The organism is Halobellus captivus, assembly GCF_007655485.1.
In the GTDB taxonomy this organism is placed as follows: Archaea; Halobacteriota; Halobacteria; order Halobacteriales; family Haloferacaceae; genus Haloquadratum; species Haloquadratum captivum.
On sequence record NZ_VJXQ01000002.1, the window covers coordinates 153,436 to 209,514 of the forward strand.

General features: G+C 66.0%; 56 protein-coding genes and 1 tRNA gene (1 of these 57 only partly in view). 29 read left to right on the forward strand and 28 right to left on the reverse strand.

All coding sequences use genetic code 11. The features are described 5' to 3' along the window. Positions 1-88: 88 nt before the first annotated feature. Positions 89-904: a hypothetical protein gene (locus FJT57_RS06075; RefSeq protein ID WP_144902983.1), complete on the reverse strand. Its 816-nt coding sequence runs from the start codon at positions 902-904 to the stop codon at positions 89-91. A 123-nt stretch (positions 905-1,027) separates the two neighbouring features. Between FJT57_RS06075 and FJT57_RS06080 the strand changes: the two genes are divergently transcribed. Both FJT57_RS06080 and FJT57_RS06085 read left to right on the forward strand, forming a co-directional pair. Beyond that, positions 1,028-2,692, forward strand: a complete 1,665-nt coding sequence (locus FJT57_RS06080; RefSeq protein WP_144902986.1) for a TraB/GumN family protein — start codon at positions 1,028-1,030, stop codon at positions 2,690-2,692. Beyond that, the gene (locus FJT57_RS06085) at positions 2,671-3,324 is read left to right on the forward strand and encodes a zinc metalloprotease (RefSeq protein ID WP_394348808.1); all 654 of its coding nucleotides are present in this window, start codon (positions 2,671-2,673) and stop codon (positions 3,322-3,324) included. Before FJT57_RS06080 ends, FJT57_RS06085 begins: the two co-directional genes overlap by 22 nt. A 44-nt stretch (positions 3,325-3,368) precedes the next feature. Here the strand turns inward: FJT57_RS06085 and FJT57_RS06090 are convergent, their stop codons facing one another. Next, the gene (locus FJT57_RS06090; RefSeq protein WP_144902992.1) at positions 3,369-3,653 is read right to left on the reverse strand and encodes a hypothetical protein; all 285 of its coding nucleotides are present in this window, start codon (positions 3,651-3,653) and stop codon (positions 3,369-3,371) included. Positions 3,654-3,990: 337 nt separating this feature from the next. Here FJT57_RS06090 and purM point away from each other — a divergent pair, with 337 nt between their 5' ends. After that, positions 3,991-5,019 (forward strand): phosphoribosylformylglycinamidine cyclo-ligase, encoded by a 1,029-nt coding sequence (gene purM / locus FJT57_RS06095; protein WP_394348809.1) that lies wholly within the window; start codon positions 3,991-3,993, stop codon positions 5,017-5,019. Positions 5,020-5,031: 12 nt separating this feature from the next. Beyond that, positions 5,032-6,369, forward strand: coding sequence for a cytochrome P450 (locus FJT57_RS06100; RefSeq protein ID WP_144902998.1), 1,338 nt, complete (start codon positions 5,032-5,034; stop codon positions 6,367-6,369). Between the two features lie 53 nt (positions 6,370-6,422). On the opposite strand, the gene FJT57_RS06105 is transcribed toward FJT57_RS06100, so the two are convergent. Further along, positions 6,423-6,965, reverse strand: a complete 543-nt coding sequence (locus FJT57_RS06105; protein ID WP_144903001.1) for a CBS domain-containing protein — start codon at positions 6,963-6,965, stop codon at positions 6,423-6,425. 66 nt (positions 6,966-7,031) lie between these two features. After that, positions 7,032-7,400, reverse strand: a complete 369-nt coding sequence (locus FJT57_RS06110; protein WP_144903004.1) for a DUF555 domain-containing protein — start codon at positions 7,398-7,400, stop codon at positions 7,032-7,034. 310 nt (positions 7,401-7,710) lie between these two features. On the opposite strand from FJT57_RS06110, the gene FJT57_RS06115 reads away from it, so the two are divergent. Continuing rightward, positions 7,711-7,896, forward strand: a complete 186-nt coding sequence (locus FJT57_RS06115) for a hypothetical protein (RefSeq protein ID WP_203229117.1) — start codon at positions 7,711-7,713, stop codon at positions 7,894-7,896. Between the two features lie 257 nt (positions 7,897-8,153). Further along, complete coding sequence (psmB, locus tag FJT57_RS06120; protein WP_144903009.1) at positions 8,154-8,885, forward strand: archaeal proteasome endopeptidase complex subunit beta; 732 nt, start codon at positions 8,154-8,156, stop codon at positions 8,883-8,885. 136 nt (positions 8,886-9,021) lie between these two features. Here the strand turns inward: psmB and FJT57_RS06125 are convergent, their stop codons facing one another. Further along, positions 9,022-10,554 (reverse strand): glutamate--cysteine ligase family protein, encoded by a 1,533-nt coding sequence (locus FJT57_RS06125; RefSeq protein WP_144903012.1) that lies wholly within the window; start codon positions 10,552-10,554, stop codon positions 9,022-9,024. A 345-nt stretch (positions 10,555-10,899) separates the two neighbouring features. Between FJT57_RS06125 and ligA the strand changes: the two genes are divergently transcribed. Next, positions 10,900-12,738: an ATP-dependent DNA ligase LigA gene (gene ligA / locus FJT57_RS06130; RefSeq protein WP_144903015.1), complete on the forward strand. Its 1,839-nt coding sequence runs from the start codon at positions 10,900-10,902 to the stop codon at positions 12,736-12,738. A gap of 33 nt (positions 12,739-12,771) precedes the next feature. Here ligA and FJT57_RS06135 read toward each other — a convergent pair whose 3' ends face one another. From FJT57_RS06135 to FJT57_RS06155, 5 genes are all read right to left on the reverse strand, one after another. Continuing rightward, a complete protein-coding gene (locus FJT57_RS06135; RefSeq protein WP_144903018.1) occupies positions 12,772-13,866 on the reverse strand; it encodes a DNA topoisomerase IV subunit A in 1,095 nt (364 codons plus the stop codon). A 6-nt stretch (positions 13,867-13,872) separates the two neighbouring features. Beyond that, complete coding sequence (locus FJT57_RS06140; RefSeq protein ID WP_144903021.1) at positions 13,873-16,281, reverse strand: DNA topoisomerase VI subunit B; 2,409 nt, start codon at positions 16,279-16,281, stop codon at positions 13,873-13,875. Positions 16,282-16,388: 107 nt separating this feature from the next. After that, the gene (locus FJT57_RS06145) at positions 16,389-16,928 is read right to left on the reverse strand and encodes a peptidylprolyl isomerase (protein WP_144903024.1); all 540 of its coding nucleotides are present in this window, start codon (positions 16,926-16,928) and stop codon (positions 16,389-16,391) included. A gap of 65 nt (positions 16,929-16,993) precedes the next feature. After that, entirely contained in the window at positions 16,994-17,380 is a 387-nt protein-coding gene (locus tag FJT57_RS06150) for a nuclear transport factor 2 family protein (RefSeq protein WP_144903027.1), read from the reverse strand. A 63-nt stretch (positions 17,381-17,443) separates the two neighbouring features. Beyond that, positions 17,444-18,517 carry an anthranilate phosphoribosyltransferase gene (locus FJT57_RS06155; RefSeq protein WP_144903029.1) on the reverse strand — a complete coding sequence of 358 codons (1,074 nt, stop codon included), beginning with the start codon at positions 18,515-18,517 and terminating at the stop codon, positions 17,444-17,446. A gap of 134 nt (positions 18,518-18,651) precedes the next feature. Between FJT57_RS06155 and ahbB the strand changes: the two genes are divergently transcribed. Then, complete coding sequence (gene ahbB / locus FJT57_RS06160) at positions 18,652-19,719, forward strand: siroheme decarboxylase subunit beta (protein WP_144903032.1); 1,068 nt, start codon at positions 18,652-18,654, stop codon at positions 19,717-19,719. A 39-nt stretch (positions 19,720-19,758) separates the two neighbouring features. Here ahbB and FJT57_RS06165 read toward each other — a convergent pair whose 3' ends face one another. The 3 genes from FJT57_RS06165 to FJT57_RS06175 all read right to left on the reverse strand — a co-directional run bounded on the left by FJT57_RS06165 (position 19,759) and on the right by FJT57_RS06175 (position 21,634). After that, positions 19,759-20,109: a DUF5802 family protein gene (locus tag FJT57_RS06165; protein ID WP_144903035.1), complete on the reverse strand. Its 351-nt coding sequence runs from the start codon at positions 20,107-20,109 to the stop codon at positions 19,759-19,761. Positions 20,110-20,301: 192 nt separating this feature from the next. Continuing rightward, complete coding sequence (locus FJT57_RS06170; RefSeq protein WP_238993931.1) at positions 20,302-20,601, reverse strand: hypothetical protein; 300 nt, start codon at positions 20,599-20,601, stop codon at positions 20,302-20,304. Beyond that, entirely contained in the window at positions 20,591-21,634 is a 1,044-nt protein-coding gene (locus tag FJT57_RS06175) for a zinc-binding dehydrogenase (RefSeq protein WP_144903039.1), read from the reverse strand. Before FJT57_RS06175 ends, FJT57_RS06170 begins: the two co-directional genes overlap by 11 nt. A gap of 122 nt (positions 21,635-21,756) precedes the next feature. On the opposite strand from FJT57_RS06175, the gene dnaJ reads away from it, so the two are divergent. The 7 genes from dnaJ (at position 21,757) to FJT57_RS06210 (ending at position 25,882) form a co-directional block, all read left to right on the forward strand. Then, positions 21,757-22,917: a molecular chaperone DnaJ gene (dnaJ, locus tag FJT57_RS06180; RefSeq protein WP_144903042.1), complete on the forward strand. Its 1,161-nt coding sequence runs from the start codon at positions 21,757-21,759 to the stop codon at positions 22,915-22,917. Positions 22,918-23,155: 238 nt separating this feature from the next. Further along, positions 23,156-23,473 carry a cupin domain-containing protein gene (locus FJT57_RS06185; protein WP_144903045.1) on the forward strand — a complete coding sequence of 106 codons (318 nt, stop codon included), beginning with the start codon at positions 23,156-23,158 and terminating at the stop codon, positions 23,471-23,473. 66 nt (positions 23,474-23,539) lie between these two features. After that, positions 23,540-24,229: an AMP-binding protein gene (locus FJT57_RS06190; protein ID WP_144903048.1), complete on the forward strand. Its 690-nt coding sequence runs from the start codon at positions 23,540-23,542 to the stop codon at positions 24,227-24,229. Positions 24,230-24,324: 95 nt separating this feature from the next. Further along, positions 24,325-24,522 (forward strand): hypothetical protein, encoded by a 198-nt coding sequence (locus FJT57_RS06195; RefSeq protein ID WP_144903051.1) that lies wholly within the window; start codon positions 24,325-24,327, stop codon positions 24,520-24,522. Between the two features lie 72 nt (positions 24,523-24,594). Beyond that, positions 24,595-24,777: a hypothetical protein gene (locus FJT57_RS06200; RefSeq protein ID WP_144903054.1), complete on the forward strand. Its 183-nt coding sequence runs from the start codon at positions 24,595-24,597 to the stop codon at positions 24,775-24,777. 81 nt (positions 24,778-24,858) lie between these two features. Continuing rightward, entirely contained in the window at positions 24,859-25,305 is a 447-nt protein-coding gene (locus tag FJT57_RS06205; RefSeq protein WP_144903057.1) for a DUF2240 family protein, read from the forward strand. Positions 25,306-25,384: 79 nt separating this feature from the next. Beyond that, positions 25,385-25,882, forward strand: coding sequence for a hypothetical protein (locus FJT57_RS06210; protein WP_144903060.1), 498 nt, complete (start codon positions 25,385-25,387; stop codon positions 25,880-25,882). Positions 25,883-25,899: 17 nt separating this feature from the next. Here FJT57_RS06210 and FJT57_RS06215 read toward each other — a convergent pair whose 3' ends face one another. Next, complete coding sequence (locus tag FJT57_RS06215; protein ID WP_144903062.1) at positions 25,900-26,559, reverse strand: HAD family hydrolase; 660 nt, start codon at positions 26,557-26,559, stop codon at positions 25,900-25,902. A gap of 59 nt (positions 26,560-26,618) precedes the next feature. On the opposite strand from FJT57_RS06215, the gene FJT57_RS06220 reads away from it, so the two are divergent. Then, on the forward strand, positions 26,619-27,905 hold the full coding sequence (locus FJT57_RS06220; RefSeq protein ID WP_144903065.1) for a DNA double-strand break repair nuclease NurA: 1,287 nt from the start codon (positions 26,619-26,621) through the stop codon (positions 27,903-27,905). 45 nt (positions 27,906-27,950) lie between these two features. On the opposite strand, the gene FJT57_RS06225 is transcribed toward FJT57_RS06220, so the two are convergent. Further along, on the reverse strand, positions 27,951-28,298 hold the full coding sequence (locus tag FJT57_RS06225; protein WP_144903068.1) for a DUF7113 family protein: 348 nt from the start codon (positions 28,296-28,298) through the stop codon (positions 27,951-27,953). Positions 28,299-28,418: 120 nt separating this feature from the next. On the opposite strand from FJT57_RS06225, the gene FJT57_RS06230 reads away from it, so the two are divergent. Both FJT57_RS06230 and FJT57_RS06235 read left to right on the forward strand, forming a co-directional pair. After that, on the forward strand, positions 28,419-30,314 hold the full coding sequence (locus FJT57_RS06230; RefSeq protein WP_144903071.1) for an ATP-binding protein: 1,896 nt from the start codon (positions 28,419-28,421) through the stop codon (positions 30,312-30,314). An 87-nt stretch (positions 30,315-30,401) separates the two neighbouring features. Continuing rightward, positions 30,402-30,824: a universal stress protein gene (locus tag FJT57_RS06235; RefSeq protein ID WP_144903074.1), complete on the forward strand. Its 423-nt coding sequence runs from the start codon at positions 30,402-30,404 to the stop codon at positions 30,822-30,824. Positions 30,825-30,902: 78 nt separating this feature from the next. Here FJT57_RS06235 and FJT57_RS06240 read toward each other — a convergent pair whose 3' ends face one another. From FJT57_RS06240 to FJT57_RS06250, 3 genes are all read right to left on the reverse strand, one after another. After that, on the reverse strand, positions 30,903-31,559 hold the full coding sequence (locus FJT57_RS06240; protein WP_144903077.1) for a lactate utilization protein: 657 nt from the start codon (positions 31,557-31,559) through the stop codon (positions 30,903-30,905). Between the two features lie 229 nt (positions 31,560-31,788). Further along, the gene (locus tag FJT57_RS06245; protein ID WP_144903080.1) at positions 31,789-31,944 is read right to left on the reverse strand and encodes a rubrerythrin-like domain-containing protein; all 156 of its coding nucleotides are present in this window, start codon (positions 31,942-31,944) and stop codon (positions 31,789-31,791) included. Positions 31,945-32,160: 216 nt separating this feature from the next. Then, on the reverse strand, positions 32,161-34,386 hold the full coding sequence (locus FJT57_RS06250) for a CDC48 family AAA ATPase (RefSeq protein ID WP_144903084.1): 2,226 nt from the start codon (positions 34,384-34,386) through the stop codon (positions 32,161-32,163). Between the two features lie 187 nt (positions 34,387-34,573). Between FJT57_RS06250 and larC the strand changes: the two genes are divergently transcribed. Next, a complete protein-coding gene (gene larC, locus FJT57_RS06255) occupies positions 34,574-36,025 on the forward strand; it encodes a nickel pincer cofactor biosynthesis protein LarC (protein WP_144903087.1) in 1,452 nt (483 codons plus the stop codon). Between the two features lie 130 nt (positions 36,026-36,155). Here the strand turns inward: larC and FJT57_RS06260 are convergent, their stop codons facing one another. Further along, entirely contained in the window at positions 36,156-36,947 is a 792-nt protein-coding gene (locus FJT57_RS06260; RefSeq protein ID WP_144903090.1) for a hypothetical protein, read from the reverse strand. A 145-nt stretch (positions 36,948-37,092) separates the two neighbouring features. Here FJT57_RS06260 and radB point away from each other — a divergent pair, with 145 nt between their 5' ends. Continuing rightward, positions 37,093-37,785, forward strand: a complete 693-nt coding sequence (gene radB / locus FJT57_RS06265) for a DNA repair and recombination protein RadB (RefSeq protein WP_144903093.1) — start codon at positions 37,093-37,095, stop codon at positions 37,783-37,785. A 67-nt stretch (positions 37,786-37,852) separates the two neighbouring features. On the opposite strand, the gene FJT57_RS06270 is transcribed toward radB, so the two are convergent. From FJT57_RS06270 to FJT57_RS06285, 4 genes are all read right to left on the reverse strand, one after another. Continuing rightward, a complete protein-coding gene (locus FJT57_RS06270) occupies positions 37,853-38,998 on the reverse strand; it encodes a CBS domain-containing protein (protein ID WP_144903096.1) in 1,146 nt (381 codons plus the stop codon). 216 nt (positions 38,999-39,214) lie between these two features. Further along, complete coding sequence (fer, locus tag FJT57_RS06275) at positions 39,215-39,961, reverse strand: ferredoxin Fer (RefSeq protein WP_144903099.1); 747 nt, start codon at positions 39,959-39,961, stop codon at positions 39,215-39,217. A 91-nt stretch (positions 39,962-40,052) separates the two neighbouring features. Then, positions 40,053-40,685: an MBL fold metallo-hydrolase gene (locus FJT57_RS06280; protein WP_144903101.1), complete on the reverse strand. Its 633-nt coding sequence runs from the start codon at positions 40,683-40,685 to the stop codon at positions 40,053-40,055. Positions 40,686-40,801: 116 nt separating this feature from the next. Beyond that, positions 40,802-40,876: transfer RNA gene (locus FJT57_RS06285), tRNA-Val, on the reverse strand. A 267-nt stretch (positions 40,877-41,143) separates the two neighbouring features. Here FJT57_RS06285 and trpD point away from each other — a divergent pair. From trpD to trpG, 4 genes are read left to right on the forward strand one after another with little or no spacing between them, the layout of a single operon-like run. Next, positions 41,144-42,166, forward strand: a complete 1,023-nt coding sequence (trpD, locus tag FJT57_RS06290; protein WP_144903105.1) for an anthranilate phosphoribosyltransferase — start codon at positions 41,144-41,146, stop codon at positions 42,164-42,166. 1 nt (position 42,167) lies between these two features. Beyond that, positions 42,168-42,854 (forward strand): phosphoribosylanthranilate isomerase, encoded by a 687-nt coding sequence (locus tag FJT57_RS06295; protein WP_144903108.1) that lies wholly within the window; start codon positions 42,168-42,170, stop codon positions 42,852-42,854. A 14-nt stretch (positions 42,855-42,868) separates the two neighbouring features. Then, positions 42,869-44,590 carry an anthranilate synthase component I gene (trpE, locus tag FJT57_RS06300; RefSeq protein ID WP_144904463.1) on the forward strand — a complete coding sequence of 574 codons (1,722 nt, stop codon included), beginning with the start codon at positions 42,869-42,871 and terminating at the stop codon, positions 44,588-44,590. Next, entirely contained in the window at positions 44,587-45,267 is a 681-nt protein-coding gene (trpG, locus tag FJT57_RS06305) for an anthranilate synthase component II (RefSeq protein ID WP_144903111.1), read from the forward strand. Before trpE ends, trpG begins: the two co-directional genes overlap by 4 nt. Positions 45,268-45,325: 58 nt before the next feature. On the opposite strand, the gene FJT57_RS06310 is transcribed toward trpG, so the two are convergent. Further along, the gene (locus FJT57_RS06310; RefSeq protein ID WP_144903114.1) at positions 45,326-45,550 is read right to left on the reverse strand and encodes a hypothetical protein; all 225 of its coding nucleotides are present in this window, start codon (positions 45,548-45,550) and stop codon (positions 45,326-45,328) included. A gap of 504 nt (positions 45,551-46,054) precedes the next feature. On the opposite strand from FJT57_RS06310, the gene FJT57_RS06315 reads away from it, so the two are divergent. From FJT57_RS06315 to FJT57_RS06320, 3 genes are all read left to right on the forward strand, one after another. Beyond that, positions 46,055-49,210, forward strand: a complete 3,156-nt coding sequence (locus FJT57_RS06315; protein WP_144903117.1) for an adenosylcobalamin-dependent ribonucleoside-diphosphate reductase — start codon at positions 46,055-46,057, stop codon at positions 49,208-49,210. Between the two features lie 107 nt (positions 49,211-49,317). Continuing rightward, positions 49,318-49,485, forward strand: a complete 168-nt coding sequence (locus FJT57_RS16625; protein WP_203229118.1) for an HVO_2523 family zinc finger protein — start codon at positions 49,318-49,320, stop codon at positions 49,483-49,485. 184 nt (positions 49,486-49,669) lie between these two features. Then, positions 49,670-50,698, forward strand: a complete 1,029-nt coding sequence (locus tag FJT57_RS06320) for a phytoene/squalene synthase family protein (protein ID WP_144903120.1) — start codon at positions 49,670-49,672, stop codon at positions 50,696-50,698. 80 nt (positions 50,699-50,778) lie between these two features. Here the strand turns inward: FJT57_RS06320 and cruF are convergent, their stop codons facing one another. From cruF to FJT57_RS06335, 3 genes are all read right to left on the reverse strand, one after another. Then, positions 50,779-51,672: a bisanhydrobacterioruberin hydratase gene (gene cruF, locus FJT57_RS06325; RefSeq protein WP_144903123.1), complete on the reverse strand. Its 894-nt coding sequence runs from the start codon at positions 51,670-51,672 to the stop codon at positions 50,779-50,781. Positions 51,673-51,757: 85 nt separating this feature from the next. Further along, complete coding sequence (locus FJT57_RS06330; RefSeq protein ID WP_144903126.1) at positions 51,758-52,621, reverse strand: prenyltransferase; 864 nt, start codon at positions 52,619-52,621, stop codon at positions 51,758-51,760. 4 nt (positions 52,622-52,625) lie between these two features. After that, a complete protein-coding gene (locus FJT57_RS06335; RefSeq protein WP_144903129.1) occupies positions 52,626-54,149 on the reverse strand; it encodes a phytoene desaturase family protein in 1,524 nt (507 codons plus the stop codon). A 167-nt stretch (positions 54,150-54,316) separates the two neighbouring features. Here FJT57_RS06335 and FJT57_RS06340 point away from each other — a divergent pair, with 167 nt between their 5' ends. Next, entirely contained in the window at positions 54,317-55,147 is an 831-nt protein-coding gene (locus tag FJT57_RS06340; protein WP_144903132.1) for a ZIP family metal transporter, read from the forward strand. 169 nt (positions 55,148-55,316) lie between these two features. Next, positions 55,317-55,673 (forward strand): hypothetical protein, encoded by a 357-nt coding sequence (locus tag FJT57_RS06345; protein WP_144903135.1) that lies wholly within the window; start codon positions 55,317-55,319, stop codon positions 55,671-55,673. A gap of 28 nt (positions 55,674-55,701) precedes the next feature. Here the strand turns inward: FJT57_RS06345 and FJT57_RS06350 are convergent, their stop codons facing one another. After that, positions 55,702-56,079, reverse strand: the 3' portion of a protein-coding gene (locus FJT57_RS06350) for a DoxX family protein (RefSeq protein WP_144903138.1). 177 nt of this gene lie beyond the right edge of the window; the window shows 378 of its 555 coding nt (coding positions 178-555); its start codon lies beyond the right edge, outside the window; it ends in the stop codon at positions 55,702-55,704.

The window sequence follows — 56,079 nt, forward strand, 5'->3', positions numbered from 1 at the left end:
CAGTTCGGTTCTCCGGATGGATTTGAATCCTACCAGTCGCTCGCAGCGAGCGAAAGCGACGCCCACGCCCAAGTACCGACGCCCACGCTCAGATAATCACTTTCGCCGCGGGCAGGTACCGCCGTTTGGTTCGTTCGGCCTCCGTTCCCGCGGGCACCAGCGTCGCCTCCGTGACCGATTCCGAGAACCGACCCGGGTCGGGCCGCACCGGTGCGAGCATCTCGGTGAACGTCGATTCGCGGCGACCGCCAGCGGAGACGACGCCGCCGTACTTCCGCTCTTCGAAGGGAACCTCATCGGGGTGTGGGAACTGCTCACGGATGATCTGCGCCGTCTCGCGGAGGTAGTCGGCGGCCCGTTCCTGCTCGTACTGGCTCTCGTCGAAGTACTGCTGGGTGTGCGGGGCGTCGTCGTCGATGTCGGCGTGTTGCGGCGACTCGAACGGCATCGACTCCGTCGTCGAGTGCGCGGCCGCGAATCGCAGGTTCATCGTGAAGCTGTCCGGGTATCTGATGATCAGCGGGAAGAACAGCATCTCCGAGATCGTCGAGCGCTGCTGGATCCGCCACAGACCTTCGATGTAGTACGCGGTGAGCTCGCCGAGACGGTCCTCGCGATCCCCGCGGAGATACGCGTAGGCGATCTCCTCGTAGTCGTCACCGGCGATGTGCCGGAGCCGCCGCCTGAAGCTCTCGGCGACGCGCTCGAATTCGGTTTCGTAGGCTTTGATCACCGAGACTGACGGGTCCGCCAGCAGCTCCGCTTTCCGCTCGCGACCTTCCGCGACCGCGGACATATTCTCGTGAAAGAGGCGCTCGGCCCGGCGATCCGGTAGTGGCGTCCTGACGGCGTTCCCGAACAGCGCGTCCGAGCCGCCGTCCGAACGCACCGCGCTGTCTCCCATACGTGGTATACTCCTCGGGGATGTTATAATTTCAGCGATCCAATGGGTGTGCGTTCGGCGGAGGCGTCGGCGTCCCGCGGATCCTCCGACAGGAGTAAAAACCACGGCGCGGTAGGAGGCACAATGAGTCAGGAAGCGGCCGAAGCGGGTCGCGTCCGAGTCGTCGGCACCGCGCACGTCTCCGAGGAGAGCGTGCGAGAAGTCGAAGAGACGATCGAGGCCGAACGCCCCGACGTCGTCGCCGTCGAACTCGACGAGGGGCGGTACCGACAGTTGAAAGGGGGCGAACCGGACGACCTCGAACCCGGGGATCTGCTCCGCGGCAACACCGTCTTTCAGTTCATCGCCTACTGGATGTTGTCGTACGTACAGGCCCGGCTTGGCGAGAAGTTCGACGTGACGCCCGGGGCGGATATGCTCTCTGCGGTCGAGACCGCCGAGGAGTTGGGCATCGACGTCGCGCTCGTCGACCGCGACATCAACGAGACGATGCAGCGATTCTGGTCGCAGATGGGAATCGTCGAGAAGTTCCGAATGATCGGCGGCCTCGCGTTCGGCGTCGGCGACAGCCGCGGCGTCGGACTCGCGTTCGGGCTGTTCTTGGGCGTGGTACTCGGCCCGCTCGTTGCGATCTTCGGCGGGAGCGTGGGGCTGGGGCTGCCGGTGCTCTCGGCCATCGCCGGAAGCGCGGTGCTGGGCGTCGTCGCGGCCATCGCCGTCTGGGTGTTCGGCGCGTCGCTACTCTCCGGTGAGGATCGACTGATCGCGGCTCTCGGAATGGGCGTCGCAGTCGGCGGGATCGGCGGTGTCGGCCTGGGCTTCGCAGCCCCGGTCGTCGATCTACTGGGTGATTTCACCGCCCGCGTGATCGGCAGTATGGCGGTCGGTATCGGCGTCGGCGTGCTCGTTGGCGGCCTGGTCGGGCAGTTCGCGTCGACGCTCGGATACGGAGAGGTCGAAGACGTCGAGGAGTTCGATATGTCGCAGATGACCGACGTGGACGTCGTCAGCGCGATGATGGAGGAGTTCCGTCAGTTCTCTCCGGGCGGCGCGGCGGCGCTCATCGACGAGCGCGACGCGTTCATCGCACACAAACTGCTCGCACTCCGGCAGACGGGGGCGGACGTCGTCGCCGTCGTCGGCGCGGGACACCGCGAGGGGATCGAACGCTACCTCGAACACCCCGAGGAGCTCCCGCCGATGTCGTCCATCACCGGGACCTCCGGTGGAAGAATCCCGTGGGCGAAAATCGTCGGAACCGGGATCTCAGTCGTCGTGATCGGCTTCTTTATTCTTCTGGCGCTCTCGTCAGCCGGGGACGACACGCTGCTTCGGCTGTTCGGCGCGTGGTTCCTCATCAACGGCCTCTTCGCGGCCGGGTTGGCGAAGGCGGCGGGCGCGCGGTGGACCTCCTCGCTCGTCGGCGGCGCGGTGGCGTGGATGACGTCGATCAATCCCTTCCTCGCGCCCGGCTGGTTCACCGGGTACATCGAACTCCAGTACGATCCGGTCAACGTCTCCGACATCGGGACGCTCAACGAACTGCTCGCCGACGAAGAGAAACCGATCGGCGACCTCGTCAACGAACTGTTCGCGGTGCCGCTGTTCCGCCTCATCGTCGTCGTCGCCGCGACCAACATCGGGAGCGTCGTCGCGTCCGCGCTGTTCGTCGCGTACCTGCTCCCGCTGTTCGCGCTCGATCTGGGTGGCGCGGCGGGCGTGACGCGGTTGCTCTTCGAGGGTGCAGAGAACGGCTGGGAGATCCTCTGGGGGGCGATCGCCCCGTGAGCGTCTCTCGGCTCTCCTTCAGCGCGAAGGAGATTCAGGACCTCGTCCTCGCCTGGGCCGCCCTCGGCGTCGCGTTCGCCATCTTCTTCGCGGGCGGCGGCCAGCGCGCCGTCGTCGGCATTCTCGAAGGCGGCGTCGTCGGCCCGGTCCTCCTGAGTCTCCTGACCGCGGGCGTCGGCTTCCTCCTGCACGAGGTGGCCCACAAAGTCGTCGCCGTCCGGTTCGGTCAAATTGCGGAGTTCCGCGCCGACTACGGGATGCTCTTTCTTGCGCTCGTGAGTTCGCTCGCCGGGTTCATCTTCGCGGCCCCGGGGGCGGTGTACCACCGCGGGCGACTCACGCCCCGCGAACACGGACTCATCGCGCTGGCGGGACCGGCCACGAACGTCGCACTCGCGGTCTTGTTTCTACCGCTGTTCTTCGTCGGCGTGCTCGTCGGCTCGGACTTCGTCGCGCTCACGGGGTCGCGCGGGCTGATGATCAATCTCTTTCTCGCGGCGTTCAATATGCTGCCGTTCGGTCCGCTCGACGGGAAGACCGTCCTCGGGTGGAGCAAGGTGGTCTTCGTCGCGTTCTTCGTCCCCGCGTTGGCACTCACGGTCGGCGCGTTCCTCCTCGGATTCGGATTTTGATCTCAGACTCGGCTTCTGCGCCGGTGTCCGTGGGGGGTTGAAAATCAGGCCCGACGCGGTTCGGTCGACTCGGTCGGCTCGTATCCGTGGCCGCCGACGAACGCGAGCGCGTTAATAGCGATCAGCCCGGCGAAGAGGAGGGCTTCACCGCCGGTCAGTCCGCCGACGAGCAGCGGAACGTACGTGAAGGGGAGGACGATCGCCGTCCAGAAGCTCACGGCTTTCAAATTCCGAAGGCCGGTCCTGATAACGGCGCTCGCGACGCCGAAACCGCGACGGAGGGAGTCGCGTTCGAGAGGGAGGTCGGGGGTGTGGGGGACGCTTGACATCTGTATCTCCTTACTCCCTCCTACGACGGGGACCCACATATAACGGGACGAGCGTTCAGTCGTTTCGCGACGATTTACCGGGCGGTGGTTACGTTTTAGTGATGTTTTATAAAGCGCTCAGAATCCAGTAGACCGTTCAAAACCAAATCTACGGTCGTTTCAGGAGATGCCAACGGACGGGGTTGCAGATTCGACGGCAACGTGCAGGGGCAAAGTTCTTGGGTCAAAATCGGTGATCGATCAGAACAACCGCGCGAGCGAGAGCGACGCCGAGACCGGACGTATTTTCTCCCCCCGAGACGGGGATTCCGATATGACTGGCGACGGCGACTCCGGTATGACTGACGACGGTGGCCTATCGGAGCGGGACGGCTCCGAGAATCGAGCGGAAGACGGGAACCGAGCGGAAGACGAGTTGACCTACGCGGACGCGGGCGTCGACATCGACGCGAGCGAGGCGGCGACGGCGGCGCTGATCGGGGCCGTCGGCGAGAGCGAAGGCGACTACGCGGGCCTGCTGGACATCGGCGACAGGTACCTGGCGCTCGCGACCGACGGCGTCGGGACGAAGCTCCTCGTCGCCGAGGCGCTCGCCGACTATTCGACGATCGGCATCGACTGCATCGCGATGAACGCGAACGACCTCGTGGCCGCGGGCGTCCGCCCGGTCGCCTTCGTCGACTACCTCGCGGTGGAGGCACCCGACGAGACCTTCGCCGAACAGGTCGGACGGGGACTCAGTGCGGGAGCCGAGGAGGCGGACCTCGAACTCGTCGGCGGCGAGACGGCCGTGATGCCCGAAGTGATCCACGGTCTCGACCTCGCGGGGACCTGCGCCGGACTCGCCGCGAAGGAGGCAATCTTCCCCGGTGAGGCCGAACCGGGCGACGCGCTGGTGGGCTTTCGCTCCTCCGGCATCCATTCCAACGGGCTGACGCTCGCGCGCGCCGCCGTCACTCGCGACCACGAGTACACCGATCCGTGCCCGTTCGGCGAGTACGACACGCTCGGCGAGGCACTGCTCGAACCGACGCGACTCTACACGCACTTGCTCGATCCGATGCGCGAGCACGGCGTTCGGGCGGCCGCTCACGTGACGGGCGGCGGGTGGACGAACCTCGAACGGCTCGGCGACCACCGCTACGTCGTCGAGGACGCGTTCGACCCGCAACCCGTCTTCGAGTTTGTCCGAGCGGAGGGCAACGTCTCCGAGGAGGAGATGCACCGGACGTTCAATATGGGCACTGGATTCGTCTGCGCGCTCGCACCCGACGCCGCGGAAGCGCTCGCTGACGCGACCGACGGTCGCGTGATCGGCCGGGTCGAATCCGGCGACGGCGTGTCGGTCCGTGGACTCGAACTCTGAGGGGGGACACGGATGACAGACTCCCGCCCGTCGGCACCGAACGGGCTGCCGCTTCTGGGCAACGCCGTCTCGTTCGCTCGGGATCCGCTGACGTTTACCACCGACGCGGTCGCGGACGTCGGCGACGTGTTCCGGATCGAACTCCCCGTCGGTGATCGCTACGTGGTGGCTCACCCGACGCACGCGACTCGCGTGCTCGTCTCCGAACGCGACGCCTTCGAGAAGACCGATGACTTCGCCCTCGCGTTCGGGACCAGCGTCGTCGCCGCCGATGGCGACGACTGGCGCGAACAGCGGGAGTTCCTCAACCCGTTTTTCTTCGGCCCGCAGATCCGATCGATGCTCCCGACGATGCGTGAGCAGACGGTTGCGCGGGCGACCCCGTGGGACGACGGCGACACGATCGAGACGCTCTCGGAGATGCAGGCGCTCACCTTCGACGTGCTCGCGACGACGCTGCTGGATTTCGACCCCGAGTCGAACCGCGAGGACCTCAGGCGCGCGGCGGACGATTTGAACGCCTACTTCGACCCCGTGACGTGGGCGCTCCCGAACTGGATCCCGACGCCGAGCCGTCGGCGGTTCGACGAGGCGAAGGCGACGCTCCGGAGGGAACTCCGCGCGTTGCTCGCGGACGCCGACGGAGACGCGAGACCCGACGACAGCCTCGTCTCAGCGCTGGCGACGATGATCCGGTCGGATCCCGGCGCTGACAGCGCGGGCGGCGCGGCGGATCAGTACGCGCCGGACGCGGACAGCGCGATCGATCAGCTCATCGGTCTCGTCTTCGCCGGGCACGAGACCACGGCGCTGGCGCTGACGTTCACGCTGCACTGCCTCGCGACGACCCCCGACGTGTACCGCGAGGTCGAATCCGAAATCGACGACGTCGTCGGCGACGATCCGGTCGGCTGGGACCACCTCGACGACTTGGAAACGCTCGAACGCGCGATCGACGAGAGCCTGCGGCTGTATCCGCCAGTGCACGCGCTGCCGCGGGAAACGACCCGATCCGTCGAATTCGACGGCAGCGTGATTCCTGCCGGTTCGGAACTGCTCGTATCGGTCTTCGCGATGCACCGCGACGAGCGCTTCTGGGAGCACCCCGAGACGTTCGATCCAGCGCGGTGGCGCGAGCGGGACCGTTCTGACGACGCGTATCTCCCGTTCGGCGCGGGGCCGCGACGGTGTATCGGCGAGACGTTCGCGCGCGTGGAAGCGCGCGTCGCGCTCGCGGAACTCATTCGCAGGTACCGCTTCGAGCGGCCCGACGGCGCGGAGTTGACGCTCTCACCGGAGATGACGAACCAACCGGACGACGAGGTGCCGATGCGGATCCACCGACGGTAGCGGCCGGGACGAACGCGAGCGGGTCCGGAGCTGATCCGGAGCGGCTCAGCTGCCTACAGGTGCGCCGCGACGTCGGCTTCGGTCACGATGCCGGTCGTCTCGCCACTCTCGACGACGAGCACGGCCGAGTGGTGATCGAGCGCGGCATCGATCTCTTCGAGTGTCGCCGAGGGTTCGACCGTCGTGACCGACTCGCGCATCACGTCTGCGACCGGAAGCGTGCCGACGTCGTCCTCCTCCTGCGCGTGCCGGATGTCGCTGTTCGAGATGATGCCCACGGGGCGGCCGTCGCGGATCACCGGGAGCTGCGAGAAGCCCTCGTCCAACATCACGTCGCGCGCGAAGCGGACGGAGTCGTCGGGAGCGACGCTCACGACGTGTTCGTTCATCAGATCGGACGCGCGGACGACGCTTCCCTCCGCCTCTTCGAGCGCGTTGACGATGCGTCGGAGCGTCGAAAGCCGCGGGTCGACGTCGCCGCCCTCGATGCGGGCGATGAGCGGCTGGGAGACGTCGGCCATCTCCGCGAGGGTGCTCTGGGTGAGATCCAACTCCGTGCGACGCTGGCGCAGGTCCTGCGGGGTCGGGAGTTCCATACCACTAATTACCGAAAGTTATACGAAAAGGTTTCGGGGGATGCGTCGGGACCGATCGACGACCGATCAGTCGTCGCGCTCGTGGGCGTCCTCTTCGGTCTCGACGATGTCGATGACCGAGAGCGGAACGTCGCGGAGCGCGCCGCCGACTTCGCTCTTCGCGATTCGGGAGGCGTGTTCCTCGCCGTCGGCGTTGAACACGTTGATCTCGAGGAGGAGTCCCACGAGCGCGGTGTTCGCCGCGATGAACGCGGAGTCGAACGGCTCCCCGCAGGCGGGACACGGCGTCACGCCCACTTCGACCTCGACGTACTCTTTGTTCTGGTCGTTGAGTCGTTTCCCTGCTTCGCTGACGGCGACGCCTATCGCGTCGTCGATGTCCTCGACGTCGCGGACCAGCCACGCGGCCTCCATCGCGACGAGGTAGTTGCTCATAGGCGAGACACGTCCCGTGGGGTTTCGTGTCTTGTGGTTCGCTGGCGTCAATGCGAGTCATTCACAGTGTATGCCGTCGAATATCGGTGATCGAGTCGATCGGTGGTCGCGTACGCGACTTCAATACTCCGCATAAGTTATGCCGACGAACCTGACTGATGACGCCGTTCCTACGGCGTGAACGGCCCACCAGACAACTGTATTTGTTCCCACTGCAAATTTCATTGAATCGCAATACTGCGTCGAGATTGATGAACGTTCCTTACAGAGAAAGTTTATATACTCCCGTCGCTCCGGCTCATTCAAGGCGATGACAACAGACCTGCACCGGAGCGCGGCCTTCCTACTGTACCAGACGACGCTGCTCTTCGGAATCCTCGCAATGCCCTTCGCGCTCGTCGCGCGCCAGTTAGGACTCACCCTCCCCATCCGATCTCTCATCGAATCCGCCGAGCGAACGTACGAGCACGCGGACCGACGCCGACAACGGCGCTAAGCTGATACCGACCGTTCCCACCGACTGTTTCTTGACGAAGCGTGTTGACAAGACGATTCGTCGATATCGATGGACGGATCTGTGGGTCGGTGTTCCGCTGTCACGACTACACCCGCCACCCACTACTGCCACAGAACAACACTCACTACTGCCACAGACACGACACTCACGAATCACCTCGCCGCACGTCGTGACCAGTACGGGCAACAGCAGTGGGAAGGGTGGCATTTATCAGCGACGGGCGACTACTGCGGGTAATGCGTACTCCTATGAGCGACGACGCTTCGGGGCGTCTCGATCCACTAAACGGCGAGCACTCCGGCGTGTTCTCTCCTGAACTCGGCGAGTTCTCGAACGCCGAACAGCGGGCCCAACAGGCGGGCGACAAAGAGACCAAGACGGGGACGACCACCGTCGGTCTGAAGACGAGCGAGGGAGTCGTCCTCGCGACCGATATGCGAGCCAGCCTCGGTCACATGGTCTCCTCGAAGAACGTCCAGAAGGTCGAGGAGATCCACCCGACCGGCGCACTCACCATCGCGGGGTCGGTCTCCGCCGCGCAGTCGCTGATCAGTTCGATCCGCGCGGAAGTCCGTCTGTACGAGGCGCGACGAGGCGAGGATATGAGCATGCAAGCGCTCTCGACGCTCCTCGGCAACTTCCTCCGCTCGGGCGCGTTCTACATCGTCCAACCGATCCTCGGCGGCGTCGACGATGAAGGCCCGCACATCTACAGCATCGATCCGGCCGGATCGATCCTCGAAGAGGAGTACACTGTCACCGGTTCCGGCAGCCAGTACGCACTCGGCGTCCTCGAACAGGAATACGACGACGAACTGACGATCGACGAGGCGAAAACGGTAGCCGCCCGCGCGATCGAGAGCGCGGTCGAACGCGACCTCGCGTCAGGAAACGGAATCAACGTCTGCGTCGTCACCGAGGACGGCGTCGACATCACCCAGCACAAGGACTTCGCCGACGTCCTGTAAGCGACCGTCGCACGGCACCTGATTTTCCCTACTCGGTTTCGGTAGTCGCGAGCGGCGCGTAATCGGAGAACTGCAAGCGCCGCGTAATCGGAGAACTGCAAGCGCCGATTCCCGCCGTTCGTTCCTCCGTGTCCGCCTACAGCCAGTCGGCAAACGAGCCGTCGAGGAGCGTCTCGCGCTGCTTCCGCACGTAGTCGCGCTGCATCTCCGAGACCGCGTCGGCGAAGCTGTCACCGTCGGCGAGGTACTCCCTGACGCGTTCGGTCTTCCAGTCGGCGGGCGTCTTCTCGTTTTTGACGCGGGCACGCAGCGGGCTCACGTACCGCTCGGCCTCCGATTCCGAACAGCCAGCAGCGGTGAGCCCGTCGACCGCGTGTGCGAAGATGTCCTCGTAGACGGTTTCGACGTCGATGGTCTCCGCGCCGTCGTTACAGATCCACCGCTGCCCGCCGTCGAGTCCCTCGCGCATCGCGCCGTAGAAGTTCTCGCGGGCGGTCGACCACGGTTGGTCGGTCGCGGGGTGTTGCCGCCGTGGGAGGCTCTCCATCAGCCCGGCGAACGTCGCCTGGAAGGCGATCGAGTCGCGAACGGTGGGCTGTGCGGCGATCGGTCGGAACTCGATGCGGGCGTTCGCCGACGACCGAGACGCCCCGTCGAAGACCGGGCGAACCCAGCGCCAGTAGGTGCCGTGCTTGCGGCGGAGGGTCGCGAACTCGTCGTCGAAGCGGTTGCCCTCCGGTACGGGCATCGGAACCATCGTCGCGTCGTCGACGACGCGGTCGACCGCCTGTTCGACGTGTTCGAGGTCCTCGGGGAACGTGACCTTCTCGGTCTCGTCGGTGTTGAGCACCGACTCGAACACGAGGATTCGGTTCTCGGCGTAGCCGTCGGCGAGGATCTTCTGCGCGCCGACGTCGTCGTACAGGTCCGGCGGGAAAAACGGGGAGTTGACGCCGAGCGCGAGCAGCGGACCCGCGACGCGCAGCGCGTAGTTGAAGTAGGTCGGCAGGTCGGCGGCGTGTGCGACCTGATAGTGCGGCTGAATAGAGGTAATGAGCGATTCGGGCATCACGGTGTCGGCCGAGAGCGTGACGTTGGGCGCGTCGACGGCCATCTCCTCGGAGGCGGTCGGGCCGTTGGCCATCGCGTGATACCGGACCGAGTCGCTCATGTTCGTCGCGATGCGGATTCCGTCGGCCTCGACGCTGCCTGTGAGGTACTCTCGGGAGGTCTCTCCGGCCGGTGGAATCGTCCACAGGCCGTCGCTGACGAGGCGGATTCCCTCCGCGCCGGTGCAGTCGAGTGCGGCCCCGAGCCGCGCGCGGACTTCCGATTCCTGGGCGCGCAAACCGTCGGGGTTCAGCGGCTGCGGACTGGTCGTCATCTCCGCGTTGTGCAGGCCGAGTTCCTTCTCGAATCCGATGAGATCGAGGAGGCGGCGCGGCACGCGCATCAGGGCGTAGACGTCGGCATCGTCCGAGGCGGCCCACCGGCCGTCGGCGACGGCGTAAAACTCGTACTCCAGCCCGACGATCGACTGGTGGTTGTCGAACGTGCCCTCGCGGAGTTCGGCTTTCAGCACCTCGGCGTCGGCTCTCGCCTGTGACTCGAACTCCTCGACGTCGACCGCGAGCGCGTCGCGCACCGCGTCCGCCAGTTCATCGGTCATAGCCGTCCGTGAGAGACCCGGCGGCTTGAATCCCGTGCTTCGGCGGATCCGGAGACTCTCGGCCGCGAGGGTTTATGACCGATCGAGCGGCCAGCACCCGCGTGACGTAGCAGCCATCCCGCGTTGTTCGCGATCGTTCGGCACGACGACGCGGGAGTGGAGTCGACGGCGTCCGCGAGGGCGTGGTCGCGAGCGGTGTGCCGACTGTCAGCCCACAGTGCGATGGGAGTCGGTCGCGGGAGCCTCGACTCCGAGAGCTTCTGCACCGAACGTCGCATATCGGCCGCGAGGCGGTCCACCCCGGAGTCGGCGGACTCTTATCCGACCGTGCGATACTCCCTGCCGATGGAGTTCGCCGAGTTCGCAGCGCGCGCCGAAGAGATGGCGGAGGAGTCCGGCGATCTGGCGACGACCGACCTCGTCAGCGACCTCCTCCGGGATGCGGTCGAGGACTTGCCGATCGTCGTGCGCTTCCTGCAGGGTCGAGTGTATCCGGCGTGGGACGCGATGACGTTGGACGTCGGACCCGCGCTCGTACACGAGTCGATCGCCCGCGCGGCCGGACCGAACGTCGACGCCGACGACGTCGAGACCAAACTCGCGGACATCGGCGAGATCGGAGCGGTCGCGGGGAGTTACGACTTCGGCGGCCAGCGCGGTCTCGACGCGTTTACCGACGCCGACAGCGAGGCGCTGACCGTCGCCTCCGTCGACGAGCGCCTGCGGGAGATCGCGACGACGACAGGCGACGGGAGCGAGAAGCGACGGCTCGACACGCTGTTCGGACTGTTCAACAGCGCCTCGTCGTCGGAAGCGACGTTCCTCGCCCGCCTCGTCCTCGGCGAGATGCGGATCGGCGTCGGCGAAGGAACCGTCCGAGACGCGATCGCCGCGGCGTTTCTGGAAGCACGTGACGGCGACGACGTGGATGGTGACCACGTGGATGGCGGCGACGCCACTGACGTTGACAGTGACGACGCCACAGACGAGGGTAGTGACGACGCCACCGAGGAGGGTAGTGACGACGCCACCGAGAACGAAAGTCCGGTTTATGCCGTCGAACGGGCGCTGCAGGTCTCGAACGACTACGGGATGGTCGCCCGCGTCGCCCGCGAGGAGGGACGCGCGGGACTCGAAGAGATCGGGCTGGAGGTCGGCCGTCCGGTACAGGCGATGCTCGCGCAGGCCGGGAGCGCCACCGAAGCGATCGACGAGTGGGGCGAAGCCGTCGTCGAGACGAAGTTCGACGGCGCGCGGGTGCAGGTCCACGCCGACGGGGAGTCCGTCTCGCTCTTTTCGCGGAACATGGACGACGTCACCGATCCCCTCCCCGAGGTCGTCGAATTCGTCGAGCGCGCGGTCGACGTCCCGGTCGTCCTCGACGGGGAGGTCGTCGCCGTCGCCGACGACGGGTCGCCGCTCCCGTTCCAGGAGGTGCTCCGTCGATTCCGCCGGAAGTACGACGTCGAGCGGATGCGCGACGAGGTGCGCGTCGAACTGCGAGCCTTCGACTGCCTGCACGTCGACGGCGAAGACCTGCTCGATGCACCGCTGCACGAGCGACACGAACGCCTCCGGCAACTGCTCGGCGGGACCGACGCGTTCGCCGAACCCGCCGTTTCGTCGGATCCCGACGAGATCGCGGCGCTCGAAGAAGAGGCGCTCGAGGCGGGCCACGAAGGTATTATGCTGAAAGAGCCGGAGTCGACGTACGCGCCCGGCAAGCGGGGTCGAAACTGGCTGAAGCGCAAGCCCAACGTGGAGACACTCGATCTCGTCGTCACCGGCGCGGAGTGGGGCGAGGGTCGCCGCGCGAACCTCCTGGGCACGTTCCTCCTGTCGGCGCGCGTCGACGGAGCGGGAGAGCACTCGACGAAAAACGGATCCGCCGCGGAGCGCGACGGCTACGCCACGCTCGGCAAGGTCGCGACCGGGATCACGGACGAAAAACTCGAATCGCTGAGCGAGCGGCTCGAACCGCACATCGAACACGAGTCCGGACAGACCGTCTCGATCGCGCCCGAGGTCGTCTTCGAGGTCGGCTACGAGGAGATCCAGGGATCGCCGACGTACGAATCGGGGTACGCGCTCCGGTTTCCCAGATTCATCGGCGTCCGCGAGGACAAAACCGCGGCCGACGCCGACAGCCTCGACCGCGTAGCGCGGTTGGCCGACGCACAGTAACGAGACGGAGACCGTTCGATGTGAGCCCGGGAGTTAGATCACGCCCATCGCCGAGAGCCGCTCGGGGAGATACGTCTCCGTGACGAAGTCGAGACCGCGGGCGGCGAGCGCCTGCTGTTCGGCCTTCTTCTCGATGTCGAGTTGCAGTTCGATCTGTTCGGTCCAGTAGTCCGTCTCGAAGCGCGGATCCTCGAGTTCAGACTCCAAGGCGTTGATGTCCGAATCGGCCAGCGGGTCCGTCGGGAGATCGTACTCCACGATATCCTTGGGCTGGATGCCGACGAACTGGGCCTCGGGCGTCGCCAGGTATTCCGAGAGGTGCGCGGACTTGATCGAACCGTAGGCGACCGAGCCGTAGATCCGGTAGGACCACGGGTCGCCGTCAGTGAAGACCACGACCGGGAGGTCGAGTTCGTCGTGCAGCCGTTTCGTGATTCGCCGGGTCGCACGGGCTGGCTGGCCCTTCAGGTGGACGACGAGGCAGTTGTACTCGGTGTCGAAGCCGTTTTCCACTAAGCGGTCGCGCATCCCACCGGTCTCGACGCAGAGGACGAAGTCGATGTCGTGATCGAGGAACTCGATCGTGTCCGGGTTGTTCGGGATTTGGTAGCCCCCTTCGCCGACGTCCTCCTGACAGTGGATGTCGCGCTCGCCGCGTCGAGTCTGTTCGCGGAGTTCGAGCGGCCCCATCAGCGTCGCGCCCGACTCCTCCGGCCGCATATGGAAGTCCTCGCGGGTGACCTTCGAGACGATCTCTAAGTCCTCGATCATCTGGTTCGATTCGTCCTGGCTCTGGAACTGCGCTTCCTCGTTGTCCCACGACTCCGAGAGGTAGTACAGCTCACGCAGGGTCGAAGACCGGTCCTCCTCAAGTTGGTTGACGAGGAACTCGATGGCGTAGGCGGATTTCAACAGCTTCCGCGCCCCGCGGACGCTGTTGGCCGACCGCGTCGATGTCCGGTCGCCGTACACCCACACCTTCGAGTCCTCGTCGAAGACGATGTTCGATTTCGTCCGCGTCGGGATGTTCATCCGCGGCACCTCTCCCGCCGCGAACTGGTCGTAGAACTCCGCGGCGAGATCGATGAGGCGCTCCTGTGCGAGTTCCTCGTCCTGTTTCGTGCTCATAGTTGGTTAGGCATCGATCGTCAGTTTCTCGGTGTCGACGCCGTCGACGTCGATCTCGAAGTCGGCGTCGTCGGCGACGGTGTACGTCAGTTTGACCGTCTCGCCCGCGCCCACGGACGGCTCCCACGTGATGAACCACTCGCCGTCGAGGTCGACGACGCTCGCGGCGTCCGGGAGATCAGCGGGCTGGGACGAAACGATCTCGGTGATTTTCGGGGTCTCGGTCCGATCGGAGTGGTTTTCGACGACGAGCGTGACGCTGTCGCCGTCGACGTCGCGCTCGACGCTCACGTTGTTCATAATCCGCGCGAGCGCGCCGTCGATGTTGGGTCGCTTTCGACCCGTCACCTCCGAGAGCTTATCGGCCATTTCGGGTAGTATGCGTCCGAGGACGTCCTGTTTCTTCCGGCGCTTCTGCATCGAGCGGCGCTTGTTCAGGTAGGACTTGAGCTCGCGGGCGGCCTCCCGAACCGCGAGTTCGATCTCGTCTTCGATCGCCGGGATGTTCGCGATGGCGTCCTTCGACTCGCTCGTGAACGGCACGTTCGTCGAGGCGACGTGGATCATAATCACGGCGGGGCCGTTCGGCATCCCGGAACCGCCGGGCTGATCGAGCCCGTAGTTCCGCCAGCCGATGCTCTTGACGACGTCCGTCGTCGCGCACGCCCCGCGCTGGTACACCAGGGGAACGCGGTTCGCGAATCGCAGGAGATCGACCGTTCCGTCCTCCAGTTCGCCGCCGTAGGCGATCCCGGCCTCGACGATGAACGGGTCCCCGCCGTGGACCTCCGCGTCGCGGGTCGCCGCAGCGTAGAAGTCCGCGTCGAACTCCTTTTTCAGTCCGGCCTCGACGAGTTCGGCCGTAATCGGTGAGAGGCAGTTCGTCGGCGGTGCAAGGATGTCCGCCTCGCGCATCCCTTCGAGTAACTGGGAGGCGATGTCGCGGTCGTCCGCGACTCGGCTCACCTTCGGAACGTCGTCGGGGACGGTCCGCATCGCCGCCCAGAGCGCGTCGACGACGTTCTCTCGGGCCGTGTCGCCGAAGGTGACGTCCTCGGAGACGATCCGATCGGCAGAGCGGTCGACGTATTCGACCACGGTAGCGTACGTCGCCCGGTTTCTGTGGTCGCCTTTGTCGAATTTATCGGCCAGCCGATCGGCCAGCCCCGAGACGGTCGCGTCGTCCTTCCGTGTGCTCGTGGCCTCGTCGACGAGTCCGTAGAGATCCGCGGTCAGTTCGGAGCGCAGAACCTCCCACGCGGCCTCGACGGCGTTCTCTCTGACGGTGTCGCCGAAGTTCGCGTCGTACTCCTCGGCGACGTCGTCGGCGACGGTATCGACGATTTCCGAGAGTTCCGAATGAGTAGTCCGCTCCCGCGAGGAGAGCGTGTTCGCGACCCGCTCGGCGAACGTCTCGGTGGCCGCCGCGCCCTTGTTGGCGACGGCGTCGGTGATCGCGGCTTCGAGGTCGACGTCGGAATCCCGCGGGACGGCCCAGCCCATCTCCCGCCCGAAGTGTCGGTCGCGGAAGTTGTTCAGGACCTTCTCGCTCGTCTTCGCGCCGACGCGAGTGAACTCCTCCTGGAGGAATCCCGAAACGGAGTACGACTCGGTCACCCCGAGCATCTTGATAAGCGTCCCGAGTTCGACGCCGTGGGGATGCGGGCGGATCTCCTCGGTTTCGGCGGGCAGGTCCGCGCCTTCGACGCGCTCGTAGTGGCGCGGTCCGTCGAGCGCGGGCTCCGAGAGGACGAGCCGCGCATGCGGGTTGACGACCGCGGTGTGTTTGACGTAGTCGTGAAGCTGCTGACGCGCCCGCATATTCGCCTCCATCTCCAGTTCGATCCGCGTGCCGTGCGTCGGCGAGAGGTCGGACTCGCCGGGTGCGCGCTCCTCTTCGACCTGGATCTCCGGCTCGTTCGTATCAGTGTCGATGATGAGCTCGAAGTACTGCGCGCGTTCGGATCGCTGGGTTCGGGAGGTGATCTTCGCCGGTTTTCCCGAAGTGAGCTGGGAGTACAGCACAGCCGCCGAGATTCCGATCCCCTGCTGTCCGCGGCTCTGCTCGCGGGCGTGAAAGCGCGATCCGTAGAGCAGCTTTCCGAAGACCTTGGGGATCTGCTCGCGCGTGATGCCCGGGCCGTTGTCCTCGACGATGAGGGTGTAGTAGTCGCCGGACTCGCGGATCTCGATCGAGATGTCGGGCTTGATTCCGGCCTCCTCCGTGGCGTCGAGGGCGTTGTCGACCGCCTCCTTGACGGCGGTGACGAGCCCTCGGGCTCCGGAGTCGAAGCCGAGCATGTGTTTGTTCTTCTCGAAGAACTCGGCGATGGAGATCGCGCGCTGGCCTTCCGCCAGCTCCTCGGCGATCCCGCCTCCCTCCTCCTCGCCGAGCGTCGACTGGATCGAGGTCATTCTGTGCGCGCTCCTACCCGACCAACGGTTAAGAAGGGTTCGGGAGTGCGGCGAAAGTGAAACGAGGCGAGAGAACAGCTACCCGTCCGGATCGTCGCGAACGAGACTTACTCGTCGATGTCGATCGATTCGATTTCGATGTCCTTCAGCGGCGCGTCGTTGCGATCGGTCGGGACGTTGCCGACCTCCTCGACGACGTCCATCCCGTCGACGACGCGGCCGAACACGGCGTGCTTGCCGTCGAGATGCGGCTGGGCACCGAGCGTGATGAAGAACTGCGAGCCGTTTGTGTTGGGACCGCGGTTCGCCATCGACAGCACGCCCGCGCCGTCGTGGTTCAGGTCCTCGTGGAACTCGTCGTCGAAGGTGTAGCCGGGACCGCCGCGACCGGTTCCCTCGGGGTCGCCGCCCTGGATCATGAAGTCGTCGATGATCCGGTGGAAGATCGTCCCCTCGTAGAGGGAATCGGTGCGCGTCTCGCCCGTCTCGGGGTCGCTCCACTCCTTCTCGCCGGTCGCGAGACCGAGGAAGTTCTCGACCGTACGCGGCGCGCGCTGTTCGAACAGTTCGAGCGTGATGTCGCCCTTCGTGGTGTGCAGTGTCACGACGGGGTTCTCGGGGCTTTCGAGTTCGGAGTCATCGACCATAGAGGCGAGAGGAGCGACGGATACAAAACGGTGTCCACTCCGCGGCAACAGGTCGGCGTGGCTCGTCACTCGGGGACCGCGCTCACGTGCATACCCACGAATAGCCACGTTCCGCCGCGGCGCTCCAAGGTCCCGCTCCATCGGCTGTCGAAGTCGTACCCGTGGTCCGACACGGCGTCGTCCCAGGCCATACGGACGTCGTCAGAGAACCACGCGTGCTCGCCACGCTCGACGACGCGGAGGTCGCTACTCTCGACGCGCCAGTTCTCGGTCGTCGCGCTTTGTTCGCGCAGGCCAGCTTCGATCGCCTCGTACCCGGTCAGTTTCTCCGTGATACCGTACTTCACTACCGACGGATCCTCGGCGAAGAAGGGAGCCAGCGGCTCGCCGCCACGAAGGGCGTCGTAGTACTCGCGGACGCGGTCGGTAGCCGTCTGCTCGGAGTCGGTCATATCGACAACAGCGAGCGCGGAAAGAAACGCCTGTCGGCGAGCGGGGGATCGGACCGCGCCGCGCTAAAACGCGCGCAGATCGTCGAGGACTGCCTCGGCCGCGCCCGACTCGATGCTCTCGCGGGCCATCTCCAGACCGTCATCGATCGACTCGGCGTCCTCGCGGGCGTAGATCCGGAAGGCCGCGTTGAGCGCGACGGCGTCGGCGAAGTGGTCGTCGCGCTCGCCCGCCAGAATCTCCTCCGTCAACCGCGCGGAGTCGCCCGCGACGTCGTCGGGATCGACTTCGAGGTCCTCGTACTCGAAGTCCATCCCGTACTCGGGCGTCTCGATCTCGTAGTCCGTGAACTCCCCGTCGGTCCACTCGCCGACCTTCGTGTACCCCGGGCGGATGTCGTCGTAGCCCTCCATTCCCTGGAACATCACGACGCGACGGGGACTCTGAGCCTCCATTGTCTCGAAGGTGTCGGTGATCTTCTTCGCGAAGGCGAGGTGGTAGAAGGAGCCGAGGTGGACGTCGGCCTTCGCGGGGTTGGCGATCGTCTCGATGGTGTTGACGAACGTCCGAACGCCCATCCGGTCGCGGCGGTCCCACAGCGCGTGGACGAGCGGCGCGAACTCAGGCTGATAATAGAAGCCGAAGCCCGTCTCGTCGACCATCTCCGCGCTCTCGATGGGGACGAGTTCCGTTCGGATACCCAGTTCGTCGAACACGTGCTTGTAGGCGTCCTGCTTCTGCGTCGGCACCCGATCGCCCGAGTGGACGACGACCGGCGTGCCCGCGCCAGCGGCGACGACGCCCGCCGCGGCACCCAAGATGGCGGTGTCACCCTTTCCGTCGTAGTTCGCCCCGCAGTCGACGGGGTCGGCCTCGGGTTCCGCGTAGACGACATCCTCTGCGATCACGTCGGCGTAGGCGGCCAGTTCTTCGGCATTGTTGTGCTTCCAGCGGTTCGCCAGCCAGAACGCGCCGAGCGTCGTAGGGTCCGGTTCGCCCGCGAGAATGCGCTTCATCGCGTCGGTCGCCTGTTCGCGCGTCATATCCTCCGCGGATTTGACGCCCGTCCCGACGACTTCGGTCATCAGTCGTTTCAGCGGCCACTCCCCGAATTCGGCGGTCTCCGGCGCTTGCGCCATATAGAAGCCGGTTGGGCTGCGATCGACAAAAGTGGTCCGTTCGGTTCTCTCGTCTCGGGATCGGACGCCACCTCCGCGACGACGCGCGGGTCCAGGCCGAAATAGGTACGTTCGTCCGGTTCCTGTGGCCGATAATGAGCGCACTGGAGGATGACTGGCGGACCGATCTCGACGAGGTCGACGCCGCGCTCGTCGACGAGTACCAGAGCGGCTTTCCCGTCGTCGAGCGACCGTTTCGCGTCGTCGGCGAGGACCTCGGCATCGGCGAGACGGAGGCACTCGAACGCGTGCGTCGCCTCCGCGAGCGGGGTATCTTCCGGCGGTTCGGACCGGTGCTGAACCCACCCGTAATCGGAAGTTCGACGCTCGCGGCCGTATCGGCCTCCGAAGAGCGGTTCGACGAGGTGGCGGAGGTCATCAACGGCCACCGGCAGGTGAACCACAACTACCGCCGGGATCACGAGTGGAACATGTGGTTCGTCGTGACCGCGGCCTCGAAGGAGAAGCGCGATTCGATCCTCGCCGACATCGAGGAGCGGACGGGGTGTGACGTCCTCAACCTCCCGATGCTCACCGACTACTACATCGACCTCGAGTTCCCCGTCGTCAACGACGACTCGTTCGCCCGCGAGAGCCTCGCCGCGACGGACGCGTCGGCGACGCGGATCTCCGAGGAGGCCGTCGGCGGCCTGCGTGACCTCGAGGCGGACCTCCTGATCGAGATCCAAGGCGGCTTCCCGCTCTCGGCGACGCCGTACCGGGACGTCGCTGCGGCCATCGACGCCGACACCGACAGCGTGATCGACGCCGTCGAGCGACTCCTCGACGACGGCTGTATCAAGCGCATCGGGTGCGTCGTCAACCACGTCGTCACCGGTTTCGACGCGAACTGTATGGTCGTCTGGGACGTCCCCGACGACGAGCTTGACGTCCGCGGACAGCGGGTCGGCGAACTCCCATACGTCACGCTGTGCTATCACCGCCCGCGGCGACCCGACCAGTCGTGGCCGTACAACCTCTTCACGATGATCCACGGTCGCGAGGGCGACGCCGTCGACGCGAAGGTCGACGAGCTCGCCGCGGAGCATCTCCCGTTCGAGCACGAACGGCTCTACTCGACGCAGACGCTGAAACAGACCGGCGCTCGCTACGACGACCTGGTGAGCGCGGAGCGTGCCAAGCCGACAGACGGCGGGGAGTGAGCGCGCCTCAACCGGTCGGTTATCGCCTCTTCCCGGCGATCACGCGACGGCGTCGTCGTCGCCGAACCGATACCCGGAGTACTTGAGGAGTTCCGCCGCGCGATCGGACTTCGCCAACAGCACGTCGCGCTCGGCGGGGAGGTCGTCGTCGGTGACGGACGCGGGGACCGCGAGCGTCCCCGAGGGCACGTCGTCGTCGCCGAGCACCGGAATGTGCCCGCTGTCGAGTTTCATCACGAGCGGCGCGTCGGTGCGGAAGAGTCCCTCGTCGCCGTAGAGGTGCGCGTTCACGCGCTCGTGATCCGCCCGCTGTATCGCGGGGACGTCCCGATCTGCCGGTTCGACGTAGAGCCGTCCCAGGTAGTAGCCCGTGGAGAACGTTTCGAACATCTATGCGTGGTATTCTCACGCATTGCCGGGCATAAATCTTTCCGGCAAACTACAAGTCGAAGCGCAATCAATGGGATTGACTCACACCGCCAGCGCGTCGAGCGGCGGTAGCGTGCTCCCGAGACGCACCGACGGTCGCCCCGTCCGTCGAGATCCGGTAACGGTCACCAGTCCGTCGACGCGTGTCACCGGTCACTGCTCGCCGTTCGTCGCGGCCGTCATCGCCCAGACGGCGGTGAGACCGAGCGCCGCGGCGGGCAGGAGCGGCAGTACGAGCAGCGAGACGATGTAGGGGATGCCGAGGGCCGAGAGAATTCCGGGCCGGACGTAGATAACTCCCGGAATGACGAGTAGACACGCCACGAGCACGCCGACGAGCACCCATCCGCGCGCGCCGAATCCGTCGCTATCGGCGTCGGTCGGCGTCCGTTCGGCTTCCACCGAGTCGGCGTTACCCGGTCGGTGAACGTATCCGCCGTCGTCAGAGCTCACTGTCCGGTATTACGACCACTTTACCAAAGCCCTCACGATTCTCGATCATCCCGTGGGCGCGGGCGCTCTCGCTCATCGGCAGCGTCGCCCGGATCCGCGGCTCGAAGACCCCGTCCCAGACCAGTTCGAGGACCTCCTCGGCCTGCTCGGGCGTCGCCATCGTCGAACCGATGATCTCCAGTTGGTTGTAGAAGATGCGATTCAGTGCCGCGTCGGGATTCGGTCCCGACGTCGTCCCGCAGGTGACGAAGCGGCCGCCCTTTCTGAGACACTTCAGCGACCCCTCGTAGGTGGCTTCGCCGATGTGGTCGACGACGACGTCGACGCCGCGGCCCTCTGTCAACTCGTATATCTCGTCGACGAAATCGGTCTCCGCGTAGTCGATCCCGTACGCAGCGCCGCAGTCGGCGGCGTACTCGAGCTTTTCTTCCGACGAGGCGGTCGCGTACACCTCACATCCCGCGTAGTCGGCGATCTGAACCGCCGCGTGGCCGACGCCGCCGGACGCGCCGTGGACCAACACGCGCTCGCCCGCCTGCACCTCCGCGCGGTGGATCAGCATCCGCCACGCCGTCTGGAAGACTAACGCGGTCGATCCGGCGACCTCCCACGGGACGTGGTCGGGTACCGGAATCAGATTCCTCGCTGGGACGGCGGCGTACTCCGCGTGGACGCCGCGGGAGTCCTCGCCGATGACGTAGAATCCCGACGAGAGCGTCGGATCGTCTCGGCGCGGGAATTCGGACTGCCCCTCGTCGACGGCCCCCGCGAGGAGGGCGACGCGGTCGCCGGGCGAAACGCGCGTCACGTCCTCGCCCACGTCGGTGACGACGCCCGCCATATCGCTTCCGGGGACGTGAGGGAACGGCAGTTCGAGGCCCGGAAGCCCGCGACGCGTCCAGACGTCGAGGTGGTTCAGCGCTCCGGCCTTCACGTCGACGAGCGCCTCGTCGCGACCGACCTCCGGATCGGGGAAGTCGCCGTACTCGATGACGTCGCGGTCGCCGTGTTCGGTGAACTGGACGGCTTTCATACACGCTCCTCATCCGGGGAGTACAAAAGCGCGAGGGCGGCGCGCGAGCCGTCAGCCTCGGGTGACGCCGTCGACAACCCGTTCCGTTGAAGTAGTTCAACCGTTTACGACTCCGACAACGAATGAGCGAGGACTTCTACGACGTCCTCGGCGTCTCCCGCGACGCCGACGAGGACGAGATCAAGAAGGCCTACCGAAAGAAGGCCGCAGAGTATCACCCGGACGTCTCCGAGGCGGCCGACGCCGAGGAGAAGTTCAAACAGATCAAGAAGGCCAAGGAGGTCCTCACCGACGACGAGAAGCGGCAGATGTACGACCAGCTGGGTCACGAGCGTTTCGAACAGGCCGAAAAGCGCGGCGGCGTCGGCGGCGGCGGTGGCGGTCGCGGACAGGGCAACCCCTTCGGCGGCATGGGCGGCGGCGGACAGGGAAATCCCTTCGAGGACATCTTCAGCCAGTTCTTCGGCGGCGGCGGGGGCGGCGGCAGACAGCGAAACCGCCCGCGTCAGGGACAGAACATCCGTACGCAGGTCACGCTCGACCTCGAAGAGGTGTTCGAGGGCGTCGAAAAGCAGTTCACGCTCACCCGCCCGGAGGAGTGTTCGGAGTGCGACGGCCGCGGTCACCCCGCTGAGGCCGACGTCAACACCTGTCCGGAGTGTAACGGCCAGGGGCAGACGACGACCGTCCGCGACACGCCGCTCGGCCGCGTCCAGCAGACGCAGACGTGTCGGCGTTGCGAAGGGACGGGAGAGACCTACAGCGAGACGTGCTCGGGCTGCGGCGGCGACGGCGTCACCCGCGAGGAGGCGACGCTCTCGGTCGACATCCCCGCGGGCATCCGTAACGGGCAGACGCTCCGGATGGAACGCGAGGGAGCGCCCGGCGAGAACGGCGGTCCGAAGGGCGACCTGCTCATCGACATCAACGTCCGTGACCACGACGACTTCGAGCGCGACGGCGACGACCTCTATCACCGGCTCCCGATCTCGTTCCCGAAGGCCGTCTTCGGCGCGACCGTCGAGGTGCCCACGGTCGGCGGGACGACCGAACTGGAGATCCCCGCGGGGACCCAGAGCGGCGAGGAGTTCCGGATCCGCGACGAGGGGATGCCGCACCTCCGCGGGCGCGGCCACGGCGACCTCTACGTTCAGGTACAGATCGTCACCCCCGAGAAACTCAACGAGGAACAGAAGGACGCGCTCGAAGCGTTCGCCGAGGCGGGTGGCGAGAGCGTCGAGATCAACGAGGGGTTCTTCGAGAAGATCAAGAAATCGTTCTAGACACCTCCTTTTTTACGGTGGGTTCCCTCGCCGCGCGAAGCGTGGTTGCGGGAACCCGCCGCGCCATAACCGGGAGGGAAGAATACCGATCGGCTCGCTGTGTTCGCCTCGCGGTACGGCGTCTGGGGCTTTTCGCGCCGCGTCCGCACCCCGAGTTCCGATTCCTGCTTCGAGGTCGACCCCGACTCGTCCACCGGATCCCATACTTTCACGTGTCTGTCGCCGTAATGTCGATTGAATGTCCTACACGAAAGCGAACGTCGGCCAAGGCGACGAGAAGGCACCCGGAATGTACTTCCTGCGCGAGGCGCTCGACTGCGAGAACCTCGGGTTCACGGTCATCGATGCCGAAGCGGGCTGGACCGGGATGGAACACGACCACGGCGACGGCGACCACGAGGAGGTGTACTACCTCGTCGAGGGCACGGCGACGATCGAGATCGAGGGAAGCGAGGTCTCGATGGACGCGGGCGACGCCGTCCGCGTCGCACCCGAGGCGAGCCGAACGCTCAGCGCGTCCGAATCCAGCACGTTCGTCGTCGTTGGCGCACCCTGAACGGACCGGCGCGAATCCGAACACCGCAGCCGACGCCGTTTTGCGCTCTGCACCCAACTGCGCGGTATGACCACTGATCCGGACGGAGCACCCGACACTGCGTATCCGCCGCCGTGCCACGACCCGGCGGTCGTCGCCGACCTCCTCACTCGCGACCGTCGAACCTCGGGGACGGCCCTGCGCGTGGCAGGATCCGGTCGAACCGACAGCTATCGCGACTTCGTCACGACCTCCTACAAGGCCGGGAACGTGCTCCGATACCTCGGCGTGCGCAGGGGAGACGAGGTGCTCGTCGTTCCCGAGCGTCGCCCCGAACCGGTGCTCGCGTTCTTCGGCGCGGCGCAGTTGGGGGCGGTGACGCGGTTCGCGGACGATATCGACGCAGCACCTCCGCGCGTCGTCGTCGCGCCAGTCGATCGCGAAGCCGAGTTCGACTTACCACCGGGGCACCGCCTCGTCGTCTACGGCGACCGCCCGGATGCGGTGACCACGACGCACTGGGAGACGGAGGTGTGGAGCGAAAACCCCGCTGTGCATCCCGTCGACGTCGACGGGTCCGATCCGCTTCTCGTCGATACCGAGCGCGAGATCACGCACGCCGGGGCGCTCTCGACGGCGGCGGGCATCCTCGCCGACGAAGACCTCGCTCCCGGGGTCGAGCGGGTCGTTCCCGGATCGATCGCTGATCTCGACGTGGCTGTTCCCGGGCTTCTCGCGCCGATTCTCGCGGGCGGCACGATCGTCTTTCCGGAGTGAGAGGTCTTTCCGGAGTGAGGAGTCTTTTCGGAGCGATCGGCGATGTGCGGGAAGTGACAACAACAGCTAATATTCGACGCGGCGTACCGTCTCGTATGTTCCTCAGAGCGATCGCGTTCGTGACCGGCGTCATCGAACTGCTCGCCCCCCGGAAGTTAGTCGACTTCTGGATGGGTCTCGCGGCCGACGGGGACTACGAACTCAAGCCGTGGGTGTACACCGCCGCTCGTCTCGAAGGCGTCGTGCTCGTCCTCTGGGCGCTGAAGGGATGCTGTTCGCGTTCGAGCGAGTAGGGGAACAATTGGGGAGAACCGGGCCGCGTTGAAACCACAAGAATCTCTCTTTGTAATTATATCTAATTAAGCGTGGTCGACACCCCACGTAATTCCCCGACGCGATACGATTACGTTCTCGGCGGAATGGGCGTCAGCTTGGCGTGCGGAGGCGTCGTCGGGGTCGTATCCGCAATCCCGCTCGCGTTCGCGGGAAGCGTCGCATCCGTCGTCGCCACGGCGGTGTTGCTTCTCGGAACCGTCGACGAATACTGAGCCGTCGGGGGATCGGGCGGTTCCATCCGACGACGTGACCGAATCCGAGGGCTCTTGTGGGGAGCCGTTCCTGTGATCGGTATGAGCCTGGAGGTCACCGTCGCCGTTCCGTTCAAACAGCAGGGGACGACGCGGCTCGGCGAGGGGGAGTTCGTCGTCGCGCTCTCGCTGGACCGGAGCTGGTTCTCGCCGGATCAGGCCAAGCGCCTCATCGACGTCGCGGCCGGTCGCGGACTCCTCGCCCGCGAGGAGGGCGACGTCGTCGCGCAGTTCGATCCGCCATCCGTCTCGGTCCCCGAGGAGTACGAACCCGATCAGTCGATCCTCCGCGAGCAGTCCGCCTTCGAGCGCATCCTCGACGCGCTCGTCGCCGCAGGCTGTGACAAACAGGAGGCGGTCGCGGCGGTGAACGAACGCCAGCGACGCCTCGAAATCTCCGTCGAAGCGGCCGCGGCGCTGTACGCCCGCGAGCGGGACGTCGACGTCGGCGACGCGGTGCAGAGCGCGAAGGCGACGTTCAAGCGCTGATCCGGCGCACGGTATCCAGTCCGTCCAGTTCGATCTCACGAACGGAGCGCTCTTTTCGTCGCGTCTCGAACCCGGAGCTATGGTGGACGAACGGCTGACGGACGGGCGTCGGATCGCGCAGTTTCTCGCCTCGGAAGTGACTGGCCACGGTGACGACCTCGCCCCGCTTGTCGTGACGGATGCCGATCCCGACGTCGAGGTAGCCCCGGAGGGCGCGTTCGCCTACGCGATCGAACGGCGAGCGGGCGGTTCATCCATCGAGGAAACGAGCGATGCAGCTTTCGAGAAAACGAGCGACTCATCCAGCGAGACAGCGCGGGTCGCCTCCGTGTACGTCCAGCCGGATCGCGTTCGCATCGAGTTCGAGCGCGACGTGGACGTCGTCGCCGACGTCGCGGGGGAAGCGGGCCTCCGCGTGCGTCCGAAGGCCGTCGAACCGCCGCGGACGCTCGTGTTCGTCGAAGACGGCGCGCAGGTGAAATGGTTGCTCCCGGCGCTCGAAGCGGTCGCGAGTGGCTCGGAAAATCGCGAAGCGGTTGCGGGCGACTCAGAAGACCTCGAAGACGCCGACGCGTGATCGACGCGCGGATTCGATCAGAGGTCGTCCAGAACCGTCGGCAGGCGACTCACTAGTTCCTCTCGCGGGAGCTGTACCGCCGCGCGCGGCGACGGCCCCGGCCCGCTGTCGTAGAGCACTTGGATCGGGACGAGGCCCGCGTCGGCCGCGCCCGCGATATCGGCGTCGACGTCGTCTCCGATATAGACCGTCTCGGACGCCTCGCTTCCGAGCGCGTCGAGCAGCGCGGCGAACGCCGCCGGGTCGGGTTTCCCCGCGTCGAGTTCGCCCGTCACGAGCGCCGCGTCGAACGCGTCGGTCCATCCGAGCGTCGTCAGCTTGTCGCGCTGGGCCACGCGCGGCCCGTTGGTGAGGAGGCCGACCCGGTATCGCTCGCGTAATCGTTCGAGGAACGGTTCGACGCCCGAGAGCGGAACGAGCGCGTCGGCGATTTCGTGGCGGTACGCGTTCGCGACGGATCTCGGGTCCGTATCGGAGTCGTGCTCGGCGAGGAGGTCGGCGAATATCGGCGTTCGCGTCTCGCGAGTGAGGTTCCGCGCGTGAGATTCCAGATACGCCTCGCGCGACAGCGGCGGCGCGTCCGCGCGCTCGGCCGCGTCAGCGAGGATCGTCGCGCGATCCCGTTTCGGCACGGCGAGCGTCTCGTCGAGGTCGAAGCCGACCGCAGTGATCGTCACGGGGGGACAGAGGGTCCCGGGACGTATGACTTTTCTCGTCGGGCCGCAACGGGGGGAACGTGACACTGGATCCCGTCCACGTCGACAGCATCGCCGACCTGGCGGCCTACCTCGCTCAGCACGTGGACGACGCCGACCACGTCGACGTCGCGGCGCAGATCTGGGACGGATTTCTCGATCCGCTGTACGGCTCCAGCGGGCGCGTCGTCGTCGAACCCGTCGACGGGCAACGGCTCCGTGCGGTCGACGCCGAGGACGTCGCGCTCGCGGCCCCGCCGTTCGAGACGGTCCACGGGCTCGACTCGGGAACGATCAACCCCACGACGTTCAAGAACGGGCTCGTCCTCGACGTCGCGCAGGCCGCGATGGCCGCGGTACCGTCGGATCTCGACCTCCATCGCCACCGGAGCATCGTCGCGGCGGCGCACGTCACGGATCGAGCGGCCGCCATCGACGAACCGTGGCGAAAGGCCGACGAGGGCTACTGCCGGTGGCGCGTCCTGCAAGTGCCGCGCGTCAATCGCTACGCGGAGGGGATCGTCCACGCCCTCGCGCTCTACCTCGCGGAGAGCGCGCACGCGCTCGAACACGCCGAGACGGTCTCGGACCTGCTGGTACTCGACGGGCCGCTGTATCCCGTCGAACTGCTCAACTGGCGCGAGCGCGACGCGGAACTCCGCGAGCTCGCCGAGGAGCTGAAGCCTCGCTCGATCGTCGAGAACTACATTCGCCTCGTCGAGTCGTTCGTCGAGCGCGACGTTCCCCTGTGCGGGTTCGTCAAGAACCCCGCCTCGAAGCGGATCGTCGGCACCCTGCGCGATGGCGACACGGGCTTCGACGTTCCCTGGACCGACGACGCGGCGTTCTTCACCCGCCTGCTCGAACGTCGGGACCCGGCCGAAGCATCGGTCGAGTCCGGCGGCGTCCGCGGGCCGGAGGGGCGACGGACCGATCAGGTGACGTTCACGAACTGGTTCGTCTCCCGGGGTGGGGTCGATGCCACCGTCGCCGCCGACGGCGACGCGTACGGGATCGATCGACGGCTAGAGTCCAAGTGCTACGAGAAGTGCTTTTTCGTCGTCTACGAACCGCGAACGGACGTGCTCTACCGCGTCGAGGCGCCGTACGCGTTCGCGCGCGATCCGGAGATCCGCGATGCGCTCACCCGGCAGTTCGTCGGCGAGGTGGCCACGAACCGCGGACCTCCGGAGGCCGTCGCGAAGGCGGACGAACTCGCGCGCATCGGCGCGAGAGAGAAATCCTCGCTCCGACGGAAGTTCGCGGACGCGCTCGAAACCGACGAGGTGAAGCGGTACGACGAAGTCCGGTGGGGCGACGTCGACTGACCCACCGGTACGCGTGCGTGAGGAGTCGTTCTGCGCCGGAGTACGCTAGGAGTGTTCTGCGCCCGGTTCATCTTTGATCACTTCGATCCGAACGTCGGCCTCGGCGACGCCGACGCGGGCGAACTGCGTTCGGACGTGTTCCCTCGCGGCCTCGACGGCCCGCTCGCGCGTCTCGAATCCCCGCGGCATCGGCGACTCGAAGGCGACGCGGATCGTCTCGCCGTCGATCGTCGTCTCGGAGCCGCCGCTTTCCACCTCGTAGAACTCGTCGCAGACCCACACGTACGGCGCGTCCTCGTCCGGCGCGCCCTTGTAGGAGGGCGCGCGTTCCCCGCGCTCGAAGATCGTCCCCGTCAGCGTGGTCCCCCCGGCGTGGCCGCGCACTAAGAGCATACTGTCCCATTCGTGCGGGACGGGGAAAAGGCCGCGGCAGACGATCGGCAGACATAGCTCGTCGGAATCGAAGCACCTGGCGGAGTGTTTTAGTCGTCGCCGACGCAGTGACGAGACAAGATGGATCTCGGGGACTTCGAGCCCGGCGGCGACGATCGCTCTGGGCGTAACTCGTCTGAGCGACCGAACGACGAACAGACAGCGGGAGACGGCGGCTCACCGACGAGCGATTCCTCCGATACCGACGTCGGAACGGCGTCCAAGACCGGTGGTGCCGCCTTCGAGCGCTATGACGTCGATCCCGCGGGCGACGATCGCGGCCTCGGCGCGATCGCGGTCTCGCAGGGCCTCCGGGTCGCCGAAGACGGCGACGACACGACGCTGCGCGCGTACGTGACGAGCGACAACCGCGACGCCGTGCGCCTGGGGAAGTATCTGCTCGTCCCCTACCCGGACGACGAACTGCTCTTCTCGCGGATCACCGCCCTCGAATACGCCCAGGAGTTCCAGACCGACGACGCGACCGAGATCCACGCCCGTCGGGCGATGCGTCGCGACGGCTTCGAAGAGCGCGATTACAAGTTCGTCGCGTCGCTCGCGCCGCTCGCCGTGCTCTTCGAGGACGAAACCGAAGCGGGTCCTGATGAGGTAGTGGATCCGGACGAAGCACTGAAACGCCGGATGGTCGACCGCGTTCCCAAGCCCGGCGCGGTCGTCGCCGAGGCGACCGACCCCGAGCAGATCAAGACCGGTCTCGCGATCCCCTCCGACGGCGTCTTCCTCGGGCACCTCTCGGTCGGCGGCGAGAAGGTCCGAACCGCAGCGACGCCACCGACGATCGACTACCGGCTCCGAGACGACTACGACGACGGCGATCCGCTGGTGTTCCGACACACGCTCGTCGCTGGCGGGACCGGATCGGGAAAGACCCACGCGACGAAGAACGTGCTGCGGCAGTTGCTCGCCGAAGATCGTACCTACGAGATGGACGACGGCCGGTCCGCACGGCTCGCGGTCGTCCAGTTCGATCCGCAGGACGAGTACGCCCAGATGCACGACGACAACCCCTCGATGGACGGCGCGACCGCGCGGCGGTACGAGCGCGAGGGAATCGTCCACGGCGGCCACGACGACACCGTCGCCCTCGTTCCCAAGGAGGACGGCGTCCCCTACGGCGGCGACAACCACCGCGCCGAGCAGTTGGAGTTCACGATCCCGTTCTCGATGGCGCGGGACCGCCCGTGGCTCGTCGCGGGCAGCAGCCTCAACGAGAATCAGTACCCCGCGCTCGTCCAGTTACTTAACCGCTTTTTCCGCGAGTACGGGGACAGCGGGACCTATTCGGAGTTCCGCTCGTTCCTCGACAACCCGGCGCTGAAGGAGGAACTCGACGAATCGGGGCGCGTTCACGAAGCCACGTTCGACGCCGTCAAGCGCCGCGTACACGGGGTTCCGGACGGCGTCTTCGATCAGTCGGCGCGGCCGATCACGGAACTGGATCACCAGCTCGTCCGCCCAGGCGGGCTGACGGTGATCCCGACGTATCACCTCTCGACCAGCCGCGCGAAGGAGACCTTCGTCCTCGCGGTGTCGAGCCTGCTGATCGACGATAAGCTCTCGAACGCGCCTGACTCCGAGCGGATCAAGGAGACGCCCCTGCTCTTGGGGATGGACGAAGCGCACAACTTCCTCGCGGACGCCGACAACGTGCAGGCGCGGAAGGTCATCTCGAAGTTCACCGAGGCGGCCAAGCAGGGACGGAAGGAGCGACTGGGGTTGTTCTTGGTCACGCAGGACCCCCAGGACGTCGCCGAATCGGTGTTCAAGCAGATCAACACCCGGCTGGTGCTCAACCTCGGCGACGAGGACGCGATCAAGAGCGTCAACATCCCGCCGGAGTTGGAGGACAAGGTGCCGTACATGGAGAAGGGCCAGCTCGTCGTCTACTCGCCAGACAACTCCGAGCCGGTCGAACTCGTCGGGCTGCCGGTCTGTCTCACGCGCCACGGCGAGTAGCGGACGGCGCGCCGTCACATAGGACCGTCGGCCTCGGCGTCGACGCTCTGTCCCCGTTTTTTGTACCCCGACGTCGTATCCCATTCTATGCCGAGTCACGTGCTCGTTCCCGTCGATGGCTCGCCGCAGTCGTTGCAGGCGCTCCGGTTCGTCTCCTCAGAATGGGGCGACGTTCACGTGACGCTGCTGCACGTGATCAATCCCGTCAAGCGGGGCTACCGGGCGAGCGTCCTCCCGAGCGGCTCCGAGGACTGGTACCAGGAGGCGAAAGCCGAGGCCGAGGAGGTTCTCGAAGAGGCCCGCGACGAACTCGATATCGACGGCGCGGTGACGACGAAGACGGATGTGGGTCGACCGGCGGCCACGATCGTCGAGGCGGCACGCGATGCGGATATCGACCACGTCGTCATCGGGAGCCACGGCCGCCGCGGCGTCTCGCGGTTAGTGCTCGGGAGCGTGGCGGAACACGTCGCGCGGCGCTCGCCGGTTCCGGTGACGATTGTCAGGTGAGAACGCGTTGGTGGGAGGTCTGCGCTCCGGTGGCGGACCCGCGCTCCGTGACGAGTCCGCTTTCCGGTAGCTGGCCGATCAGTAGCCGAACTGATCGCGGATGAGCACGACCGTGGTGCGTCCCGCTTCGGTCTCTCGACGGAAGATGAGCTGCTTCGCGATCGCGGATTCGACGCCGTAGGCTTCCTGAGCGCGCTCGTTCTCCAGCGGATACGCGACCGATTCGAGGCGGTCGAGCGCGTCGTCGAGCGTCGGCACGATCTTGTTGACGCCGCTGACGATGACGACGTTGCTCGCCGCGAACGGGTACGCGCCGATCCGGCTGCCGGAGAGGTCCGCGGCGACGAGTTCGCCCGTCTGGGAGATCGCGTTGATGCCGCCGAGGAAGTACTCCGCGGTCTGGGACTGGCGGCGGGCGGCCTGTCGCTCGGCGTCGTCGTCAATGCTCCAGATCTCGTCCGGGAGGCTCTCCCAGTCGTGGTCGCCCTCCGAGAGGTACTCCATAAAGCCGATCTCTTCGAGCGTCGTCGAGTGGCCGTTCATCACGGACGCGCCCGCCGGGATGTGTGACTGAAGTGCCTCGAGCGCCTCCTCGGCGGAGTCGACGACGACAACCTCGAAGCCGTTCGCTTCGAGATTCCCGACCGTCTCCTCGACGGTCTCGTCGTCTGCGAGTTCGTCCAGCGTCGCGTCGATTTCAGTGTCGTCTACGTAATCTGCTTTCTGCTGTGACATTGGTTGAGAGCGTCGTCGGTTTCGACAATGTATGCTACCCACCGGCGACACTTAACCGCTCGCGGACACTCGTATCAGGTGGTGACCCGGGTGTTACCGGCCTGTGTGTGAGACGATACGTTCCCCGACGACGTGCCCCAAACGGCGGGCGCGCTGGCAGTGCGGGTCAGGCGGCGCTCACCGTTCGTTCGATACCTGGCCCGTCACCCCCGGTCTCGCGACCGACGAGTCACTCCAGCGATTTCCTCCTGTTTTGGAACTCGCCGCCGCACTCACACGTGGCCGGATGGGTGAACGACGTGACGAGCTTGCCGCACTGGAGACACTCATATGTCGACTTCGACTCAGGGCTGTTCGATGCCTCGATGTCTTGACCGTGGGGCATACACCGTTTCGAACGGGTTCCGAGCACAAATATTACTCTTAATAGGACATATAAGGTCAACATAATGAATTGAATACCGAATGCCTGTCCGTCTACGTGCTTTCGGTGACCGCTGTTCTCAATTCCACTATCTGGTCGGTGGAGACGTCAGTCGTCGCTGAGGGGAACTGAAGTCTCAACACGACCGAAACGGGGAGACAGACCGACGCTAGCGAGTTATTGGAAGCCGATGCGGCCGTCCCGGCGTTCGCCGAGACCCTCGCGGCCGCCGCCTTTGAACTGGTCCTGCATCTGCTCGTAGTAGTCCATCAGGTCGTCGGTGATCGTCGGACGGACGGACTCCATCGCCTTGCGGAAGTGCCGCATCTCGATCTCCTCGGCGTCGCCGTCCTCGCGCAGCGCCTCGATAGCGGCCTCGCGGGCGATCGTCTGGAGGTCGGAGCCGACGTACCCGTCGGTGATCTCGGCGATCTCGCGGAGGCTCACGTCGGGCGCGAGCGGCGAGTCCCGGGTGTGGATCTTGAGGATCTGCTCGCGACCCTCCTCGTCGGGCTGGCCGATGAGTACCAGCCGATCGAACCGCCCCGAGCGGATGAGCGCCGGATCGATCATATCCGGTCGGTTGGTCGCGGCGATCACCATCACGTTCCCGTTCTCTTCGAGCCCGTCGAGTTCGGTCAGGAGCTGGTTGACGACCCGCTCGGAGACGTTGTTTCCGGTCTCGGCCCCCCGGCTGGGCGCGAGGCTGTCCAACTCGTCAAAGAAGATGATCGTCGGACTGACCTGTCTGGCCTTCCGGAACGTCTGGCGGATCGCCTTCTCGGACTCGCCGACCCACTTCGAGAGCAGCTGCGGCCCGCGAACGGAGATGAAGTTCGCGTTCGTCTCGTTGGCGACGGCCTTCGCGATGAGCGTCTTGCCCGTCCCCGGCGGGCCGTACAGCAGCACGCCCTTCGGCGGGTCGATGCCCATCCGGTCGAATCGGTCCTGTGACGTCAGCGGCCACTCGACGCTCTCCTTGACGGTCTGCTTCGGGTCCTCGAGACCGCCGACGTCGTCCCACGACACCTTCGGGAGTTCGACGAGCACCTCGCGCATCGCCGAGGGCTCGACGTCCGCGAGCGCGCCCTGGAAGTCCTGGCGCTTGACGATCATCCGGTCGATGAGGCTCGGCGGGATGTCCTCCTCGTCGAGATCGATCTCGGGGAGGTAGCGCCGAAGCGCCTTCATCGCCGCCTCCTTCGTCAGCGACTCGATGTCCGCGCCGACGAAGCCGTGCGTCTCGTCGGCCAGGTGATCGAGGGAGACGTCGTCCGACAGCGGCATCCCGCGCGTGTGGATCTGGAGAACCTCCTTCCGGCCCACCTCATCGGGCACGCCGATCTCGATCTCGCGGTCGAAACGACCGGGGCGCCGCAGCGCCGGATCGACGCTGTCGACGCGGTTCGTCGCGGCGATGACGATGACCTGCCCGCGCGTTTCGAGGCCGTCCATCATCGTGAGCAGTTGGGCGACGACGCGGCGCTCGACCTCGCCGGTGACGTCCTCGCGCTTCGGGGCGATCGAGTCGAGTTCGTCGATGAAGATGATCGACGGCGACTCCTCGGTCGCGTCCTCGAAGATCTCGCGCAACTGTTGTTCGGACTCGCCGTAGTACTTGGAGATGATCTCCGGCCCCGCGATGGAGAAGAAGCTCGCGGAAGTCTCGTTGGCGACGGCCTTCGCCAGCAGCGTCTTCCCGGTCCCGGGCGGCCCGTGGAGCAGCACGCCCTGGGGCGGCTCGATCCCGAGCTTCTTGAAGATCTGCGGGTGCTTCATCGGGAGTTCGACCATCTCCCGCACGCGCTGGATCTCGCCCTGGAGGCCGCCGATGTCCTCGTAGGTGATTCCGCCGCCCGTCTTCTCGAAGCCCGAGATGGGCTCCTCGCGGAGTTCGACCTCGGTATCCTCGGTCACGAGACAGACGCCGTCCGGCTCCGTCTCGACGGCGATAAGCGGGATCGCCTGCCCCGGCGACCGCATAAAGGGGTGGTTCGTCGACGACATCACGGGCACGATGTCGCGCTCGACGACCGGGCGCTTGAGGATCTGCCGTTTGACCATTCCGGCGGCGTCGGAACCGAACTGCACGCTCGCCTCCTCCGGCGGCGCGAGCACGAGTTTCTCGGCCTTCGTCTCCTCGGCCTTTCGGATCGTCACGCGCTCGCCGATGCTGACGTCGGCGTTCTGTCGCGTGAAGCCGTCGATGCGAACCGTGTCGGTGTTCCAGTCCTGTCGGTCCGCGCGCCACACCTTCGCCGCGGTGGTTTCTGCGCCCTCGATTTCGATGATGTCGCCCGGCGAGAGCTTCAGATGGAGCAACGTGTCCGGGTCGAGACGGGCGATTCCGCGGCCCGAGTCGTTCGGGTACGCCTTCGCCACTTCGAGTTGAACTTCATTCATGATTGAGTCGCGGGGATATCCCGCAGATGGGTCACGATCGGGGTTAAGTCCTTCCCTGAGCCGTCTCCGGCGCAGCTAAACGCCCGACTGTGACACGCTATACCAATGTTCGGCTGGGGCATACAAATCCTTACCGACCGCGGCATCGATGCGTGGACCTTTGCCCCCGCGCGGCGAGTGTAGGCGTATGCGCACTCTCGCCTTCGACGGCCGGATGGGTGCCAGCGGCGATATGCTGCTCGGCGCGCTCGTCGCGGCCGGTGCCGACCCCGAGGCGCTCGCTCCCGTCGAGCGCGCCCTCGACGTCCGCTACGACGTCGGGACAGTGGATAAAAACGGGATTTCAGCCACGCGGGTCCGCGTGCTGCTGGACGGATCTACAGACGGATCTCGTGATTGCGACCGAGACGATCGCGACCGAGACGACACCCACAGCCGCGATAGCGGCTCAGCGGAGGCCGCCGAGCACGGGCACAAATATTTTTTCGGAGACAGTCACGGCCACGGTCATCCGCACACCCACGAGGGCGACCATTCTCACGGTCACGGACATACCGACGAGCGCGGTCATTCACACAACCACGATCATCCACACAACCACGAGCACCCTGACGACGGGTCGGCCGCGACGCCCGCTGAGGGGCACGGTCCGCACCGGACGTACGCCGACGTCGTCGAGGTCGTCGAGTCGATGGGGCTTCCGGAGTCGGTCGAATCGAACGCGTTGGCGATCTTCCGACGCCTCGGCGAGGCCGAGTCGACGGTGCACGATACTGATCTCGAATCGACGCACTTCCACGAGGTCGGGGCGGACGACGCCATCGCGGACGTCGTCGGCGTCGCGCTCCTGCTGGACGATCTCGACGTCGAGCGCGCGGTCACGACGCCGCTTTCGACCGGCAGCGGCACCCGAACGATGGCGCACGGCGAGTACCCGATTCCCGCGCCAGCGGTCGTCGAAATCGCGTCTGGTGCCGACTGGTCGCTGCGGGGCGGCCCCGTCGACGCGGAGTTGCTCACGCCGACCGGCGCGGCGATTCTCGCGCACGTCGCCGATGGCGTCGACGCGCTTCCGACGCTGCGGGTGGACAGCGCGGGCTACGGCGCGGGCGGCTACGACTTCCCGGAGCGGCCGAACGTGCTTCGCGCGATCGTCGGCGACGGCGGCGGGCGCTTGGTGCGCGACGAGATCACGGTGTTGGAAACGAACCTCGACGACGCCGCCCCCGAGGTGCTTGGAAGCCTCCAGTCGACGCTCGCCGAGGCCGGGGCGCGCGACGTGAGCGTCGTCCCGGCGACGATGAAGAAGTCGCGCCCGGGCCACCTCGTGAAAGTCGTCGTCAAGCCCGAGGACGCCGAGCGCGTCGCTCACCGACTCGCGGTCGAGACGGGGACGCTCGGAGTCCGCGAGCACGGCGCTAGCCACCGCTGGATCGCCGACAGGGAGTTCCGCACGGCGGATCTCGATATCGACGGCGAGCGCTACGAGGTCGCCGTCAAGGTCGCAAGCGACGCGAGCGACGAGATCTACGACTACAGCGCTGAGTACGACGACGCCGTCGACGTCGCGGACGCGACCGGCCTCCCGGTTCGCGAGGTGCTGCGCCGCGCGGAAGCGGCGGTTCGGGATGCGGAGTGAGGGTACGGGGCGCGGTGTGAGGGCTGGCGACGCGAAGTGATGACTCGCAGCGCGGAGTGGATCCGTCGCGACGTGAACGGTCGCCCGATCTGTCCCAGACCCCGCCCGATCTCTCCGACCCTCGCCCGATCTATTCGTCCGCGTCGTCTGCAGGCTCTGCGTCGTTGTCGGCGTCACGCTCTCTATGCGTTTCGAGCGCCTCGTCGACGGTGAGCTCTCCGGCGGCGACCCGGCGGGCCAGTCCCTCGTCGATCGTCCGACCGTCGTCGGACTCCCGCCGCGAGCGGTCTTTGATCCGCTGGAGCTCGCCCGCGGTCGGGTCGATCTGCCGCGAGTCGATCGCGTCGCCGGAGAGCCGCGCGATGTTGACCGCGGCGAGCACGTCGCCCATCCCGCGCGCGCCGGTTCCGAGATACGGCGTCGTCCCCGTCTCGTCGACGAGTTCGACCGTCACGTCGTCGAGGTCGTTGATCAGCTGCGAGCCCTGCAGCCGCGCGCCGTCTCCGATTCGGACGACCGGATCGGGGGCGTCGTCGATCTCCCGGTGGATCGTCTCGACCGCGTCCGCCAACGGCACCTGAAACGCGGCGACGATCGTGTCACCGGCGAGGACGGCGATCCCCGGACGAATACCGGGATCGACGCCGACGACCGTCCGACCGCCGCCGCCTCGGAGGATCGAAACCGCCTCCTCGACAGATCTCCGGACCGCTTCGGCGGTGGCGACGACCGTTTCGACGCGCGGGGACCCCTCCGTAGGCGAGGTGGCGGTCGCCCCGTCCTCCGGCGAACGAATCACGACTCGGGTCCCGTCGGGGAGTTCGTCTCCCGGCTCCAGGGTCGTGAACGCTACGCCACGGTCTCGCAGTTCGTCGACGACGTCGTGGTACAGCTCGAAGTCGTCAGTCGCAACGACGATCACTGACCGGAGTTTCGTCGTCTCGGTATAAAAGATGTCGCGGAGTGATCCAACCGAGCGGTTCGGTATCCCAATCGAGCGGTTCGCGACGTCGAGAGCGGGGTCACGGACCGGGGGGTTTTTCGCCGATGGCGACCGAGAACCCCGCGTGTCCGACGCACTCACCACGGGGTGTCGCTCGCTCGACGAGCTGCTGGGGGGCGGCTTCGAGCGCGGCACCGTCACGCAGCTCTACGGACCGCCAGCCGCCGGAAAGACGAACCTCGCGCTCTCGGCGGCCGTGCAGGTTGCCGCCGACGGTGGGACGGCCGTCTACATCGACAGCGAGGGGCTCTCGATCGACCGGTTTCGACAGCTCGCGGAGGCCGCTGCCGACGGCGAGTCGATCGAGGAGGTCACCTCGCGGCTGGTCGTCTCGGAGGCGCACGACTTCGAAGAACAGGAGGAAGCCGTCCGCGACGCCGCCGAGTTCGCCGATCACGCGGAGCTGATCGTCCTCGACAGCGCGACGGGGTTCTACCGGCTCGAACGAACCGGCGACGGCGACGCCGGGGAGTCGCTCCGCCGAGTCGCGCGGCAGGTGACGCATCTGCTCTCGCTGGCTCGCAAACACGACCTCGCCGTGGTCATCACGAATCAAGTGTTCTCCGATCCCGACAGTGACCGAACGCGGGCCCTCGGCGGCAACACGCTCGAACACTGGACGGGCGCTGTCGTCCGCTTGGACCGCTTCCGCGGCGGAAATCGGCGGGCGACGCTGGAGAAGCACCGGTCGAAGCCTGTCGGCGAGTCGACGACGTTCGAGATCACGGGCGACGGGCTCGCCGACGTCGATATCTGAGCCCGGAAGGAGGAATTGCCCCAAAGAAGAGCGATAAATCCCGCTTACAGTTCGCCGTAAATCCCGCTTACAGCTCGCCGAGTTTCCGGATGAGCTGGCCGCGGTACTTCTCGTCGGCGTTGAGCCCCTTCAGTTCGAGGACGTTGCGCTCGAGTTTATCGAGCGCGACGTGGAACGCGTGTTCGGAGCCGTAGCCCTCGCCGCTCCCGGCGATCTGGCCGTGGCTGGTTCGCAGACGGATCTGACACTGGATGAGCGGCGTGCCGCGGAGCTTCTCTTTGTGCTCGTGGAAGCGGACGTGCGCGTGGAGCACCTGCATCTGCTGGTACTTGTCGACGACCGAGGTGATCGATTCGACGACCTCCGCGCGGGTGAGCGTCTCTAGGAGACTGACGTTCGTGATCTGGACGTCCATACTCTCCTCCTCGGTGAACGTCAGCGCGCGGAGGACGTCCGTCTTCGTCATAATCCCCTGGACGAGTCCGTCGTTCTCGTCTGGGGTCACGACGAGTCCCGAGATGTCGTTTTCGAACATCCGCTCGACCGCCTCGTCGACGGGTTCGGAGGGCGTCGCCGTGACGACCGGCGAAGACATCAGATCGTAGACGGGGAGATCCAGCATCCGATCGAGGTCGCCGCGGCGGTCGCCGCGTCCCTGTCGGCTGTCGTCGCGGACGATGAAGTCGACGAGATCGTGCGTCGTGACGATCCCCGTGAGCTTTCCGCTGTCGTCGTCGACGACCGGTAATCGGGAGATTCCGTGTTCGCGGAGTTTGTTGATCGCCCCCCCGACGTGCGATTTCTCGGCGACGCTGATGATCTCCTCGGACTGAATGTCCTCGACGGAGATCGCATCGAGATTCTCCAGGACCGCTTCGAGAATCGCGTCGCTGTTGATGACGCCGTAGAGCTTCTCGCCCTCGAAAACGGGGGCGATTTTCACGTCGCCCTCGACGAGCATCCGCGCGACCTCGCGAACGTCCTCGTGGCGGTCGACCCGCGGTGCCGACTTCATCACGACGGAGGCTTTCGTGTCGTCCTCCATCCGGGATCGGACGAGTTGCTTCTCGCCGATGATCCCGGCGTAGTCGCCCCCCTCGGTGACGACGATTCCACGGGGGTTCTCGCGCTCGAAGATGGCGCGGATTTTCCCGAGGCGTTTGTCGACGTCGACTTCGACGAAATCAGGAGTGGCAATATCAGTAATATCCATAGTGGGAGTCGCCTCCAAACTGGGGATACGCTTGCTGCCGTCTTGAAACTTCGTCCCATTTTCGACTCGCTGGGTCCGTCGACACCGACTGGCTGTCATCTCCGACTGGAGGCCGCCGCGGCGGTAATCGGTTTCTCCCCCGACAGTTCCCGATCGACGGATACGTCGGAAGATTCCACGTACGGGTCGGGGATGGCGCACCTGTATATGAGTGGTTCAATCGTCCGCTCGCGCTCTCTCGAACTGCTCTGCGGGGAGCCGAAGCTCCGCCAACCCGGGGAGCTTCTCGATGTTGAACACGACCTTCAGGTCGTCGGTGACGGGCGTTCCGATGCAGGAGAGCCTGACTCCCTGTTCTTTCATCTCGTCGGTCAGGATCGTGCTCACGGGCATCTCCACCTCACCGTCGACGACCGCGACCGCGCAGTTCGCACACGCCCCGCCTCGGCAGGCGTAGGGCCACGAGAACCCGTATCGCTCGGCGGCTTCGAGCAGGCTCTCGCGTTCCTCGACGACCAGCAGTCCGTAGCTGTCGACGTCGAGGTCGGCGGCCTCGGCCTTCTCGAAGAGGTCCTCGTCGGTGAGTTGCCAGCCGTGCGTTTCGAGCACCTCGTAGTCGAGGTACTGAACGGTCGGGCCGAGGGAACCGCGGTTCTCGGTCCCCTCCGTCCCTTCAGACTGGCCGTTGCGGGCGCGTGATTCCCGAGCGCTGCGAGCGGAGCGTGAAGAATCGCTGCCTCCGCGCGTCGGGGAACGGCGAGAGCGGCGTCTCTCACTGGCCTCGAACGTCGATGGGTCGCGACCGCTGGTGATGTGCTCGTATGCGCGGCGGACGCGCTCGAACTCTTCGAGCGATCCGTCGTGGTCGGGATGGGCGTCCTTCACCCGATGGCGGTACGCCCGAACGACCGCGTCTTCGTCGGCGTCGGCGTCGATCCCCAGTACGTCGTACGGCGACTCCACGCCCGGGCCTTAGGAGATGACGGGGTTAAGTCCTCTCCTCTGTGACCCTGTGTCAACCCACCTGCGATCCGGGCGTCGACTGGACGACCACTTACGATCGACCGGGGAAGTCGACGTACGATGCGAGCGTCTCACTCGCGTTACGGGTGACGGAGGATCCGTGGAACACGAGCGCGGCGTCGAACTCGTAATCGAGCAGTTTGTCGAGGTTCATCTCCGCCTCGTGGACGTCTTCGGAGAACGCCGCTGGCGGCGGGACGAGATAGCCCGCCGGGAGGCCACGTCGGTCCGAGCCGAATACCGCGTCGCCCATCACTGCCACACCCGTCCGCTCGTTTACCAGCGCGTGGTTGTCCGCTCTGTGGCCCGGAACGTGGACCGGAGCGAACTCGCCGATCGACGTGCCCTCGGTGTACCGATGGTCCGGATCGTTTTCGAACTGGCTCGCGTCCGTCTGCTCCGGGACCCACGTCTCGACGCCGAGCGCGTCGACGAGAGCGTCGAATCCGTCGATGTGGTCGTGATCGCCGTGCGTGATGACCAGTCGTTCCGGCCGAATGCCGATTTCCTCGACCGCGTCGACGACCCGATCGGTGGTCTCCTCGAATCCCGTGTCGATCAGCGTCGGCGTATCGCCGTCGAACAGATAGACGCGGAACCGACCGCCGGAGGGTCGGGTTTGAGTCGTGATGTCGTACACGCCGGGGACGATCTCTTCGAACATACCGTGAGTGCGGCCGCTCGCGGATTAGTGGTTTGGGTGGGAGCGCGCAAAAACCGCAGACAGGCCGCACCCCTCGAAGGTAGGCCGCACTCTCAGGGGGTAGTTCGTGTAGAAAGTGGGTTGGGGCAGATTTGAACTGCCGACCTCCTCCATGTCAAGGAGGTGTCATAACCAGCCTAGACCACCAACCCGCTGGTCGCGTTCGGTCGCGCCCATCTGGGCGCATTACTTCGTTTCCCGGGGACGTAATTGAAGGTTTCGTTTCGGAAACGGACGGGGCCGTCGTTCGATTTTCGAACGCGAACGAAGTAACAACCAGTGCTGAGGGACCGGGGCAAGTGTCCGGCACCTCCAGATGCCGCCGCGACTGATACCACAGCCAACCCCACGCTCCGATAGCCTTATACTGATGAACGGATTTGTACACTACAACACGAACGCGTACATCGGTGACCACTATGACACTCCAAAACTACATCGAACGGACGACCGGCGGCGAGGACCTGACCAAAGCGGAGTCTCGCGAGGCCGCCACCCTCGTGTTCGAGGAGGCGACAGAGGCGCAGATCGGGGCGCTTCTGACCGCCCTGCGGGCGAAGGGAGAGACCGAGACGGAGATCGCGGGCTTCGCACAGGGGATGCGCGACGCCGCGAAGACGATCAATCCCGACCGCCGTCCGCTCGTCGATATCGTCGGGACCGGCGGCGACGACTACAACACGATCAACGTCTCGACGACGAGCGCCATCGTCGCGGCGGGCGCGGGCGCGGCCGTCGCGAAGCACGGGAACTACTCGGTGTCCTCCTCGTCGGGGAGCGCAGACGTGCTGGAGGTCGCCGGTGCCGACATCGAAGCCGAACCGCCCGCCGTCGAGGAGGCGATCGAACGCGACGGAATCGGCTTTATGCTCGCGCCCGTGTTCCACCCGGCGATGAAGGCGGTCATCGGGCCGCGAAAGGAGCTCGGGATGCGCACGATTTTCAACGTGCTCGGCCCGCTGACGAACCCCGCGGGCGCGGACGCGCAGGTCGTCGGCGTCTACGACGAGGAGTTGGTCCCGGTGCTCGCCCGCGCGCTCTCGCACATGTCCGTCGAACGCGCGCTCGTCGTCCACGGTTCCGGGATGGACGAGATCGCGCTGCACGACCGGACCGCGGTCGCCGAAGTCGACGGCGATGAGATCGAGGAGTACACGCTCACGCCCGAGGCGATCGGGCTCGATTCAGCACCGATCGACGCCGTGGCCGGGGGATCCCCCGAGGAAAACGCCGCCGATCTCCGCGGAATCGTGACCGGCGAGGTCATCGGCCCCAAGCGGGACATCATCCTCGCGAACGCCGGGGCGGCAATCTACGTCGTCGGGATGGCAGACAGCGTCGAGGACGGCGTGGAGACGGCCGCGAACGCGATCGACGAGGGCGACGCCGCGTCCACGTTCGAGGCGCTCTGTGAGCCGCTCGACGCCGCGGTGGAGCGCTGAAATGGTCCGGGTGAAGATCTGCGGCGTGACGAACGAGGCCGACCTCCGAACGGTCGAAGCGGCCGGAGCCGACGCCGTGGGTGCCGTCGCCGACGTCTCGGTCGACACGCCGCGGGAGGTGTCGGTCGACGCGGCCGCGGACCTCTTCGACGCCGCGCCGCCGTTTCTCACGACGACACTCGTCACGATGCCCGAAACGGTCGACGATGCGGTTTCCGTGGCTGAGCGGGTCGCCCCCGACGTCCTCCAACTCCACGGCGGATTCACGGGAGAAGCGCTTCGGTCGATTCGCGAACGAGTCGCCGTGGACGTGGTCGCCGCCGTCGATGCCGACGATCCGGAACGCGTCCGGTCGGTCGCCCCCGAGGTCGACGCCGTGCTCGTCGATTCGGTCGACGACGCGGGCGCGGGCGGGACCGGCGAGACGCACGACTGGGAGGCGACCGCCACGGTCGTCGCGACACTCGATGTGCCGGTGATCCTCGCGGGCGGGCTGACGCCCGAGAACGTCGTCGAGGCGGTCGAGACGGTCCAGCCGTTCGCGGTCGACGTCGCCAGCGGCGTCGAGCGAGCCGGAGGCCGAAAGGACCGCGAGGCCGTCGAAGCGTTCGTCGCGAACGCCGTCGGGGCGGGAACTAAATCGAAGCGCGCTGATGGCGACGCGAGAATCGAGGGGGTATCGCCGTGAGCGACGGCCCTGGAATGCTGTCGCAGTCGCGAGCGTCGTTCGTCGATGACGTCACCGGCGCGGTCGCTGACGCCGACGGCCCGGTGGTCGCGCACGTGACGGCCACGCTGCCGAACGTGACGCCGCTTACGGCCTACGCCGCGCTGTCGGATCGCAGCGACTACGGATTCCTCTTAGAGAGCGCAGAGAAGACGGCCTCCAGCGATCCCGCGGGCGCGTTCGCGCCCGATCACGTGACGGCCGACCGCCACGCGCGGTTCTCCTTCGTCGGCTACGATCCCGACGCCGTCGTCACCGTCGGTCCCGAGGGCGTCGACGTCGAACGCCTCGGCGGACGCGCGGCCGAATACGTCGAGGTCGACGAGGCAGTTTCTGCGGGCGGATCGAAGGCGGACGGATCGAACGCTGAGGACCGCCCCGACGTGCTCGACCGACTCCGCGCGGCGTTCCCCGAACTGCCGCGCGTCGGCTTCCCCGAGGAGGACCGCCAGCAGCTCCGCGGCGGGCTGGTCGGGTTCCTCGCCTACGAGGCCGTCTACGACCTGTGGCTCTCGGAGGTCGGGATCGAGCGCCCCGAGACGGAGACGCCGGACGCGCAGTTCGTCCTCACGACGAAGACACTCTCGTTCGATCACGCGCGCTCGTCGGCGTCGCTCGTCCTCACGCCGGTCGTCGGCCCCGACGACGATCCGGGCGAGATCTACGACGACCTCCGCGCGGAGGCCGACGCCGTCGCGTCGACGCTCGCGGACGCGACGCCCCCCGAAACGGGCGGCTTCGTCCGCAGCGGCGAATCGGCAGGCCCGAAAGACGAGTACGAGGTCGCGGTGCGAGAGACGAAAGCGCACGTCCTCGACGGCGACATCTACCAGGGGGTCATCTCCCGCGTGCGCGAACTCCGCGGCGAGGTCGATCCGCTTGGCCTGTACGAGGCGCTACGGGAGGTCAACCCCTCGCCGTACATGTACGTCCTCCGGCACGACGACCGCCACATCGTCGGCGCGAGTCCCGAGACGCTCGTCTCCGTCCGCGGCGACCGCGTCGTCTCGAACCCCATCGCGGGGACGTGCCCGCGCGGGACGAGCCCCGTCGAGGACCGGCGGCTCGCCGGAGAGATGCTCGCCGACGGGAAGGAACGCGCCGAGCACACGATGCTCGTCGACCTCGCGCGCAACGACGTCCGCCGGGTCTCTGACGCCGGGAGCGTCCGCGTCGAGGAGTTTATGAACGTCCTGAAGTACAGCCACGTCCAGCACATCGAATCGACCGTGACGGGCACGCTCGCGGGGTCGGACAGTTCCAACGGCGAATATCCCGAAGGAGCCGACGCGTTCGACGCGACCCGCGCGACGTTCCCGGCCGGGACGCTGACGGGCGCGCCGAAGGTCCGCGCGATGGAGATCGTCGACGACCTCGAGGGGAGTCCGCGAGGCGTCTACGGCGGCGGCGTCGGCTACTACTCGTGGTCCGGCGACGCCGACTTCGCGATCGTGATCCGCACGGCGACGGTCGACTGCGGCGGCCCGGAGGACGTCATCTCCGTTCGCGCCGGTGCCGGGATCGTCGCGGACAGTGATCCGACCGCCGAGTACGAGGAGACCGAACAGAAGATGGACGGCGTCCTGACGGCGGTCGAGCGGATCGAGGAAGCGGGGGACCGAGGAACCGAGGAAATGGTGGATGATGTCGAGAAGAACACGGGCGAACAGCCCGTTTCCGGGGAGGTGTCGCGATGACCCTCCGACTGCTCGTCGTCGACAACTTCGACTCCTTCACGTACAACCTCGTGGAGTACTTCTCCGAACAGCGGGTCGACGGCGAACCCGTCGAGGTAGTCGTCAGAAAGAACACGGCAGAGATAGACGAACTCCGCGAGATCGCCCCCGACGCGATCGTCATCAGCCCGGGACCGGGCCACCCGAAGAACGAGCGCGACGTCGGCGTCACCACCGAGGTTCTGACGTCGCTCTCGGAGACGACACCGACGCTGGGCGTCTGCCTCGGGCTCGAAGCCGCGGTGTACGCCTACGGCGGCGAGATCGGCCACGCCCCGGAGCCGATCCACGGGAAGGCCTACCCCGTCGATCACGACGGCCGCGGCGTCTTTTCGGGGCTCGACCAGGGCTTTCAGGCCGGGCGGTACCACTCGCTCATCGCGACCAGCGTCCCCGACTGCTTCGAGGTGTCGGCGACGACGGAGCACGCGCTGTCTGCGGAGGGTGGTTCTGAGTCGGTGGCGTCCGCGTCTGACTCGACCGACCTCGTGATGGGCGTTCGCCACCGGGAGTTCCCGATCGAGGCCGTGCAGTTCCACCCCGAATCCGTGCTGACGGGCGTCGGCCACGACGTCGTCCGGAACTTCCTCGAAGAATGCGTCTTCGCTCGGCGGAAAACGAGCGCGACACAGACCTGACGCTGATTGGACGGAGCAGTCGTGTCCGTCCGTCGGGGCCGGAATCCAGCGTTCGAAGTTACAGCACGCTGATGCCGAAGAAAGAGAGGAGCAACAGCGCGCCGACGACGACGGCAGCGATCGTGACCAGGCGCCAGGCGATCTTGAGCGCGATCCGTCCGATGATGATCACCAGACCGATCGCAACGATCACGGCGAGGGCCTGTCCGAGGGGCTGCGACAGCAGCCCACCGAGTTGCATCGGGGCGAACGCCGTCACGGCCGAGGTGAGTAGGGACATCATACCACCGTATCTTCCGAGGAGGGAATAAGTCTGTGGGAGCGTTTTCGAACTAAAACCGAAAACCGCGGTACTGAGCGGTGTACTGCTGATACCATATAATATTTGGTATTTTTCTGCGTACGGTCCACGTACCGCTGAGATCACAGTCCCGCCACACCACTGCCAACGGTGAACTACCGGATATGGTTCCCGTACTAACCACCCTTGGGTTCACCTGGATAATCGGACGACAGCGTCGGTTTTAGGGAACGGATATTCCACTTTCACTTCGGTCTGCGTAGCTTGATATCCGCCGTGTGAGTACGAACTGTCGCAACGGCAACACCGTGCCGACGGCGGTCGTGTATAAGGTGCTCGATGTGATATTTATATGGGGATACCCGGATACCGAAGCCTTAACCGACCGGCCGCACTCACAAGACATCGTTACAAATGACCGGAACTGAGCCACGCAATCGATCCGAAAACGTCCGGTGTGACAGCACTGGACCGGAGGAACAGTAGATGAGCACACCCAACGTGGGCGCAGGTGACCTCGAACTTCCCGTCAAGCGAACCGACGGGGACACCCTCGAAGAGCGACTCACCGCGAACGCCTACCACAACATCCTGCCCGCGCGGTACCTCCGCAAGGACGCCAACGGCCATCCCGCCGAGACGCAGGAGGAACTCTTCCCGCGCGTCGCCAAGAACGTCGCGCTCGCCGAGGCGGTCTACGAGGCCGAAAAGCGGGACATCGACGTGACCGTCACGCCCGAGCAATTGAAGCCCGACCACCCGCGCCGCGACGAACTCGCCGAGGACGTGTTCGGGAAGGGCGTCACCCCAGAGGCGGACGCGGAGACGTCGCTGTCGGTGTACAACGTCAACAAGTTCGCCTACGACACCGTCGTTCCCGAACTCCCCAAGGAGATCCGCTCCGCGGTCGAAAACAAGCGACAGGAGTTCGAGGAGCTGATGGAGGACCTCTCCTTTATGCCGAACTCGCCGACGCTGATGAACGCGGGCGACGAACTCCAGCAGCTCTCGGCGTGTTTCGTCGATTCGCCGGACGACGACATCGACGACATCCACCAGACCGCGAAGGAGGCCGCACAGGTCTTCCAGAGCGGCGGCGGGATGGGGTACGCGTTCTGGCGACTCCGTCCCTACGGCGACGCAGTCGGATCGACCGGCGGCATCGCCTCGGGCCCGATCACGTTTATGCGGACGTACGATCAGCTCTGTGAGACGATCGCACAGGGCGGCGCGCGGCGTGGCGCACAGATGGGCGTGATGCGCGTCAGCCACCCGGACGTCATCCAGTTCCTCCACGCGAAGAACAAGGACGTCTCGCTGGCGAACACGCTTCGGCTCAACGACCCCGACGACTTCACGCACAACTCCTTCGCGGACGCGCTCGAAGAGGCGCGCGAACTCATCGACGAGGAGGGACGCGTCCCCAAACACCTCCGGAACGCGGTCGAGGGGCACCTCTCGAACTTCAACATCTCCGTCGGCGTCACCGACGACTTTATGGAGGCGTTGTTCGCGGGCGAGGAGTTCACCTTCACGAACCCCCGCACGGAGGAACCACACGTCGCGACGCCCGAGACGAAGGAACTGTACGATATGTTCGGGCTCGGCGAGCACGTCGAGGTCGGCGAAGTGCTCTCGGTCCCGGCCGAGAAGCTCTGGGACCAGATCGTCGACGGCGCGCACGAGAACGGCGAACCGGGCGTCATCTACCTCGAACGCGTCAACAAACAGCACTCCTTCGACGTCGAGGAGCACCCCGACCACCGGATCCTGGCGACGAACCCCTGCGGCGAGCAGCCGCTCGAAGAGTACGAGGCCTGCAACCTCGGACACATCAACCTCTCGACGCTCGTCGACTTCGACGCTCCCGACTGGCGGCTCTGGTACGACGAGCACGGCGACGAGTTCGACGCGTTCGAAGACGCCGTCGACGCGTTCCTCGCCGACGCCATCGACTGGGAGGAGTTCGACTACCGCATCGACCGAGGGACGCACTTCCTCGAGAACGTCGTCACGATGTCGGACTTCCCGGTGCCCGAAATCGAGCAGAAGGTCCGCGATATGCGGAAGATCGGGCTGGGCGTAATGGGGCTGGCGCAGCTGTACATCCAGCTCGGCATCCAGTACGGTACCGAGGCGGGCAACGAGGTCGCCCGACAGCTGATGACGCACATCAACCACACCTCGAAGTGGACCAGTCACGAACTCGCCGACGAGCGCGGCGCGTTCAACGACTGGGACGACTCGAAGTACGCGAACCCGACCGAATACCGAGAGTGGTTCGAGCACCACACCGGCCTCGACGCCGACGAGTGGGCCGAGGGCTTCCCGGTCCGGAATCACAACACGACCACCGTCGCGCCGACGGGCACGACCTCGATGGTCGGCAACACGACGGGCGGGATCGAGCCGATCTACAACGTCGCCTACTACAAGAACGTCTCAGACGACGTCCAGGGCGACGAGATGCTCGTCGAGTTCGACGATTACTTCCTCCGAGTCCTGGAGGCCAACGACATCGACGTCGACGCCGTAAAGAAAGAGGCCCAAGAGCAGATGGCCGCGAACGAGTTCGACGGCGTCTCGTCGCTGTCGACCGTCCCGGACGCCATCTCGGAGCTGTTCGTCGTCACCGGCGACCTCTCGGGCAAGCAGCACGCGGCGGTCCAGTGCGCCACCCAGGAGGGCGTCGACTCCGCCATCTCGAAGACCTGCAACTTCCCGAACTCCGCGTCGAAGGAGGATATGGACGAGGTGTACCGCTACATCTACCGTAACGGCGGCAAGGGCGTCACCGTCTACCGCGACGGCACGCGCTCGAAGCAGGTCCTCACCACCCGCGCGAAGAACGCCGACTTCGCCGACGAGGGCGAGGCCGCGGAGACGCTGGTCGAACAGATCGAGGAGGTCTTCGGCGGCCTCGAGGGCTTCCTCGACAACGAGGCCGTACAGGCCGCGCTCGACGAGGAGGTCGACCGCCTCCTGTCGGCGGCCGACGGCGAGACCGATCTGGGCAAGAAACGGCCGCGGCCGGACGTGCTCCACGGCGTGACCCAGCGCATCGACACGGGCTACGGAAAGCTCTACGTCAACATCAACGAGGACGAGCACGGCCAGCCGTTCGAGCTGTTCGCGAACATCGGCAACTCCGGCGGCTTCACCGCCTCCTTCACCGAGGCGCTCGCGAAGACCATCTCGACTGCGCTCCGCTCCGGCGTCGATCCGAGCGAGATCGCCAGCGAGCTACAGGGCATCCGCAGCCCGAAGGTCGCCTGGGACAAAGGCGAGCAGATCAACTCCATTCCGGACGCGATCGGCACGGCGATGCGGCGCTACCTCGACGGCGAGATCGACAAGGGCTACCCGCAGCAGCAGAACCTCACGGAACTGTCCGATGGGGCCGAAGCCGACCTCTCGGCGGGTCGCGAAACCGACGGCGGCGCGGCCGTCGACGTCGGCGACGCACCCGTGAACCCCGACGCGCAGACGGACGACGGAACGCCGATGGACGCCGCACCGGACGCGACCGACGACCTGCTCGCGGCCGGAGAGAGCCCCGAATGCCCCGAGTGCGGCAGTATGTCGCTGTACTACTCCGAAGGCTGCAAGACCTGCGAGTCCTGCGGCTGGTCGGAGTGCTGAGCGTCGGCTGAACGCGCTCGGTTTCGCCGGTTCGACTGTCGACGGGTCGGTTCCGACTCGCTTTTCAAACGCGAACCTTCTTATCGTCGGCGAGCGCCGGGTCCGACGTGAGCGATCCGAGCGAGGCGAGTGACGCGGCCGACGTCGACGACGGCGTCGAGACGCTCCCCGGACGTCCGTGTCCGATCTGCGAGCGATCGATGGACCATCGCCACTGCAAGTACGTCTGCCCCGAGCACGGCGTGATCTACGACTGCAGCGACACGTTCTGGTGATATGACAATATCCGGAGAGGTGCGAGAATCGTGGTATATGAGTCTACTGGCCGTTTCTTCCAGTTTCGCCTGATTTTCTTTCAGATCGGCACGAAGCGTTATATGAGTCCGGTCCGTCCATTGGATGACAGATGAGTGGTCCGACGGTACCGCGACGAGACGCCCTGAACCGTGACACCTAACGATGGTCAAAGCAGAACAGATCCGACAGAGCAAGGCGATTCAGCGCCGCACGGGAAAGACCTTCCACCTGGCGACTCGGGTCCTCCCCGAGCGCGTCCGGCACGCGACGTACGTGCTGTACGCGTTCTTCAGGATGGCCGACGAAGTCGTCGACGCGGCCGACACGGCTTCGCCAGCCGAACAGCGCCGCCAACTCGAAGAACTGCGCAGGCAGGTGCTCGGTCACGAGAAGAGCGACGATCCGGTGCTCGTCGCGTTCGTCGAGCTTCGCGAGCGGTACGACATCGCCGAGGCCGACATCGACGTGTTCGTCGATGCGATGCTCGCAGATATCGAGAAGGACCGTTACGAGACCTACGAGGAGTTGGAGGCGTACATGGACGGGTCGGCCGCGGCCGTCGGCCGGATGATGACCCAGATTATGGAGACGCCGGAGGCCGAACGGGCGCTGCCGCACGCCACGGCCCTCGGTGAGGCGTTCCAACTCTCAAATTTCCTCCGTGACGTCCGCGAGGACGTCGTCGAACGCGACCGGATCTACCTCCCGCGGGAGACGCTCGACGAGCACGGCGTCACCGAAGAACAGATCCTGAACTTCGAGTTCGACGGGGACTTTCGCGCGGCGATGGAGGCCGAACTCCGGCGGACCGAATCGCTCTACCGCGAGGGCGTCGAGGGGATTCCGCACCTACCCGAGGACTGCCAGTTCGCGGTGCTTCTGGCGGCCGTGCTCTACGCCGACCACCACCGCGAGATCCGGAAACTGGACTGCGACGTCCTCTCGACGACGCCGTCGCTGTCGACGTCACGAAAGCTGCTGTTACTCGTGAAGACCCGGCTGTACTGGGCGGTCGAGCGCGATCCGGTCGCCGTCTTCCGACAAGTCAGCGTCGTTCCGTATCCCGAAGAAGACGAGGCGGCGACCGAATCGGGTCACTCGGGCCCGTCCACGAACCGGACGTGGTGGCCGCTCTCCTCGGGGTGTCTGGGCCGCCGGCTGTCCGGGTGGATCCGCGGGTTCACCGAATAACTGACGGCCGCCGTCCGCGACGGCGCACGGTGTTCGTCGTCAACTGGCGGCTTTCGGTCGGTCGTCGCTCTTCCTGCCAATCACCGCTTCCGATCTGTCGCTGACTCGTCCCGTCCGAGGTTGTTCCACGACCCCGCCGAAAGCGGCGCGTCGAACCGATCGGTCCGGAGTAGTCCGAGACCGAACAGCGCCGCGAACGCGACGGGGATCCAGTTGCCGAACCACGCGTTGATACCGCCCCAGAGAATGACGAACGAGATCAGATCGTCCAGCAGAAACTCGCAGTCGTCGAGCCGCGCGAGGAGCGCGCGTCGGTCGTAACCCCAGTCGATGGCGACGACGGCGACCGCGGCAGAGAGCACCCACCCGGCGTAGTTCGACAGCGGGACGCCGTAGAACGCGCCGCCCTTCGGGTACACCCAGAAGCCGAGCGCGACCGCACCGGGGTCGAGGACGACGTCCATCGCCAGCACCGCCGCGATCACCGCGAGGAGACGGACGCCCGTCCGGGCGGCGCGATCACCCAAGAGCAGCAGACAGAGCAGATACGAGTTCATCACGAGCGGGATGAAAAAGACCGGCAGGCCGAGCGGAACCCCGCCGACGATCGGCCCGAGGTCGACGCCGTAGAAGAACTCGCCGTAGGGAACGCCGGTGTGAACGCCAAGGTACTCGATCCCGTAAGCGTACAGCGTCAATGCGCCGACGCCCGCGGCCGCGCGCCGGTCGGTGATCGGGAGAAGGCCGACGACGAGCGGCGAGCGCATCACGAGCGTCCCGAGCAGGATCAGCAGGCCGTTGAACGCGAGCGGCTCGGGGAGCGCTCCCTCGGCGCTGGCGAGCAGGAGGACGATCCCGTTCAGCGGGAAGAACACCGAGATGGTAAAGCGGTTCTCCCTGACCAGTTCCTCCAGTCGGGCCTCCCACTCCGCGCGGGTGCTCGGAAGTCGATCCGAGCGCGACTCGCTGGCCATCGAATCAGGCGTAGACGAGACTCCGGAAGAGTCAGATGTAGACGAATCTCCCGAAGAGTCAGGCATAGACGAGCCTCCGGAGGAGTCAGGCATAGACGAGCCTCCAGAGCCCGCCGAGCGTCAGGACCGTACCGACGGCCGTGTTCACGATCGGATACCACCAGTAGGCGCGCTCGACGTCGACGTTCGAGCGATAGATCACGAAGACGAGCGCCGGGTAGGCGACGAGCAACAGGCCGATCCTGACGTCGACCAGCGCGAAGGTGACCGCGGCGGCGAGCCAGCAGCCGAGACAGTACGCGAGCGTTCGCCGCTCGCCGAGGAACGTCGCGGTCGTGCGTATTCCGACCTCCGTGTCGGGTTCGATATCGGGGATGGCCGAGAACGTGTGCATCCCCATCGTCCAGAGCCACGCGCCCGCGAGAGCCGCGAGCGGCGGATGGGCCCCCGCGACCGCCGCGTAGGCGGCCGCGCCCGGGAGGATGTACAGCCCGTTCGAGACCGAATCCAGAACCGGCGTCGTCTTGAAGCGTAGCGGCGGCGCGGAGTACTGCAGTCCGAGGAAGAAGAAGCCGACGAGGTACGGCCACGCCACGAGCGGAGCGACCCCGAACACCGCCACGCCCAGCACCGCCGACGCAGCGATGAGAACCGCGATACTGGGATCGCCACGCCAGCGAGCCTCCCGCTCGGTTTTCTTGGGGTTGTCGGCGTCGACGTCGGCGTCGAAGACGTCGTTGACGCCGTAGAGAAAGACGTTCGCCGGGAGGAGAAAGTACGCGAACAGGACGAGCGTCACCGGCGCGAACAGGTCGGCCGTCGTCTCCGCGCCGAAGGTCGCACCGACCGCGACGGGTCCCGCAAGGTAGAGCCAAAAGCGCGGCCGCGATAGCGTCAAGAGATACCGAAGGCGTCCGGTGATTCCCCCGGTTCGAGCGTGCGTAGCCATTCGCTCAGCCCGCCCGTTCGATCATCGCCTCGGCGGTCAACTGGCCGCTGATGAGACACATCGGCACGCCGATGCCGGGCGTCGTGAACGACCCGGTGAAGTAGAGGCCGTCGACCGCTGAAGACCGGTGCGGCGGCCGGAACAGCGCGGTCTGTCTGAGCGTGTGCGCGAGACCGAGAGCGGTGCCGTTCGTGCTGTTGTACCGCTCGGAGAAGTCGTTCACGCAGAATGATTCCTCGACGACGATCCGATCGCGGAGGGCCACGCCGGTGTTCTCCTCGATGTCGTCCAGCACGAGGTCGCGGAACTCCGCCCGCAGTTCGGGCGTGTCCTCCAACCCCGCCGCGATCGGGACGAGCGCGAAGAGGTTCGAGTGGCCCTCGGGAGCGACGCTGTCGTCGGTTTCGGAGGGGACACAGAGGTAGTACGCCGGGTCCTCCGGCCACGCCGGATCGTCGAAGATCCGATCGAAGTGCTCGTCCCAGTCGGTCGGCAGCACGAGCGTGTGGTGTTCGAGCGGATCGACGTCGCCCTCGACGCCGAGATACAGGAGGAACGCGGAGGGCGCGTACGTTCTGGAATCCCAGTAGTCGGCGTCGTACTGGCGGTTTTCGGGGGGGAGCAACTCCATTTCGGTGTGTCGGTAGTCGGCGTCGCTGACGACGTAGTCGGGATAGAACTCCTCGCCGCTCCCGGGTCGACCGTCGTTACGCTCGGTCCGAACGACGAACGCGCCCTGGTGACCTCGAATCTCGGTGACCGGCGCGTCGGTTCGGAAGTCGACGCCGAGTTCCTCGCCTAGGGAGACGATACCGTCGACGACACCACCGAGGCCGTTCTCGGGGTAGTAGACGCCCATATTGAAATCGACGTGGCTCATCAGGTTGTACAGCGCGGGGGTGTTCGTCGGTGCCCCCCCGAGAAACACCAGCGTGTACTGCATTATCTGCTGAAGCTTCGGATGGTCGAAGTACTTCTCGACGTGGCGCTGCATCGACCCGATCAGGGAGAGTCCGCGGGCGTTCTTCGCGACGTCCCAATCGAGGAAGTCTCGGACCGACGTCCGGTCCTCGTAGACGAAGTGCTCCATCCCGACCTCGTAGTTCGTCTTCGACTTTTCGAGGTAGTCGTCGAAACGCTCGCCCGCGCCGGGTTCGTATGACTCGAAGACCCGTCGATTCTGTTCGAGGTCCGGCACCATATCCACGCGGTCGCCGTCTTTGAAGAAGATCCGGTAGTGCGGGTCCAGTCGCGTGAGATCGTAGTAGTCGGCGGGCTCGTGATCGAAGTGGGCGAAGAAGCGCTCGAATACGTCGGGCATCAGATACCACGAGGGTCCCATATCGAAGCGGAACCCGTCGACTTCCAATCGGCTCGCTCGTCCGCCGAGTTGCCCGTTCTTCTCCAACAGCGTCACGTCCGCACCCGCACCGGAGAGATAACAGGCCGTCGAGAGGCCGCCGAAACCGCCACCGACGACGACGACGTCCGCGCCGTCGAGCGAGCGGGAGTCCGAAATCGCGTCCATAGCCCAACAGTGGAGCGTAGTGGGTATAAATCGGCTGGCCGGATCGCCTCACGAAACGGGTAGGATGGTCACGGAGCGGTAAGTGGATCACGAAGCGGACGAACCGAAGCGGCGATTTCGTCCGCGAGAACGTGAGTGTTATTAATTTCGGGATCCGAGTTCATATCGTGACTCGAATCTCTCGTCTCGGCGTCGTCGCGACACTGGTACTCGCCGCGCTGTCGGTGTTCGCGATCGTCACCGGGACGACCGGGGCCGGAAAACTCGTCGGCATCTCGTGGGTCGCGTTCCTGGCGATGGCCGTGGCAGCCCCGCTGGGGGCGAAGACCGGCGGCGAAAGCGCCGGTGCGCTGGTGTGGGGATACGGCCTCGCAGCGGGGGCGATGGTGACGAGCGCGGCGGTCTTCCTGGTCCCGCAGGCGATCGGCCAGCACCCCCGGTGGGGCGGTTTCGGCGTCGCGTTCGGCCTGCTCGCGGGCTTCGCCTCGCACACGATCGGCCACCGGCTCGCCCATATGGATCTCCCGATGGACCGGACCGTCGCGGAGTTGACCGCGCACGCCTTCTCGGCGGGAGCGATCATCGGGATCATCTACGGAAATATGCCGGAACTCGGGCCGCTGCTCGGCCTCGCGATCGTCTCGCACAAGGGCCCCGCCGGATACGCCGCGGCGCGCCGCCTCGCGAACACCGGGCGCGACCCGTCGGTGTTGCTACTCCCGGCGACCGGCGTCGGCGTCGCGGGCCTCCTCTCGTCGATGGTCGCCCTTCCGGCGGCCGGACCGGTACGCGGCCTCGTGTTCGGCTTCGCCGCCGGGGTCTTCCTCCACGTCGCGATGGACTTCCTGCCCCGCTGTGAGATCGGGAGCGAGATTCACGACCTGCTTTCGGTCTCCGGCGACGCCCACGCGCTTCTCGATCGACTGCGCATCCACGCGGTGGTCTCAACCTCGATCGGCGGGCTGGTCGTCTTACTCGCGTGGCTCCTCGTCGCCTGAGGGCTGTCAGCGTCGATAAAGTCGTCCTCGACACCCACGTACGCGGTGTTGACGATACCGCGGGAACTCCGAACAACGAGTCAGGGGGTGTCCAAACAACGAATCAGAAAGCGTCCAAACAACGAGTCAGCGAGCATATACTTTTCTCCGGACGCGCCGTACTCGGTGTATGAACGTTCGTGAGGTCGGATCGGCGGCGCTCGCGGGTCTCGCAGCGTCCGTAGCGGCGTTCGTCGCAGTCACGGAGATCCTGTCGTCGACTGTGGAATTCTCGGTGTTTCTCGGGCTTCCGGCGGGTGTCTTCGTCGGCGTCGTCGCGGCCGCGGTGGTCCTGCTCAGCTACCGGGGCCGATCGCCGACGCTCGCGAGGGCGCTCGTCGGGTTCGCGGTCGCGTTCCTCGTCGGGTTCGCCGCACTCGTGCTCGGCACTGGATTCGGCGTCATCGCGGCACTCGTCGTCGGCGTCGTCGCTGGCGTGATCGGTGCGCTAGCCGTCTTCGTGCGAGCGTGGAGCGTATCGTCGTGAAAAACAGTGAAAACCGAAAGGACGGCGATTAGCCGAGGATGTAGCGCATCCACGGGTACCGCTCGATCAGCGGTTCGCCGCCGACGTCGTACTGCTCGATGTAGGCGTCGAGGCCCAGGATCCGCCCGGCACCGAAGGCGGCAACCGAGAGGAACACGAGCATATACGCGAAGTCGCCGTTGATGTAGCCGTGGGAGATGTCCCAGTTCCCCAGGTAGAACAGGAGCATCATAAACGCGCCCCAGAACGCCGCGAGGCGTGAAAACGCCCCGACGATGAGTCCGAGGCCGATGAGGATCTCTCCCCACGGAACGGCCACGTTGACGAAGTCGACGAACCACGGCATCTGGCCCATCGCGGCGAACAGGTCCGCGGCCGGACTGCCGTTCGCCGCCGGGGCGTTCTG

Bases quoted from the DNA above. Each gene is read 5' to 3' on its own strand.
- FJT57_RS06345 (WP_144903135.1), top strand. From the start codon at position 55,317: ATGAACGTTCGTGAGGTCGGATCGGCGGCGCTCGCGGGTCTCGCAGCG.
- FJT57_RS06315 (WP_144903117.1), top strand. From the start codon at position 46,055: ATGAGCACACCCAACGTGGGCGCAGGTGACCTCGAACTTCCCGTCAAG.
- FJT57_RS06225 (WP_144903068.1), bottom strand. From the start codon at position 28,298: ATGCTCTTAGTGCGCGGCCACGCCGGGGGGACCACGCTGACGGGGACG.
- FJT57_RS06075 (WP_144902983.1), bottom strand. From the start codon at position 904: ATGGGAGACAGCGCGGTGCGTTCGGACGGCGGCTCGGACGCGCTGTTC.
- FJT57_RS06105 (WP_144903001.1), bottom strand. From the start codon at position 6,965: ATGGAACTCCCGACCCCGCAGGACCTGCGCCAGCGTCGCACGGAGTTG.
- ahbB (WP_144903032.1), top strand. From the start codon at position 18,652: ATGAGCGCACTGGAGGATGACTGGCGGACCGATCTCGACGAGGTCGAC.
- dnaJ (WP_144903042.1), top strand. From the start codon at position 21,757: ATGAGCGAGGACTTCTACGACGTCCTCGGCGTCTCCCGCGACGCCGAC.
- FJT57_RS06245 (WP_144903080.1), bottom strand. From the start codon at position 31,944: ATGCCCCACGGTCAAGACATCGAGGCATCGAACAGCCCTGAGTCGAAG.
- FJT57_RS06310 (WP_144903114.1), bottom strand. From the start codon at position 45,550: ATGATGTCCCTACTCACCTCGGCCGTGACGGCGTTCGCCCCGATGCAA.
- FJT57_RS06335 (WP_144903129.1), bottom strand. From the start codon at position 54,149: ATGGACGCGATTTCGGACTCCCGCTCGCTCGACGGCGCGGACGTCGTC.
- larC (WP_144903087.1), top strand. From the start codon at position 34,574: ATGCGCACTCTCGCCTTCGACGGCCGGATGGGTGCCAGCGGCGATATG.
- FJT57_RS06115 (WP_203229117.1), top strand. From the start codon at position 7,711: ATGACAACAGACCTGCACCGGAGCGCGGCCTTCCTACTGTACCAGACG.
- FJT57_RS06195 (WP_144903051.1), top strand. From the start codon at position 24,325: ATGTTCCTCAGAGCGATCGCGTTCGTGACCGGCGTCATCGAACTGCTC.
- FJT57_RS06165 (WP_144903035.1), bottom strand. From the start codon at position 20,109: ATGTTCGAAACGTTCTCCACGGGCTACTACCTGGGACGGCTCTACGTC.
- FJT57_RS06185 (WP_144903045.1), top strand. From the start codon at position 23,156: ATGTCCTACACGAAAGCGAACGTCGGCCAAGGCGACGAGAAGGCACCC.
- FJT57_RS06150 (WP_144903027.1), bottom strand. From the start codon at position 17,380: ATGACCGACTCCGAGCAGACGGCTACCGACCGCGTCCGCGAGTACTAC.
- ligA (WP_144903015.1), top strand. From the start codon at position 10,900: ATGGAGTTCGCCGAGTTCGCAGCGCGCGCCGAAGAGATGGCGGAGGAG.
- FJT57_RS06080 (WP_144902986.1), top strand. From the start codon at position 1,028: ATGAGTCAGGAAGCGGCCGAAGCGGGTCGCGTCCGAGTCGTCGGCACC.
- FJT57_RS06250 (WP_144903084.1), bottom strand. From the start codon at position 34,386: ATGAATGAAGTTCAACTCGAAGTGGCGAAGGCGTACCCGAACGACTCG.
- FJT57_RS06135 (WP_144903018.1), bottom strand. From the start codon at position 13,866: ATGAGCACGAAACAGGACGAGGAACTCGCACAGGAGCGCCTCATCGAT.
- FJT57_RS06230 (WP_144903071.1), top strand. From the start codon at position 28,419: ATGGATCTCGGGGACTTCGAGCCCGGCGGCGACGATCGCTCTGGGCGT.
- FJT57_RS06100 (WP_144902998.1), top strand. From the start codon at position 5,032: ATGACAGACTCCCGCCCGTCGGCACCGAACGGGCTGCCGCTTCTGGGC.
- FJT57_RS06155 (WP_144903029.1), bottom strand. From the start codon at position 18,517: ATGGCGCAAGCGCCGGAGACCGCCGAATTCGGGGAGTGGCCGCTGAAA.
- FJT57_RS06295 (WP_144903108.1), top strand. From the start codon at position 42,168: ATGGTCCGGGTGAAGATCTGCGGCGTGACGAACGAGGCCGACCTCCGA.
- trpG (WP_144903111.1), top strand. From the start codon at position 44,587: ATGACCCTCCGACTGCTCGTCGTCGACAACTTCGACTCCTTCACGTAC.
- FJT57_RS06175 (WP_144903039.1), bottom strand. From the start codon at position 21,634: ATGAAAGCCGTCCAGTTCACCGAACACGGCGACCGCGACGTCATCGAG.
- trpD (WP_144903105.1), top strand. From the start codon at position 41,144: ATGACACTCCAAAACTACATCGAACGGACGACCGGCGGCGAGGACCTG.
- psmB (WP_144903009.1), top strand. From the start codon at position 8,154: ATGCGTACTCCTATGAGCGACGACGCTTCGGGGCGTCTCGATCCACTA.
- FJT57_RS06235 (WP_144903074.1), top strand. From the start codon at position 30,402: ATGCCGAGTCACGTGCTCGTTCCCGTCGATGGCTCGCCGCAGTCGTTG.
- FJT57_RS06240 (WP_144903077.1), bottom strand. From the start codon at position 31,559: ATGTCACAGCAGAAAGCAGATTACGTAGACGACACTGAAATCGACGCG.
- FJT57_RS06280 (WP_144903101.1), bottom strand. From the start codon at position 40,685: ATGTTCGAAGAGATCGTCCCCGGCGTGTACGACATCACGACTCAAACC.
- FJT57_RS06140 (WP_144903021.1), bottom strand. From the start codon at position 16,281: ATGACCTCGATCCAGTCGACGCTCGGCGAGGAGGAGGGAGGCGGGATC.
- FJT57_RS06210 (WP_144903060.1), top strand. From the start codon at position 25,385: ATGGTGGACGAACGGCTGACGGACGGGCGTCGGATCGCGCAGTTTCTC.
- FJT57_RS06190 (WP_144903048.1), top strand. From the start codon at position 23,540: ATGACCACTGATCCGGACGGAGCACCCGACACTGCGTATCCGCCGCCG.
- purM (WP_394348809.1), top strand. From the start codon at position 3,991: ATGACTGACGACGGTGGCCTATCGGAGCGGGACGGCTCCGAGAATCGA.
- FJT57_RS06090 (WP_144902992.1), bottom strand. From the start codon at position 3,653: ATGTCAAGCGTCCCCCACACCCCCGACCTCCCTCTCGAACGCGACTCC.
- FJT57_RS06270 (WP_144903096.1), bottom strand. From the start codon at position 38,998: ATGGATATTACTGATATTGCCACTCCTGATTTCGTCGAAGTCGACGTC.
- FJT57_RS06330 (WP_144903126.1), bottom strand. From the start codon at position 52,621: ATGGCTACGCACGCTCGAACCGGGGGAATCACCGGACGCCTTCGGTAT.
- FJT57_RS06205 (WP_144903057.1), top strand. From the start codon at position 24,859: ATGAGCCTGGAGGTCACCGTCGCCGTTCCGTTCAAACAGCAGGGGACG.
- FJT57_RS06125 (WP_144903012.1), bottom strand. From the start codon at position 10,554: ATGACCGATGAACTGGCGGACGCGGTGCGCGACGCGCTCGCGGTCGAC.
- FJT57_RS06320 (WP_144903120.1), top strand. From the start codon at position 49,670: ATGGTCAAAGCAGAACAGATCCGACAGAGCAAGGCGATTCAGCGCCGC.
- cruF (WP_144903123.1), bottom strand. From the start codon at position 51,672: ATGGCCAGCGAGTCGCGCTCGGATCGACTTCCGAGCACCCGCGCGGAG.
- FJT57_RS06110 (WP_144903004.1), bottom strand. From the start codon at position 7,400: ATGAGCAACTACCTCGTCGCGATGGAGGCCGCGTGGCTGGTCCGCGAC.
- trpE (WP_144904463.1), top strand. From the start codon at position 42,869: ATGCTGTCGCAGTCGCGAGCGTCGTTCGTCGATGACGTCACCGGCGCG.
- FJT57_RS06145 (WP_144903024.1), bottom strand. From the start codon at position 16,928: ATGGTCGATGACTCCGAACTCGAAAGCCCCGAGAACCCCGTCGTGACA.